This window comes from Nesterenkonia sedimenti (assembly GCF_012641515.1).
GTDB lineage: Bacteria > Actinomycetota > Actinomycetes > Actinomycetales > Micrococcaceae > Nesterenkonia > Nesterenkonia sedimenti.
Genome location: NZ_JABAHY010000005.1, coordinates 171,005 through 211,796, shown reverse-complemented (window position 1 = coordinate 211,796; position 40,792 = coordinate 171,005). Strand labels below are relative to the sequence as shown.

The window sequence follows — 40,792 nt, the reverse complement described above, 5'->3', positions numbered from 1 at the left end:
TCCTGAGACCAACTGTCCACGATGTCATGAGACAGAAGCGTCCACGATGTCCTGAGACTTCACACCGTCCCTGCCTCTACACCCTCAAATACGAAGAGCCCCTTATATCGCTCAGGGTTGAAGTTCGGTGGCCGACCCCCGCGGGTCCCGCGGTTGGCCCGATGCCGGGTCTGGTCGCTGGGCTCAGCGATCGTGGTGGTCACCCTGCGGCTGCGCAGGTATTTGCGGATGGCCCTGGATGAGTAGGCCTTGTCACCCAGCAGCTCATCAGGGCGGGTGCGTGCTTAGCCGCCCCGGATGCGTGGGACATGAATCTGTTCCACCAGCGGGATCAGGGCCGGGGCGTCATGGGATTGCCCTGGTGAGACGATCGTGGCCAGCGGTAGCCCGTGGCCCTCGACCAGCTGGTGAACCTTCGAGGTCAGTCCGCCGCGGGAGCGGCCCACTGCGTGATCATCCGGCTCGATCCCAGGATTCGTGTAGTTCGATGAAGCCCCCTGTGTGGCGGGTGATGTTGGTGGCGTGCTGATGAGCACGGGCAGCGGTGGAGTCCACCGAGACAGTCCAGTCGATCAGCCCTTCAGCATCGGCGGCGGCTTGTAATTTCTGCAGAATCTCATCCCAGGTGCCATCAGCTGACAGGCGCCGGTGCCAGGTCCACACGGTCTGCCAGGCCCCGAAGACCTCAGGCAGATCTCGCCAGGCAATCCCGCACCGGTACCGATAGATGATCCCTTCGACCATCAGTCTGGCATCAGCGAAGGGCCGTCCCTTCCGGCCTGTGGGCTTAGGCAGCTGATCAGCAATCAGCTCCCACTGAGCATCAGAGAGCACCTGGAAACGTGACATGCCTCCAGGCTTCCAGCTGGTCCCTCACATATTTCTCAGACACGCCCTAGACCAGGTCAACCGACGCATCGACGCCCACCACGGCGAGTACATCGAGGCCAGAAACCACCTCGAAGACGCCCTGACCCTGCTGGCCAACTGCGCTGACATCTACGCTCGATGCGACGACACCAACCGGCGACTATGCAACCAAGCCTTCTTCACCAAGGTCTACATCGACGAAGACGACAAGCTCCGCGTCGAGCACCAACGCCCCTTCGAGATGCTGCTCGACCCCAAGATCAACGGCAACGCCCTCAACTGGAGCCGAGACAGCAACAAGGCTCGAACCCCCGCCAACGATTCGTTGGGCAAGGGTTCGAGCCTTGTGCGTAGGGTGGGCCCTGAGGGGCTCGAACCCTCGACCTGCGGATTAACTTCCCACTTCGACTTTCGCCGCCGCCCCGGAGGGCGTTCGTGGTCTGGACTGTCCCTTCACCGTAGCTTGCGCCGTAGGTGCCACCCGTCCAGTCTCTACACCTTCCGAGACGTGGTCTCGGCTTGGCTCGGGATTGCCATCTAGATTTTTTCTAGGAAGGGTTCCCCGACTTTGAGTGGTGTCATCCCCAGCGTTTCCACCGAGGCGCTCCTATTTGAAGTCCGATGCTCTACCAACTGAGCTAAAGGCCCATGCAGCGCGCTGCGCCGCCTCCCACTATTCAGTTTTGTTGCCTTCCAGGCTCAGGGGGTCTGAAGCCCTTTCTGCCCAGAACAGCATCCTCTATCATAGCCCATCTGGCTCCTGCCGTTCACTTCGTTGCTGAAGATCTCCTCTCCGTGTTTGCGGGTTGAGGCATCGCGGATGCTGTAGTTGGTCAGGCTTGTGAGACACAAGGTCAGCTGCGCTTGCTGGCGTCTCTGATGGCTTGGTGGATGTCTTCTGCGGGCACTGGTCGGAAGTCCGACTGGTCTACGCCGACGTTGACCTGTGCGGTGCCTTGGGGTGAGAGGCTGGTCTTCCAGTCGGTGTGGACGTGGCCGCACACCAGTGGTTGACCCAGGTCGCGCAGCCTGAACTTCGCATACCGATCATGGTCGGTATGAGAGTCGCCGGCGTAGGGGTAGTGGGAGAGCATGACCTTCAGGTTCTGCCCGTTGGGGCGGATCGGGGGCAGTGAGACTTGGGCTTGGGAGACCACAGCGGTGAATCCTGCCTCGAGGTATTCCTGGATGTGGAGGTGGCCGTTCTTCTCGGTGGGTGAGCATTTGTCGTGGTTGCCGGCGACCAGGTACTTGGTGCCGTTGAGCCGCTGTAGGTACCCCAGGCCGCGGGCGCGGTCGCCCATGGCGAAGTCCCCGAGTACCCATACTTCATCCTTGAGGCCGACGGTCTCGTTCCACCGGGCGATGATGACCTCGTCCATCTCCTGAACGTTGGAGAAGGGCCGGTCGCAGTAGTCGATGATGTTGTGGTGCCCGAAATGCTGGTCACTGGTGAAGAAGGTCGCCACAGGGCTGTCCTTTCGCATGGTCGGGCTCGAAGCTACGAGTGATCACGGGGCGTTCTTCAGGTCGTCGTTGGTGGGCTTGTCGTAGTTGATCTGTCTCCAGGGGAGGCTGCTGACCGTCCAGGTGATTCCGTCGTCCTCCAGGTGTGGGTAGCTGCGCTGCAAGAAAGCGATCCGCGGGGCGATGTCTCCTGGGTTCAGGCCGCCGTCCCAGCTCTCAGCATGGGGCCTGTCGGAGAACAGCAGTTCAGGGGCCACTCGGGTGTAGTGGAAGATCTCACAGTTGCGGATCCGCATCTCAGGGTTGGTCTCCCAGGAGGTGTAGGTCTCATCATCGACGCGCTCTAGCACCAGCCGGGTGGCGCGGATGAACTCCCCATGGGTCACTGCCAGCACTGTCTGGTCTGAGCATTCCCGGTGCAGGGTGTCCAGGAAATTTCTGACCCGGTTCTCTGCGACGTCGCAGATGGATTCTCCTCCTGGTGGGCGCCAGTAGAGCGGATCGATGGCCTTCTTGCGGGCGTTGAGCTCGAACATCGGGGATTCTTCGAACTCCCGACGGGGCCTGGTCTCGATGTCGCCCCAGTCGCGCTCCCGGATAGCCCGATTCTGGTACCACCGGACTGACTCCCCGCTCTGGTATTCAAGCCCGAGATGGCCAGCGGTCTGCCGAGTACGCACATACGGCGAGCAATAGAACCGGGCGGTTTCTTCCTCGCGCAGCTGGGGATAGTTGGTAGGAAACTCCGCCTCCCGCAGATATCGCCCGACGATCTCGGCTTGCTTCTGCCCAGTCTCGGTCAGCTGCCACTCACGGCCCGGAGTGGTGACGAACGCATCCGTGAAGTGCGATTCATCCCCTTGCCTGGCCAGGGCACCGGCGAGGTTTCCCTCAGACTCTCCGTGGCGAATCAGGATCAGATCCAGCGGCATCATCATGGGCCTCCTTGGCGTCTTCAGTCCTGGTCGTGGTCTTTCGTCCAGGCAACGGCGTGGTGCCGGTTCTCCGTCGTGCGGGTCGTCTGGCTTCCCGGCCGGGTTCCTCATGCTCCAGCCAGATCCGGCGGATCGCGACCCGCAGGTCAGACAACCGCACCTCAGGGACCTCATCGGTTCCTGGATTCTCGTAGGAACCTGTGCGGCGGGGCGTATGGTCAGCATCGAGATAGATGTCCTTTCGGGCAGAGCAGTCCACTGCAGTAACCTCGGGTCTGCCGACGTAGCCTGCTGGCACGAAAGCCCCGGAGTGCCGCTCATTGACCGCGGCCAGGCCTTCGGCCCTCAGCCTCTCCAACACCCCTTCAATGCGCTTGCTGCGCTGCGTCCCGTTCACCCCGAGGCACAGAACAGGCTCTTGGAGTTCGCCTGTGGCCGGTGTAGGGGTCCCGTGGGCGTGGAGGTTGATGAGCAGTGCTTCGCCGAATCGGCCCAGGATCCTCTCCAGAGTCTCGGAGAGCAACTGGTGGTAGGCCGCATGGAGCTTCTGCGCCGCACTGTCTGGGTGTTCGTAGGGGTCGAAGGTCAGCCGGGAGTGGAGGTTTTTGACCACGTAGGGGGCGCCGTCGTTGGCTCGATTCCAGACGCTCTGTACACAGTGGTCCACGCCGTAGTCGGCGGCATCACGGACCCGGGCCAGCAGATCAGAGTCTTCCGTGATCTGCTCACCCTGGGGTAGGTGCCCGTCCCGGGTGTGCTCAGACGGGACCCGAAGCCCCGCATGCGGGATATGCACCAGCACCGGGAGGTTGCCGTCCAGCACTCGCGCCTGCAGATCCTCACACCCGGCCTGTGGGGTACGGCCAAAGACCGACAGGTCCTCGTAGATGTTTTCGGCGGTCTGGGCCTGGAAGAAGAGGTCCTTGACCCGGCGGAGCTCCTGACTCCGTCGGTGATACCAGGCGAGCTTCCCGTTCACGCCCCTGCCGGTGTTGAGCACTGGGGCCAGCTCAAAGTCCTGGGCAACGTTGTGTTCTGGGTTCTGCGCCATCAGTGATCCCTCCTGTCTTCCGGCGGATCGGACAGCAGGCCTCCGGCCCGGGAGGACATGAACTCCCTGGCACGGGCGTTGGCACTCTGTTCCAGGGCCTCAACCATCCGGCCGAGCCAGGCGCCCTGGGGCTCGTCCGCGGCTTCGGCGATGAGCTGGTTCCAGTGGGCGGAACGGCCTTCGTCGAAGACCCGTAGGAACTCCTCGGTCTCCCAGACCCAGACCGGTTTCTCCGGCCAGACTCCGAGCTGGCTGCGGTCCACCCCGGTGGTAACCGGCGGCAGCGGCACCCACTCCACCTGGGACTGGTGCCCTTCAGTCTGCTCCTCGGGCAGGTGGAGGATGCCGAGGTTGGCATCGGGCATCTGATCACACTTAGTGGCGACCACGAGGGTCTGGTGATCGCAGCCGTCGATCTGGATCCGTTTGCTGTCTTTGACGTGGAAATGCCCGTGCGCCAGCACGCGGGGCTTCACGGCTTGGAAGGCTTCATCGAGGCGACGACGTCCTTCGGCGGCGTAGGCCAGCACCTCCGCTGAACGGCCCAGTGGGGTTTGGACGATCTTGGCGACCATGTCGGTGCCGTGCCAGGGTTCCGGGGAATCGTGGGTGAGCATCACATCGGCCGGCCCACCGGCGACGACAGTGGCGACGTCGTCGTCGGTGATCATCTCTTCTATCCACCAGGACTGGCCGGTGATGCGGTGCTCGAAGTCCACCGAGGGCGCACCGCCCAGAGACACGAAACTCCACCCGCTACGTGTGAACCGGTGACCCCGGGGCAGCAACGCGATCCGCTCCCTGGCCCACATCACCGCACCCAGCGCCTCGAAATCGGCATGGATGTCATGGTGATCCCGGTTCTGGGCGGAGAGTCGGGAGATCTGCTGGTAATCCTCGTGGTTGCCGGGAGTGACGACCACCCGCATACCGAGCTCATCGAGAGTCTCCTGGAGGGCATCAAGGTAATCGATGCCCTTCTGGCCGGGCCAGATGCCGAAGTCTCCGAGCTGGAAGACCTCCCGCACACCCAGCGAATGCAGGTGGCGCAGGGAGCGGATCGCCCAGGATGTGTTGGCGTGCCAGTCCCCGGCGACCGCCACAGTGGCGCCGCGGCGGGATGTGTCAGTGTCCTGGGTAGGTTCGGTGCTGCTCATGGGTTTCAGCCTAGAGGGCCCCACCGACATGGAATCCGTGTGCTGCAGTCGGTCACGTGGTCCAGGAGTCATGACGGGTCCTCCGGATCAGTGGTGGCCTGGCTGGTATCGGCCAGACGCTCGATCTTCTGACCCTCCGAGCTGACCCGCCAATGCTCCTAAAACACCGGACTCTGTGTTCTCGTTGGTATCCATGCCCTGTGAGTGTCCGGAAGCCCCACCAAGGTGCGCAGCCCCCACACGAGGAACCGAGAAGACCCCGCCAGACCGGCTGGGCTGCCCCGTCGATGACCCCGGCCGGACACTACGGGCATATGAGCACAGCAACTATAGAAACCAAGACAGACACAACCACTGCGATGCCGAAGCTGTGGACCCGACAGGAAGCCGCCGAATACCTCGGGGTTTCGGCCAAAACGATGGCGAACTGGGCCTCCAACGGCATCGGCCCACCGTATTTCTCCCTCTGCGGCGGGGCGGTGCGCTACGACCCTGAAACCCTCAGCGCCTGGCTACAGGACCAGCTCCAAAGCACACTTGGCTGAGCATAACTGTGCATAGGCACCATCCGGGATGACGCTGGGTTTATGGCGAAGTTCGACGTACGCGGAGACCTTGGGTCAGTCTCGCGGCCAGGTGGGCGTCCAGATCGAATTCGAGGATGTTTGCCTCATGCGTGAATCAACACAGGGCTAATGGTCCGTCAAACTTGGCGCGTGGACAGGCGTCGGCTTTTGGCCATTGTGACTGCCCAACTCTATGAACCGTGCTAGGGCCAGCTGTAACGCCTCCACGCATCTGTCGAGCACCAAAAGCAGCATCCCGTATTTGGTCGTTGCGCGGGCAGTGGCCCCGTACCTGGTCTCGCTTCCTTCCTCTACTACGAGGTCCTGAATGATGGGGTTAACCCAGAACTTTCCATGAGCACTGCCACTCGCCAATTGCCAGGTGGCGTAGAAAGACAAACCGCGATCTGTTCTACGGTGACGTTCCACGTACTGCAAGAGCTCCGTGATCTTCGGAGGTCGGTTCTGCGGTTTACCCGCCTTAGCTCTGGCAGCATCAGCCTTGATAGAGATGAACACGTCCCACTCCGGCACACCAGCCTCATCCCCGAATCGCTGGATGCGATCCAGCTTGCTCTGAATATCCGGCGATTTTCTCCCGGTGCTCTTGGCGAACTTTTCCGCCGAACGCCATTCGTCCGCCTGCAGGGCTAACCGACGCCTGATCCTGAGCTTGTAGTTCTCGGGATACAGCACCCACATAGCCCAGGCTGCAGATTCAATCGCGCTCCTCAGCAGTGCGTAGCCGCCGAATGGCTGGGTCGAGAGGGACAAATGGTCGCCATGGTCTTCATATCCAACCCAGGTAGCTAAGGCCTCGATGCAGCCGATGGTCGTGGCGAATTGTTGCGCGGCGAAGTCAGAGACTGGGTAGTGCGGAACCTTTTGGTCGTCCTGCCACAACCGAGAGCCTGAGACCGGCTCCCAATGCTGATGGAGCACGTCGTCGTCCCGCCGAACTATGTCGATCGGTGACAACACCCCCCGGATCATCACGTGACTGGGGGCAAACGATCATGCCCAGGAGCCGGACCGGACAACACCACTCATCCTGCCGGAGAACTGGTGCCCTTAGAAGCTAACGGGGGTAACCATCTTTACCTTTGGCTGCACCGCCCAGGCCGGCACAGGCCCAGGGCCTGCTGAGTGCGCAGTGCGGGCCATGACGCTTAGAGAGGACAGGTCGCCCCCGGCGGGGTGAGAGGGCTCAAGGGTCAACGACTACACTTTTTACCTACTATGCGGTGTAGAAGACTCGGTGTTGTCGGCCCGGTTCTCGTGCTGGCGGGATCGGTCACCGGTTGCTTCAGCGACACCGGTACTGATCTTCAGGAGCAGCCCTGGATAGTGGTCTCATCTAACGGAGAAGCCGGAGAGATGATCTTCACCAGCAGTACTATTCGTTATGACTCCAGCGAGTTCACCCGGGGCTACAGCTACACGCTGGAAGAAGACGTTCTCTCCCTCGAGATTGAAGACGCCACTGAGCCAGCAGAGCTGGTTTTCCAGGTCGAGCGTGAAGGACAGGACTACCATTTGGTCCCCGAGACGGAACAAACTCGAGATGAGCTGGGATCACTAGTGCTTTCCCCAACCCAGGAGGACTAAGACAACGCACAGTCCTCCAGCTGTGCGGCCACCAGCCGGATCAGAGGAGCGTTCTCACTGCCTGCTCGGGTGGCCAGGAGCAGCTGACGTGTAGGTGTCGGTTCTCCGGTCAGCGCTACTTGACGGGTGTTGGGGTGGTGGTAGGGGGCGAAGCGTGAGGTCAGGCTTACGGCTCCGGTGGCGTGGACCAGTGCGCCGACGGCAGCCCAGTCTCGGGCGTAGTGCACCACCGTGGGGGTAAAGCCCGCGGCGTGGCAGGCGGTCATGACTTCATGGTGACTGGCCTGCCCTGGGGCTGGCACTACCCAGGCCTCATCCGCCAGCTCGCGTAGGGACACTGTTGTCTTCTCGGCCAGCTGGTGGCCTACCGGGAGTAGCGCATCGATGGGTTCCTTGCCCAGGTCTGTCTGGTGGAAGCGGGAGTCGCCGCGTGCTGGGATTCCTTCTTCGACCACGGCCAGGCAGAGGTCGGCCTCACCGGTGGTGAGCCGGTGGAAGCTGCCCGGAGCCTGGTCTTCGATCACATGCAACTGCACCCCGGGATGTTCCTGAGCCAGCTGCGGCAACAACGGCGCGATGAGCGCGGTCACTGCTGAAGGGTGGGCGACAAGGGTGATGCTCCCGGCCGGCTCCTCTGTGGTGGTGAGTCTGGAGCGGGTGGCTTCCCAGCGGTGATGGGTCTCATCGGCATATTCCACCAACGCTTTACCTGCTGGGGTGAGTTTCACCCTGCGGCCCTCGGGCTGGAGAAGTTCCACCCCGAGCTCTTTGGCCAGCTCCTGGATCTGGCGCGAGACCCCCGAGGGGCTGCGGTAGAGGGCGTGCGCAGCCTCGGTGACCGTGCCCAGGTGGGCGATCATCCGAAGCAGCTCGATCCTCCGATCCAACATGCACTCAAGGTACATGGTTGCTGTGCATAAACGGAACTAGACCGCAACGCTCTCCTATCGAAACACTGAGAGCCAACACCAACCGAACCAGTACGCCTGAGGAAGAGAGGGCAGTTGTGGGAGAGGCCCTTGGTATCGCAGCCGCGATCATGTTCGGGACATCTCATTTCTTCAACGGAGTTCTCTCCCGCCGAGCACCGGCACTGAGTATCGCGGTCTACTCCCAGGCTGGTGGTGCGGTGTTCTTCCTGGGCTGGGGGTTGGCTGTGTTCTGGGGCCGGGGTGAGCTTGAACCGATGGGCCAGGACGATGCTGGCTGGGCTGTGCTTTCAGGAGTAGGAGCCGCAGTCGGGGTGGCGGCTCTCTATGAGGGGATGAGCAGGGCGCATATCGCGGTGATGGTCCCGGTGACCAGCATCGTCTCAGTGGCGGTGCCGTTCATCCTCTCAGTCACCCTTCTCCACGAGCCTCTGCAGCTGTATACGGCGGTAGCCGGAGTTATGCTGTTGCCCGCGATATGGCTGCTCAGCCGGCCTCCGCGCCACAGCATTGCTGATCAGGCCACACCGGATACCAGGCAAGGTGTGGAGGCTGTTGGCTTTGGGCTGGTGGCCGGTGCCGGTTATGCCACACAGCTCTTTGCCCTGAGCCAGGTCACCACTGCTGCCCCGGCTGAACCGTTGCTGACCGGACAACTGGTCAGCCTGGTCCTGCTGCTCGGCCTGGCATGGATCAGAGGCACATCCCTGAAGCTCCGCAGCAGTACCGGGTTGGGTGCTGCGGTAGGTGTGATGGCCGCGGTTGCCATGGCGTTCTACCTCTTCGCCACACGCCACGCGTTGTTGGGTCCGGTGATGATCGCCGTCGCCCTCTACCCAGCCCTGCCGGTGATTCTTGCTGTACTGCTGCTGAAAGAACGCCTCAGCCGCCCCCAAGCTGCAGGCCTGCTCATCGCAGCGATCGTGGTCCCGGTTGTTAGTCTGAGCAGCTAGTGCCACCGGCCTCCGCCGAACCAGGTGGCACGCGTGAGTGAGAGGAACCCTGGACCCCGGTGATCGTTGAATGGCACATCTTCCTGGCCCTGGTGCTGGTCAGTTACATCTCCCCGGGCCCGGACACGGTGATGATCCTGCGGGCCAGTGCCCGAGGGGCACGCGTGGGCCTCGCAGCGGCTGCAGGTGCCTTAGCCGGGTTGAGCGTGCACATGATCATCAGCGCAGTGGGACTCTCAGCACTGCTGGTCGCCGCCCCAGCCAGCCTCACCGTGCTGTCTGTGGGAGGCGCTATCTATCTGGCCTATCTCGGTGTGCGGGCCATCCTGGCCAGCCGGAAGATCCGCCGCCAACCGGCAGACCTGACAGAAACTGCGACCACACCCGGCCGCAGCGCTGCGGCACGTTCGGCCTTCCAACGCACCCTGTTGACCAACCTGATGAACCCGAAGGTCATCCTGTTCTTCGTCGCCGTGCTGCCCCAGTTCATCGACGAGGCCTCCGCCTGGCCAGTGTGGCTGCAGCTGGGCATCCTCGGAGCCGCTGATGTACTGGTCGGGGTGTTCTACCTGCCGGCCTTCGTGCTCTTCGGCGCCCGGGTCTTCCGCAGCATAGGCAACCGCGGCCTGGCCAACCTCGAGATCGGTGTCGGCCTATTGCTGCTGGTCTTCGCTTGCGCTCTTGTGATTGATGCAGTGTCCGGCTGACGGGTCCTGTTTCAGAAGGTGCTGATTACGGCTGCCCCACACTGGTCGCAGGTGATTACTAGCGCTTCGTGGCAAGAATCTCTTGGATTTGCCCCAGCGCCTGACTCAGGTGAACGCTTGAGGTCTGGCCGTAGCCGATGACGAGTCCATCCTCTTCTTGGGGAAGGCCTTCTGCGTAGTAGGAGGAGAGCAAGGCCACCTCTGTTCCTCTGGCCCTGAGCTGGGCAGCTAATTGCGGTGCCTGGACCGGGGTGTGCAGCACCGCATGCAGGCCGCCGGAGGTTGCCGAGACCTGCACACCGGCTAGCCCGCTCAGCCGTCTTATCAGGAGATCTCTGCGATGTCGGTACTCTCGGCGCATCCTGGCGATGTGACGGGCCAATCCGCCAGATTCAAGGTATTCGGCAAGAGCGACCTGCTGCAGATATGAGACCGACGCGCCGATACCCGCCCTGGTGCGGATCAGCTCACGGCCGAGGGCACCGTCTGCGTAGATGTATCCGGTCCGGAGGGCGGGGGTGAGAACTTTTGAGAAGCTTCCTATAGTCATGACCCGCTCGCCTTGGGAGAGGGTGGACAGTGCTGGCAATGGTGGCCGGCCGTGCCGGAACTCGCTGTCGTAGTCATCTTCTACCACCACAGCCTCATGGCGTTCTGCCCAGCGCAGCAGCGCTAGCCGATCGTTGATGCTCATCAGCCCGCCCAACGGATACTGGTGGCTTGGGGTGGTAACTACGGCGTGAACCGATGTGGGGATTTTTTCCACCGCTATCCCGGCATCGGAGCCTGTGGGCACCGTCTGCACCCGAGCTCCGGCACCTTCCAGGGCTTGCCTCGCTGCTGGATAGCCAGGGTCCTCTACAGCGATCTGAGCGGTGCCATAGATGCGGTTCAGAGTCAGTGTGATGAGCACAAGGGCCTCTGCTGTCCCGCTCGTAATGTGAATACTCCCCGGGTGGGTGATGATGCCCCGGGCTCGTCGAAGATGTTCAGCAATGGCCACGCGCAGGCGCAGGCTTCCTGACGGTTCCTCCTCGTGAAGGGCGGCATCTGGAAGGTCGGCGGTAGCTTTTCGCCACGCTGACTTCCACAGCGGGTCCTGACCCAAACCTTGTGTCCAGGGGTAACCGGGGCGAAGATCCAGCACAGGCCGGGGGTGCTCTGGGACTGTTAGGACAGCAGGAGAAGTGCGGGATTCCTTTTCATTCTTCGACTGCCCGAGGTGGTCGAGTGCGGCGACGAAGTGCCCCTTGCCGGGGTGCGCCACGAGGTAACCTTCGCCCACCAGTTGCTCCATGACGCTGACTACTGTGCCCCGTGAGACACCCAACTGCTGTGCCAGAGGCCTGCTGGCTGGCACAGGATCTCCCGGGACTAATCGCTTCTGGAGAATGGCGCGCCTGAACTGACCAGCTAACTGTTCCTGAAGACTCGACTCAGCGTCACGGTCCAGGGTGATCGCAAGCTCGACCTTCATAGACGGCACCTTCACTGGTCTAGTGATTTTTTAAGAAACTGGCCTACTTAGTGAACCAGATGATGGCTGATCATCGAAGACATGCCAGAGCTCCCAAAGTTGCCCGTCGATGATCAGACCCGCATCGGTCGCATGCCGCACTACCAGAAGACCGAGCGAGCAGATCTCTATGCGTTGCTAGACCAGGCGCTTGTCGCGCATGTTTCCATCACCCGTGATGGAGCCCCCATCGCATTACCCGTCGGTTTTGCCCGGGAGGGCGACTCGCTGTTGATTCACGGCTCCACCGGCAGCAGGTTCTTCCGAGAGATCGCCACCGGCAAAGAGGTTTGTGTCAATGTCACCCTCTTGGAAGGCATCGTCTATGCGCGATCGTTTTTCGACAGTTCAATGCGCTATCGCGCAGCGGTGATTTACGGACAAGCCACGCCTGTGCCAACAGAAGAGAAAGAAGCTGCACTGCTGACACTGGCCGAGCACCTGATGCCTGGACGATCTCAGGAAGTCCGTCCGATGACAAAGAAGGAACTGGCTGCCACCATGGTGCTGCGGATCCCGCTGGAGAAAGCCAGCGTGAAAGACAACAGCGCCTCCAGCGCGGATGAACCAGGCGATGATCCCACCATCTGGGCCGGGACCCTACCTTTGACCACAGTCGCCGGCGAACCCGAAACCTCCCCAGCCACGAACAGCGGGGTCCCCCTACCGCCCTCCGTGAGCACACTGAGAGCGCCTCCACGTACGCTCTGCGTCCTAGGGGAGCATGGCAAGAAAGAAAGGCGCCGACCTGTTCAGCCTATTAGGTCTCTGACCTCGAAGAGTGAATCCACCACCACGTCCGCGCCTGCACCCACGAGCGCCTCAGGATCGACAGTAGTGGCCAGGGCGACTACGTATGCGTTGGCGGCTTTGCCGGCTCTGACCCCGGAGGGTGAGTCCTCTAGGACGAGCGGTCGCTGCGCTACCGGCCCCATTGATTCTGCAGCGGCCAGATATACCGCAGGTGAGGGTTTCGCCGGCCCGGTCTCTGCTGCGCTGAAGATCTTGCCGTTGAAGTGCGCAAGCAGTCCTGTCTTCTCCAGTTGGAGCTCGACTTTGGCTCGCTCTGAGTTCGAAGCGCAGGCGATCCGCCCTTCAAAGGCATCCTCGGCATAAGTGACAAGTTCGGCAGCGCCGGGAATCGGTTGAAGCTGCTCGCGCAGGGCGGCGTCTCGGCGGCGGGTGAACTCCTCCACCCACCCTTCGCCTACGCTGCAGCCGGTGTGCTGTTCCACCCGTGCCTGGACTCCTTCCAGCGAGGAGCCGACAAAGGTCTGCAGGCACTGCTCGATGCTCATCTCCCACCCCAACGCGGCGACTTCATCACGGAGCACCTGATTCACGATGGGCTCAGAGTCCACCAGCACTCCATCACAGTCAAACAGCATCGCATCAATTCGGGATCTCAGTGGCATGGGCGCTCCTTTGTCGCTGAGTGATCTGGTGAGGGTTTAGCCCATCGTCTCCAGGGCGATGACCGCGCCCATGTTCTTGTCGTGGAAACGCACCACGGCGCCGTCCTCGGCGATTTCGAGCAGCCGGTTGCGGGCGTTTCCTCTGTCATCGAAGTCCAACCGCGGGAACTTGGCTCGAAAGCTCTCGATCCCGGTGCGGGTCACGAACTGCAGGTGCCGGACACCCTCAGCCTCTGTGCCGGTCTTCGGCTGAGGCAGCTCCACGAAACTCACCGACCAACCGGATGACTTCAGCCGGCGATGAAGCTCGAAGACGGCAATCAGGCGTCCGTTGACCTCGCTCTCGCTGATCAGCTCTCCCAGTTCCGAGAGTTCTGTCTTGACCTGGTCATAGCGCTCGTTACTGGGCACCTGGAGGCACAGGGTGTCATTCTGCACCAGCTCATCACGCACCCCCAGGCGGTCGATCAAGGAATCGGCGTCGGCGATGGCGGTGTCGTAAAGCTGGGCGATATTCACAAGCAGATACGCTACATGGGGCGAATCGGAGACCAAGGGATAGGGGCAGAACCAGCGTGGCGCTGATCGAGTACGCAACCGGGATGAAGAAGCAGTTCACCGCCACCGGATACGTGGTCAATCAGGACCGGACGCGGATGCTGATGATCTTCCACCAGGGCCTGCAGCGCTGGCTGCCACCTGGAGGCCATGTTGATCCCGATGAGTTCCCCTCGGACACTGCATTGCGGGAAGTTGCTGAAGAGACTGGCATCCATGCCCGTCACACGAACGGCAACCCAATGGATATGGCCCTCAACGGCACCACCGAGTCCCGGCTGCCCACCCCCTTCGCGATGGCGGCCCAGCTGATCCCGGAATCCGCCAAGGACATTGAGCACATCCACATGGACATGATGTACCTGCTCGAAGCCGACGACGCCGCACCCCTGACCGCCCAAGAACAAGAGGTCGACGACGTGGGCTGGTTCACCCGTAACGAGCTGGAGCAGCTGACCACCACGGACAGTGTGAGGGCTTTCGCCCGTGAACATCTGCGGGACCTCTAGGTCCGGGCGGTGAGGGAAGGGGTTCGCTCCGCCTACCAGCATCGCGCTGGAGAGTACGTTCAGGCCCTGGGGTCCCTGGATGTCATGGCTTCCGATGATCGGCAGTTGATTTCTCAGTGGGCTGAGTCCCTCACCGGCTGTGTGGTTGATGCCGGATGCGGGCCAGGGCACTGGACACAGCTGCTGTACGAGATCGGTGTGGACGTCGTCGGGATCGACATGGTCGCAGAGTTCGTCGAGTCGGCCAAAGAGCGGTTTCCGTCCACGCCCTTCGAAGTGGGTGACTTCAGGAGCCTGCCGTTTGAGGACATGCAGCTCGGAGGCATTCTGGCTTGGTACTCGACTATCCATATCCCACCAACAGAGATGCCTGCCGTTCTGGATGAGTTCGTCAGGTGCCTGCAGCCTGGCGGTTCACTGCTGATGGGATTCTTCAGCGGCGAGCACATCGATAAGTTCAACCACGCGATCGCCCCGGCCTACTTCTGGCCACCAGATCAACTGCGAGAGGAGCTTTCGCAGAGAGGACTATCAACCGGGAGAGTCCAGACGCGTCATGATCTGGGCAGCCGGCCCCACGGAGCATTGTGGGCAACGAAAAGCCCTCAGAAGAGCTGCCAGTTTCACACCAACCATCAGATCAAAGGAGCGAAGGCATGGTCCTGAGTGAGGAACTACGAACCGCGGCAGAGGCTGAAGGCATCGAGAAGTTCGTTGTCGGTGCCGTCATCCACGACGTTGGGTGCGCGCTGGTGGTCACGCGCAGTCTGAGTGATGATTTCCTTCCGGGGCTTGAAGAAGTTCCCTCAGGGGTGTGGACTCCGGGGAGGGTCTCTTAGGGTGTGTCCTGTAAGTCATGTCAGCCAGAGATAGATGCTGGCGATGATGACTTCGGCCCGATAGTACGCGGCCCGCTTGGCATACCGGGTGGCCAGTCCGCGGAACTGCTTGAGCCGGTTGAAGCACCGCTCGACGACATTGCGTCGCCGATACGTCTCTGGATCGAAGCCCGGCGGACGGCCTCCGGCAGAGCCCTTCGCCCAGCGATGAGCGATCTGGTCGGACTTCTGCGGACTGGTGAATCGGATCCGCCTATCCCGCATCGCCTTCCGGGTGGAGGGGTGTGAGTAGGCTTTGTCCGCGATGTCCTCCTCCGGGCGAGTCCGCGGCCGGCCAGGGCCTTCGCGAGGGACTCGGATGCTGTCCAGCAGTGGCAGCAGCTGGGGGTTGTCCCCGGCCTGGCCGGCGGTGAGGATGATGCTCATCGGCAGTCCGCGTCCATCGGTGGCCAGGTGGATCTTGCTGGTCAGTCCTCCTCGGGAGCGTCCCAGGCATTCTGACTCGATGGCCAGGGCCTCGACCTGGCCTGCTTTGCATCCCCCTTTTTGCGGGCTCCAGCAGCATGCTGGTGGGCCCGCACTGCCGAGGAGTCGACGCTGATGATCCATTCGACCTCGCCGACGGCGTCGTCTTTGACCACCGCGTGCTCGAGGATCTTCTCCCAGGTGCCGTCCATGGTCCAGATCCGCAGCCTCTCGTGGGCGGTCTTCCAGGGCCCATACCGTTCGGGCAGGTCCCGCCACGGGGCACCGGTGCGCAGCTTCCACAGGATCGCGTTGATCACCTGGCGGTGATCTCTCCAGCGGCGGCCCCTGCCGTTGGGCGGCAGCAGCGGTTCGATGCGTTCCCAGGCTTTGTCGGTGAGCTCTCCACGACCAGGCATGACACAGGGTTAACAAGACTTCGTGGTGGTTAACAGCGTCCACGCCGGGGCGGGTCATCACAGACTTACAGGACACGCCCTAGAAGCGTTGAACCGTGAGCTGGCTGAAGAGGTTGGCTTCGCCGCTGAACATGTTGACCCCGGTTTCCTGGAATGGTTTGACTATGAGTCCCGATCCGGACGCCGAACCCGGCAGTTCACCGTCTCAGTGCCACTGACAGGTAGGCAGGTGAAGCTCTCTGAGGAGCACACCTCCTACCGATGGATCTCATCAGAGCAAGTAGACTCCACCAACGCCACCCCAGAGACGAAGAATCTACTCCGATCGTGGTTCACTGCAGCGCTCTAAAGTTACTGTCTTCACCCAGCCACCGCTGCGGCGACTGCTCACCTCCCCGCAGAAGGGCGGGGCGAACCTGGTGCACTTCATCCTCGGCGAGCCCGGCGTCGACTGGATCTCAGGAGAGTTCTACGGCTCGAACCGGCGGCTGGCCCGTACCGCCCGTGCCGCCGGGAACCCGGAGATCGTGAACCGCCACTGGCAGCTCAGCGCGGAGGTGCTCGATCTGGAGGCAAGACCGGGGCTGATGCAGGAACGGGTGACAGGTTGGGTTTCCTGTTCAGGCCGCTAGAGTCAGGGCCTGGGTCAGTAGTTTCTCCTCGAACTTGACCGGGGTCAATTTCCCGAGTTCCTTCTGCTTCCTTCTTCGGTGATAAGTCCTCTCGATCCACCGGACTATAGAGCTCCGAAGCTCCTCGCGGGTGGCCCAGGGCTTCGCGTCGAGGACGTTGTTCTGCAGCAGGCTGAAGAAGCTCTCCATCGCGGCATTGTCTCCGGCAGCACCGACTCTGCCCATCGAGCCGACCAGGCTGTGATGCTCCAGAGCCCGGAGGAACTTCTTTGCTCGAAATTGAGACCCGCGGTCGCTGTGGACTATGCATCCGCCCACCTCAGCGCCAGATCGAGCCCTGTTCGCCACGGCGTTATTCAGGGCCCGCACCGCCAATGAGGACTTCATCCTGGTGTCGATGGAATAGCCGATGATCCGCCTGGAGCAGGCGTCTTTGATCGCGCACAGATACAGCTTGCCCTCACCGGTGTGGTGTTCGGTGTAGGGTCGGCCAGCAGCGCCCTGCCAGTCTTTGAACTGGTGGGTTTCTGCTGGCCGCCCTCCGAACCGGACGTGCCCATTCCTGAGCATCCGGCTCTCCATGTGATCATGCCAAGGCGTTCGTCCATGGTGTGGGAATGCGGGTTCCTCGATACCGGTAGCGGGCCACGGTGACCTGCTGGCATCGGAAGAACTCGATTCCTTGGTCGCGGATCTGCCAGCCGGGCAGATGACGACGTACCAGGGTGCGCATGTTCAGTTTCGGGTGTCGTTTCTTCAACCAGCCGACGATCCGCCAGAAGGCGAAGTGGTCGATGTAGCTGAAGAGGTGTTTCACGACGCCGTGTTGAAAGTATGTGCACCAACCCCGCAATGCCGGGTTTAACCGGCGTAGCAGGTCGGCGAGTGTTCGATGAGATGCCCGGCGGGTCAGCGTCCGCACCTTGTCCTTGATGGAAGCCAGGGACTTCCGTGACGGGTAGGTGTAGATCGCGGTTTTCCCGCCATGACCTCTGATTCGGCGGCGCTGGATGTGCCACCCGAGGAAGTCGAACCCGGTGTCTATGTGCGTGACCATCGTCTTCTCGACCGACAGGCGTAAACCCATCGGCGCGAGCACTGCAGCGACTTCGTCCCAGAGCGCTTCGGCATCAGCGTGGGTGCCACGGACGAGGACAACGAAGTCGTCCGCGTAGCGGACCATCTTCATCGTCGCGCCCCCAGCGCGTTGATACTTCGTGCGCGACCATTGCGGTCCGAGCGCATCCCACTTGCGTTGGAAATGCTCGTCCACCACGGACAGGGCGATATTTGCCAGCAACGGCGACAGAATCCCGCCTTGCGGGGTACCGGTGAACGTGTCCCTGTTCACACCGTCCTCACTGAGGACTCCGGCTTTCAGGAAACCGCGGGTCAGACGCAATACGCGTTTGTCGGTGATGCGACCGCGGACACGCTGCATGAGCGCGTCGTGGTCGATCTCGTCGAAACACGCGGTGATGTCCGCTTCAAATACCTCCACGTAGCCACGTGAGGCGTAGTAGTGGATCTCCGCGATCGCGTCCTGCGCCCGACGGCGCGGCCGAAACCCATACGAGGACGGCACAAAGTCCGCCTCGAAAATCGGTTCCAGCACCAGTTTCAGGGAGGCCTGAACGATCCGGTCCGTCATCGTCGGAATCCCCAAGCTACGGACCTTGCCGTTGCCCTTCGGGATCGACTTCTGACGCACCCGCTCCGGGACGAACTCACCGGCCTTCACGCTCTCGCGCAGCTCGACGAGCATCCCCGACACTCGGTCCGGGGTGACGGATCGCGGCGCGATCCCATCGACTCCAGCAGTGCGGCCTCCCTTGTTTCCCGCCACCCGATTCCACGCCGCGGCGAGGAACGCGGGGTCATAGACCAGATTGAACACATCATCGAAACGACGAGCAGGATCGCCCGTCGCCCATCGGTGCAGTTTCGTCTGCATAGTCAGTACCCGCGCCCACGCCTCCGATGTGTCGGCAGGCCACGGAACATCCGCATTCACGGCTGTGCCTCCTTTTCTGCTTCTGTCACTGCGATCACACTGGACCCCTTCGCCATGTGACCGGCTTTCCCGGCCTCGGACTACTACAGGCCCTCCGCCCCACCCCGGCCCGATCAGCAGACCGTGCACTCAGCCGAGGAAATCGTCGCTGGCTGCGACGGTGCCCCGGCGGAACCGGGATGGTTCCCACGTTCACTTTTCGAACCTTTCGACGGGATCGGCACCCAGTTATGCCCCAGCATCCTCGCCACGACTACGCCGCAGGCATTCACCGTGGCCTCCCGACCGGCGACATCACCCAGCCCAGGAGTTCTCCCCACCACCGAAGCGGCGAGGGTGCGCGATGCAACCCGACCCACATCCACCAGGTTGGAGTCGGTGGTCTTCAATTGAGGGGCTTTCAGCCACTGGTTCCTATCCGTATGCCTCTCCGTCTCGCTAGCCGAGCCCGCACCATCTGGCAGTACTGATACGACTCGTCGTTGTCGAGGACTGCTCCACCCGCCGCGTTCACGCCAACACGGCAGATCGTCCTCCAGCTATCACACGCCTGCNCCCGCCGCGTTCACGCCAACACGGCAGATCGTCCTCCAGCTATCACACGCCTGCTGCGACAGACGCGAAGCGGTGTCCTTTCACCACCGCAAGGTTCAGAAGCGCCTCGTGGCGCTCGATATCGGTGAACCACACTTCGTTGACTTTCTTCACGGTGCTGAACTGCCGCTGCACCAAATCATCGTGGACAGGCGGGCCCGGAGGACGGGTCCCCTTGCCCTTCTTACGCTTGCTGATCACCGAGAACACGCCCTGAGAGGCGCAGAGCCGCCAGGCGGTGCGGTGGGCCATGTGGACCCCGGCGACCTCCTCCACGGTGTCGGCCAGGTATCGGTACCCGAACTCAGGATCATCACGGTGAGCATCGATCAGGGCATTGAGCCGGTGGGCCTGGTCCCATTCGGCATCGGTGATGGGGTTGGCCAGCCACCGGTAATAGGGCTGGCGGGCGATCTTCAGCACCCGGGACGTCACCGCCACAGGGATTCCTGAAGCGGCGAGATCGCGGACGAGCGGGTACTTTTGGGGAGGCCCCACCCAGCTTCAAATTCGCCTGGGAGAGATACGCCGCAGCTTCGCGCAGGACCTTGTTCTCCTGCTCCAGCTCACGGATCCGGCGCAGCATCTTCGCCTGTTCCCGAGACTCCTCAGCATCCTTAGCCGGCTCGATCCCGTGCTCTTCGAGCTTCGCGGCCCGGACCCAGGACTGCAGCGCAGATTTCGAGCAGCCCATATCCGCGCAGACCTGCTTCTGGCTCATCCCGCCAGCAACCAGCTCCACGGCGGTCCGGCGAAACTCCTCGGTGTAGACGACTTTCGGCATGACTTCCATCCTTCCTGCTTTCTAAGCAGTCTTGAAGTCAACCGAACCTTCAGCAGACCCTCCCTTTCCTGGATTATGACGTGGAGATCCGCAAGGTCATCTGCTCGACCAACGCTATAGAGAGCCTCAACGCTCGATACCGCAGAGCTGTGAAGGCCCGGGGACATTTCCCCACCGAGCAGGCCGCGCTCAAATGCCTGTATCTTGTCACCAGGAGCCTTGACCCCACCGGTCGAGGACAGACCCGATGGACGATGCGCTGGAAGCCTGCGCTGAATGCCTTCGCCATCACCTTCGCAGACCGCTGGCCGGCCGCGGAGACCTACTAAATGAAACCGCCGGAAACACCCTTACTGAAACAGACCCTAGAGACGTCTCGTGCCGCGGAGAGCCCGACAGCGGTATCCGTCCCAGTGCGTTGTTCGGCTCTGTGGTAGCCGTTTTTCCCAGTACGGAGAGCGTCGGTGACCGCTTCTTGGTGCGGAGGGCCCGGTGAGCAATCAATCCGGTACGGACTGCCTTTGATGGATAGCGGATCGGTGCTGGAGCTCCTCGATGAGGACGCGGGTGTTCTCGGAGTAGTCCACCGGGACGTGGATGAGCTGCACTCCGCCCTGGGCGAATGCGTCTTCCAGGGCGGGGCCAAGCTGCGCCGCTTGGGTGATGTGGGTGCCGGTGGCGCCGTATGCCCTTGCGTAGGCGACGAAGTCGGGGTTGCCGAAGGTCATGCCGTAGTCCGGGAACCCGTCGACGGCTTGTTTCCATCGGATCATGCCGTAGGCGTGGTCATCGAGGATCACAACCACGAGGTTGAGGCGGAGGCGGACGGCGGTTTCGAGCTCTTGGCTGTTCATCATGAACCCGCCATCGCCGCAGACGACCATGACCCGACGGCTCGGGTGCAGGAGCGCGGCAGTGATCGCCGAGGGTAGGCCGGCTCCCATGGTGGCCAGGGCGTTGTCGAGTAGGAGCGTGTTCGCGGTGGTGGTGCGGTAGTTGCGGGCGAACCAGATTTTGTACATGCCGTTATCGAGGGCGACGATGCCGTCATTGGGCATGACCTGATGGACCTGGTGCACGATGTGTTGCGGGGTGAGCCGGTCCTCGGTGGCTCTGTCGGCGACCTTCGCGAGGATGCGCTCACGCAGCGGCATCAGTGCTCCGGCGTGCGGTACGTGGCCGGCGAGTTGTTCGGTGAGGGCGTGCAGGGTGTGGTGGAGATCACCTGTGACTTCCAGGTGCGGGGTGTAGACCTCTTCGACGGTGGCAGGCTGGTAGTCGAGATGCACGACCCGTGGCCCGTTGGCTCGCATGGTGAACGGGGGCTTTTCGACGGTGTCGTGGCCGATGGTGATGATCACGTCGGCTTGGTCGACGGCCTCGTGCAGGTAGTCGCCCTCGGTCAGGGCGGCGGTGCCCAGGTAGAGGTCGGTGCATCCGGAGACGGTGCCCTTGCCCATCTGGGTGGTGAAGAACGGAATCCGCGAGTGGGAGACGAACTCGGTCAGCGCCTGGGTGCATCGTGGTCGTGCTGCGGCAGCACCGAGCATGATCAACGGACGCTTGGCTCCCGAGATCACCTCGACGGCCGTGTTGATCGCCTCGGCGCTGGCGGTGGGCAGGACGGGGTGAGCGGGCTTCATGAGGTCCAGGCGGGGTGTGGCGGTGGCGGCGATGTCTTCGGGAAGTTCTAGGTGCACCGGGCCGGGCCGTTCAGCCTGTGCGACACGGAAGGCTTCGCGGACCAGGGTGGGGATCGTGCCGGGCGAGACGATCTGCTGGGTCATCTTGGTCAGCGGCTTCATCGCCGCGATCGTGTCCACGATCTGGAAGCGTGCCTGCGCGGCGGTGAGGATGCCTTTCTGGCCGGTGATCATGACCATCGGCATCGCCCCGAGCAGCGCATAGGCCGCTCCGGTGGATAGGTTGAGGGCACCGGGGCCGAGCGTGGTCAGGCACACCCCTGGGCGGCCGGTGAGTCGCCCGTGGGTGGCGGCCATGAAGGCGGCTGCCTGCTCGTGACGGGTCAGGACCAGTTCGATGCTGGAGCGGCGGATCGCGTCGAGTAGATCGAGGTTCTCTTCGCCAGGCAGTCCGAAGATGCGATCGACGCCTTCGTTCTCCAGTGCTGCGACCAGCAGATCGGCTGCGGTGAAAGTGGTGGTCATGATGGCGGTGGCCCTCTTTGTCTGCTCGAATCGATCAGGTCAGCTGCAGCGTGGTGAGGCAGGTCGGGGCGTCCTCGGAGGTGGAGATCGGAACCGTGGCAGAGCGCTCACCCTGGGTGACGGTGAGGGTGGCTTCGATGCCACGGGGCAGCCAGAGCCCGGCGAAGCCGTTGTCGTAGGTGCGCACGGTCTCATCGACGAGCACCGCATCAGTCTCGTCGGTGACGGTGATTTCGATCTCCTCGTTGGCCAGTTCTCCCAGGCAGGTGGTGAGGCTGTGGAAGTGGCAGTCGTGGGTGTGCTCGATGAACGGGGCGAAGGCGAGGTAGAACTCGTCCTCCGGCAGCGGGACGGTGGTCTCGTTGCCGCTGGTGTCGTAGAGCACGAGCGTGTGGGGTTCGACCGAGGCGATCAGCTCCTCCGGCCGGTCTGCGACCGGCATCGCATCGAGGTACTCGGTGATCTCTCGCCCGTCGAGACCATCGAGGTCGTAGTCGGCAAGCCAGTTCTCGCTCGCATCCGTGGTGGCAGGGCTCTCTCCGGTAGAGCAGCTGGCGGTGAACACAGCGATCAGCAGGGCTGCAATGATCGCGGTGGCGGTTCGGACGGTGGTTCGTTGATACATCGGTCTCTACTCAGGCTGGTTCGTGGTTTCGTGTGGGTGGTGCAGGCGCGGTGCCCACTGGTGGACGAGTGCGACGGCGTCAAGGCCGGTAGCCGCGACCGGCGCTCCGGCGTGTTCGTGGAGCACCACTGTTGGATCATCGGAGATCAGTCGTGCGGTGCTTCCGGGGGTCGGGTGTCCGGCTCCGGCGAGGATGTGCCCGTGGATGCTGGAGGTGAACGTCGAGACCGGCCGGTAAGCGCCGGGGTCGTCACCGAGACCGTGGTCGTACAGCAGCGTGTGTGCGGCGTGGGCTCCTTGGGCTGCGGCGTCGTCCCAGTGATCGATGCGATACGCGCCGAGGTCTGGATGCTCATGGATAACGACGCCACCGGCGGCGTAGATGCGCTGATCTGGTGCCTCTCGTAGTCGCAGTCGGTCATCGACCGGAATTCCTTCGGGGCCGTTCCACGGTGAGGGGGCTGCTGGGAGGGTGCCGTGGGCGATGATCGCAAGATCACCTTCGACCCGGTCCCCGCCGTCGAGGACGATGGCGATGTGGTCGGGGTGGGTGCGCACTGCCTGGATGGTGCGGCCCAGGTAGGTCGCCCCGCGTGCCTGGTGTAGGTCCAGGAGTTTCTTGGCGATGTGCTCCCCGAATACTGAGGCACCTGGCAGGGTGGAACGGCTGATCAGGGCGACATCGTGTCCAGCGGTGCTCAGCAGTGAGGCGGTCTCTGCGGCAAGCACCCCAGCGCCGAGGACCAGCACCCGTGCCGAGCTGGGAAGGGCCGCGAGCCGGTCGCGGATACCGGTGGCATCGGTCAGCGAATGCAAGGTGGTGAGCCTGCCGCTGGCCAGGCCGTCGTCGCGGCCGAGGACATCTTCTCCCAGCGTGCGGGGCCGGCTGCCGGTGGCGATGATCATCCCGTCATAGGCGCGACTCTCGCCAGAGGCAAGATGCACCTGGCGGCTGCGAGGGTCGATGCCACGCACGGTGTCTGCCACGAACGTTGCACCGGCATCCGGGACAGCCGCTTGGTCGGGGGAGAGCAAGCCAATCGCCACACCCTTGTTGACCAGCGTGCGGTTGAAGGGGCGCTCCCCGGTGCGTGTGAGCAGATCGATTTGCACCTCAGGATTGGCTGCGCGCAGGGTCTTCGCGGCGGCGACTCCGGCTGCTCCGGCGCCGAGAATGCCGATGCTCGCCTGGCTCATCGCGGCTGCCCAGGCTGTGCGGGGCTGGTGAACGCAGGCAGCAGGATCGCATCGATGAACCACGGTGCATCCTCGGGGTCGAGCCGGTCGGCACGGACCTCCTCCGCTGCGCCGTTCATCACCACGTGGGTGGTGGTCAGCAGCCAGCTCACCGGCAGATCAGAGCGGAACGCGCCTTCGTTTTGGCCGCGTTCGAGCAGTCCCCGCATGCGAGCCTCGGCCTTCTCGTGCATCTCGCGAATCCTGGTGGCTGGCAGCTCCTTCTGCGCGGCGGCCAGCAGGGCGCGGGAGCGATCGACCAGCACCCAGCTGGAGGCGACCAGCCGCTGGAACGCCTCGACGGGATCACCGTCCAAGGGCACCTGGCTCAGCACCTCCTCGCCGCGTTCGATGCTGTCGGCCAGTGCCGCGTCGATCAGTTCGGGGCGGGTGCGGAAGTGCCCGTAGAGCGTCTGACGTCCTGTGCCGGCCTCGGCGGCGATGTCGGACAGAGACGCATCGGGGTTCTTGCGGATCGCGGTCACCGTGGCGGCGAGAATCTTCGCCCGGTTGCGCTGGGCGTCGGCGCGCTGGTTCGCCGCGCCTCTCCTGCCGGTTCCGGCCATCTTCTGCGTCACGACTTCTCCACCTCACTATCTCGGACGGGAATGTATGAGATAGCGTAGCCGTTACAAGTCAGACATGCACGTATGAGTTGGTGTGTGCGGGTGACAACAAGCCACCCGAGACCAGGCGAAGGAAGGAGCACGAGCCATGAGAACGACCAACACGACACGCGCAGGAGGTGACCGGTCATGAACCAGACCACCAACGCGCCAGCCCCCAAGGCCGGGGCGAAGCAGTGGTGGGGCCTGGCCGTGCTGGTCACCCCCTCAACGCTGCTGTTCATGATGCTGACCATCCTGTTTTTGGCCGCGCCGAACATGGCCGCCGACCTGAACCCGTCGAGCACCCAGCTGCTATGGATTCTGGACATCTACGGCTTCGTCATGGCCGGCTTCCTCGTCGCCATGGGCGTCCTCGGCGACCGGATCGGCAAGCGCCTGCTCATGATCATCGGGGCGATCCTCTTCGCCGGCGTCTCCATCGCGGCATCCTTGACCACGAGCGCCGAACTGATGATCACCTGGCGCGCGATCCTGGGCCTGGCCGCAGCCATGATGATCCCGGCCACCCTGGGCTTGATCTTCGTCCTCTTCGCCGACGCCAAGCAGCGCGGCGTGGCCATCGGCGTGTGGGCCGGCGGCATCTCCGCAGGCGTCGCACTCGGCCCGCTGCTCTCAGGACTGCTACTGGAGGGCTTCGGCTGGCAGGCCACCTTCCTGGTCGCGGTGCCGATCATGGCCCTGGTCGTCATCGGCGCCCCGCTGCTGCTGCCCGAGCACAAGGACCCGACCGCGAAGATCGACCTGTTCAGCGCCCTGCTGCTGGTCGGCGGACTGCTGGCGATCATCTACGGCATCAAGCGCTTCGCCGCCCAGGAGCCGGCCGGCCCCTCGATCGCCCTGCTGGTCGCCGGCGCGTTGGTCGGGCTCTGGTTCGTCATCCGCCAGCTGCGGGCCGAGAAACCCCTGCTGGATGTGCGGCTGTTCGCCAACCGCACTGTGTCCGGAGCGCTGGCAGTGTTCCTGCTCTCGGCCGCGGCGCTGGGCGGGGTGTACTCGCTGTTCACCCAGTACCTCCAGCAGGTCCAGGAACTCTCGCCCCTGCAAGCCGGTTTGTCCATCCTGCCCGCGGCGGCGGTGCTGATCGTGGTCTCCACGCTCTCGCCGGTCTTCGCCCGGAAGTTCCGTCCCGGCAATGTGATCGCGATCGGCCTGCTCACGCAGGTGGTCGGCTACATCCTGTTCACCCAGCTCGATGCCGGCACCGGTCTGGCGCTGGTGATCGCGTCCTTCGTGATCACCTACCCCGGCGTGGCGCCCTCGATGGCGCTGACCACGGACCTCGTCGTCAGCTCGGTGCCACCGGCGAGGGCCGGAGGCGCCTCGGGACTGGCGACCACCGCGAACGACCTGGGCATCTCCCTGGGTGTCGCCGTGATCGGCAGTGTGGGGATCGCCGCCTACCGGAACCAGATCGGCGGGCTGCTGCCCGACGGGCTGCCTGCCGATGCGGCCGCGGCGGCATCGGACAGCGTAGACGGCGCGATGGCCACCGCAGCCGAGTTGCCCGGAGCGCTCGGTGAGCAGCTCATCAGCGCAGCGCAGGAGGCCTTCACCGGCGGACTGAACACCGCCGCGATCGTCTCCGCATCCATCGCAGTCCTCGCGGCGATCATCGCCGCCACCCGGCTGCGCCACGTCCGCCCCACCGGCGAAGCGCAGCAAGCCGACGAGGCCGCTGACACGACCACCAGTTGACCTATACCCCCTATGGGTATAGTCTCGAATAAGTCATACACGAGTGAAGGAGTTAGAGATTATGCCAACCACGACTGAGTACCAGGTGACCGGGATGAGCTGCGGGCACTGCGAGGGTGCGATCCGCAGCGAGGTCTCCGAAATCGACGGGGTCACCGGCATCGAGGTCAGCGCCCAGACCGGGCACCTGGCCGTCACCGCTGAGCAGCCCGTCGATGATGCCGCGGTGATCGCCGCGGTCGACGAGGCCGGCTACACCGCCGTCAGGAGCTGAACATGAAGGCCCCTGCACGGCTGGGCCTGTACGGGCTGATCCTCGTGGCCGTGTTCGCCGTGGCCGGATTCACAGCGAACACGGTCGTCCCCGAGGCAACCGTGCAGGCCTGGGTCGAAGAGACCCCAGAAGACCATCACGGAACAGACGAACACGACGAAGGAGATCAGATGAACGGCGGGCATGAGGGCCACGAGGCCGATGCGGCCTCGCTCGGCCTCGGCCTGGCCCAAGACGGCTACCAGCTCACCAGCGTGAGCGCCCCCACCGGAACCGGCGACGAGGGCGAGCTGACGTTCGCCGTTCGAGGCCCCGACGGGCACCCGGTGACCGACTTCGAACTCGATCACGAAGAAGAGATGCACCTGATCGCCGTTCGAGCTGACGGGCAGCACTTCGCCCACGTCCACCCCGAACGCGACGAGGACGGCACCTGGTCCATCCCCTGGCGGTGGGAAGAGGCCGGTACCTACCGGATCTTCGCGGACTTCGTGCCCGCTGAAACCGGGGAGGGCCTGACCCTGTCGACCACGGTGCAGATCGACGGCGACTACGAGTCAGTTCCGGCCGAGCCTGCCGCTCAGACCACGGTCAACGGGTTCGACGTCGCAGTGGAAGGTGACCTCGTCGCAGGTTCAGCATCCGAGCTGACCATGACCGTCACCCGCGAGGGCGAACCGGTCACTGCGCTGGAGCCCTACCTGGGGGCGTTCGGTCACCTAGTCGCTCTGCGCGACGGAGATCTGGCCTACCTGCACGTCCACCCCCACGGGGATGCGCCCGAAGCCGGTGAGACCTCCGGTCCGGAGATCGTCTTCGAGGCCACCGCCCCCACCGAGGGCCGCTACCTGCTCTACCTGGACTTCCAGGTCAATGGGCAGGTGCATACCGCCCCGCTGGTGATCGACACCATAAGCAGCGGTGACGGGCAGGGCCAGGAGGGCAATGGGGAAGGAGAGGACCATGACCACTGAGAACACCAGCGCACAAGAGACCAGCACGAGCGTGAATCTCGCCGGTGTTGAGCTGCAGATCGGTGGCATGACCTGCGCCTCCTGCGCCAACCGGATCGAGAAGAAGCTCAACAAGCTCGACGGCGTCGAAGCCAGCGTGAACTACGCCACCGAAAAGGCCAGCGTCACCGCCCCCGAAGGCTACGACCCGGGCCTACTCATCGCCGAGGTGGAGAAGACCGGCTACACCGCCGAACTTCCCGCCCCCAAGGGCGAGAAGCCCCGTGAGGCTGAGGAGGGCGAGTCTCGCGAGGATGCCGAGATCAGGGTGCTCAAACAGCGGCTGATCGGTGCAGCGATCCTGGCGGTGCCGGTGATCCTGATGGCGATGATCCCCGCGCTGCAGTTCGACTTCTGGGGCTTCGCCTCCCTGGCCCTGGCCGCCCCGGTGGTGGTGTGGGCCGGATGGCCCTTCCACAAGGCCGCCTGGGCGAACTTCAAACTACGGTGCCGCGACCATGGACACGCTGATCTCGGTGGGCACCAGTGCCGCACTGATCTGGTCACTGGTGGCGTTGTTCTTCGGCACCGCCGGGGACCGCGGGGTGGTCCACCCCTTCGAGCTGACCATCTCCCGCAGCGACGGACTGGGGCACATCTACCTGGGGGTCGCCGCCGGGGTGATCACCTTCGTGCTGCTGGGCCGCTACTTCGAGAAGACCTCCACGCGCCAAGCCGGGGCCGCCCTGCGTGCCCTGCTGGAACTCGGCGCCAAGGAAGTCTCGATCCTGCGAAACGGCAAGGAAGAACGCGTCTCCATCGATGAGCTGTCGGTCGGTGACGAGTTCGTGGTCAGGCCTGGTGAGAAGATCGCCACCGACGGGGTGATCACCTCCGGGAACTCCGCGATCGATGCCTCGATGCTCACCGGCGAATCCGTGCCCGTGGAAGTCTCTGTGGGTGACACTGTCGCCGGAGCCACCGTCAACGCCGGTGGTCGCCTGGTCGTGAAGGCCAGCAGGGTCGGTTCGGATACCCAGCTGGCGCAGATGGCGAAGATGGTCGAGGACGCACAGTCCGGCAAGGCCGAGATTCAGCGCCTGGTCGATCGGGTCTCGGGTGTGTTCGTGCCGATCGCGATCGCTGTGGCGGTCGCCGCCCTGGGCGCCTGGCTGATGGCCGGGTTCCCGGTCAGTGCCGCGTTCACCGCCACCGTGGCGGTGCTGATCATCGCCTGCCCCTGCGCCATGGGCCTAGCCGCACCGACCGCGCTGCTGGTCGGCACCGGACGCGGAGCCCAGATGGGCGTGCTCATCAAAGGCCCCGAGGTGCTGGAGTCCACGAAGAAGGTCGACACAATCGTGCTGGACAAGACCGGCACCGTCACCACCGGCAAGATGACCCTGACCGATGTGCTCCCCGCCGAAGGCGTGGACCGTGATCAGTTGCTGCGGATCGCCGGCGGGCTTGAGGACTACTCCGAGCACCCCATCGCCCAGGCCATCGCCGCAGGCGCCACCGCACAGGTCGGCGAACTGCCCGCCCCGGAGTCCTTCGACAACATCGAGGGCAAGGGCGTCCAAGGCGTCGTCGACGGTCACGCCGTGGTCGCCGGCCGAGAGGCGCTGCTGGCTGATTGGTCGATGCACCTCGACGAGGAGCTCAAAGCCGCCAAGCAGGCCGCAGAGTCCGAGGGCAAGACCGCGATCACCGTCGGCTGGGACGGCCAGGCACGCGGGGTGCTGGTGGTCTCTGACCAGATCAAGCCCACCAGTGCTGAGGCGATCAGCCAGTTCAAGGACCTGGGTCTGACTCCGGTGCTGCTGACCGGGGACAACCAGACCGTGGCCGAGCAGGTCGCCGCCGAGGTCGGCATCACCGAGGTCATCGCCGAAGTGCTGCCGAAGGACAAGGTCGACGTCGTCGCCCGCCTCCAGGGCGAAGGCAAGGTCGTGGCCATGGTCGGTGACGGCGTCAACGACGCCCCCGCCCTGGCCCAAGCCGACCTCGGCCTGGCGATGGGCACCGGCACCGATGTCGCCATCGAAGCCGCTGATATCACCCTGGTCCGCGGTGACCTGCGGGCGGCCGCGGATGCGATCCGGCTCGCGAGGCGCACGCTGCGCACGATCAAGCAGAACCTGTTCTGGGCCTTCGGCTACAACAGCGCCGCCATCCCGATTGCGGCCTTCGGGCTGTTGAATCCGATGCTCGCCGGAGCGGCCATGGCCTTCTCGTCCGTCTCGGTGGTCTCCAACAGCCTGAGGCTGCGCAGGTTCAAGGCCAAGGCCGACAACCAGAACACCCCAGCAGACAGTGCCCCTGTCCCGGCACGCGAGCCGGCGCAGGTCTGAGAAGAACCCGTCATCAAATCAGAAAGGACACCATTCACGATGACTGCACACGACCACCACAACCACGGAAACGATCACGACCACGGCAGCGCCTCTGGCGGCTGCAGCGGCCACGCTCCCAACACCGAGGACCTCGCTAAGGCGAACAGCGACGATGTCACCGAGTGCCTGGTCATGGCCGGCACCCCGGTCATCAAGTCAGACGCTGAGGCCGCCGGGCTCTACCGCGACTACAACGGTGAGCGGTACTGGTTCTGCTGCGCGGCCTGCGGCCCGCTCTTCGACGCCGACCCCGACCGGTACGCCAACGCGGCCTGAAACCGCACAGGGACAACGGATTCCGCGCTTGCCAACGCAGCTCTACCGGCAAGCGCGGAATCCACCACTCGGCGCCCTGTGGCCACCGCCAGCGGAGCCAACGCAGAAAAGCAAGGACCAGACACATGAAGAAGAAACTGAGACTCACCCTGGGAGCCGCAGCACTATGCAGCGCGTTGATGCTGGCCGGCTGTGCTTCGGCAGATAACGATGAACCGACGACCTCAGAGCCGTCGGCAGAACACGACGACCACGGAGGCCACGGCGATATGGAACACCCGACTGACGGCGGACCGGTGCCCGAAGGTATGAACGAGACCGCCGACCCCGAATACCCAATCGGCTCAGAGCTGACGCTGACCGCAGATCACATGCACGGCATGGACGGCGCGACAGCGACCATCGTCGGCGCCTACGACACCTACACCTACTCCGTCGACTACACCCCCGAAGGCGGCGAACCTGTCACCGATCACCAGTGGGTCGTGCAGGAAGAGATCGAGGACGCCGGTGACGAGCGTCTCGCCGACGGTGCCGAGGTGGTGCTGCTGGCCGATCACATGGAGGGCATGGCAGGCGTCACCGCGACGATCGCCTCCTCCACCGACGAGACCGTCTACGTCGTTGATTACGAGGCCGACGGCATGACCATGACCAATCACAAGTGGGTCGTTGAAAGCGAGATCGAACCCACGAGCTGACCCCACCGCTGAACCACGGAGGCGAGCACGGGTCGAACCGAACAGGAGAAATGAGACCGGCATGAACAACACACACAGTGGCCACCACCACGACCATGGTGGTGAGCACACGATGCACGACGACCAGTCTGAGCATCACGGCCACGGTCATCACGGTCACCATGGACACAGCAGTCATGACGACCACCACGGCCACAACGGTCATGAGCACCACGGCGGTCATGACGACCACAGTGGCCACGCCGGACACGCTGGACACGGCGGTCATGGCGGGCACGCGGGTCATGGGGATCATGTGGGGCAGTTTCGCCGGTTGTTCTGGATCATGCTCGCCCTGGCGATCCCGGTGGTGGGGTTCAATGAGATGTTCGCCCACCTGGTCGGCTACCACCTGCCCGAGGCCGAATGGGTGTGGTGGGTCTCCCCGATCTTGGGCACCATCGTCTACTTCTGGGGCGGCTGGCCGTTCCTGACCGGTGCGGTCAGCGAGATCCGCTCGCGCAAACCGGGCATGATGCTGCTGATCGGCTTGGCGATCACGGTCGCGTTCATCGCCTCCTGGGGCGCGACCCTGCATATCCTGGATCATGAGCTGAACTTCTGGTGGGAGCTGGCCCTGCTGGTGGTGATCATGCTGCTGGGTCACTGGATCGAGATGCGCTCCCTCGCCCAGACCACCTCGGCGCTGGACTCCCTTGCCGCCCTGCTGCCCGATGAGGCCGAGAAGGTCGACGGCGACGACGTGGTGAAAGTCGCCCCGGCCGACCTCGCCGTCGGGGATGTGGTGATCGTCCGTCCCGGCTCCTCAGTACCGGCCGACGGCAAGATCGTCGACGGCTCGGCGTCCATGGATGAGTCCATGGTCACCGGGGAGTCCAAGCCAGTACGGCGTGAGACCGGCGACCACGTCGTCGCCGGCACCGTCGCCACCGACTCCGGAGTCCGGGTCGAGGTCACCGCGATCGGGGATGACACCGCCCTGGCAGGAATCCAGAAGCTCGTGACTGATGCCCAGGCGTCATCGTCCCGCGCGCAGAGGATCGCCGATACTGCAGCGGCCTGGCTGTTCTGGTTCGCCCTGGGGGCTGCGGTGATCACCGCGATCACCTGGGCGCTGCTCGGGATGCCCGATGCCGCGGTGGTGCGCACCATCACCGTGCTGGTGATCGCCTGCCCGCATGCACTCGGCCTCGCCATCCCTCTGGTGGTCTCGATTGCCACCGAACGAGCCGCCCGCGGCGGGGTGCTGGTCAAGGATCGTCTCGCGCTGGAGTCGATGCGCACCGTGGACTCGGTGCTCTTTGATAAGACCGGCACCCTGACCAAGGGTGAGCCCACCGTGACCGCCATCGAGCCGGTCGGGGGACGCAATGAGGATGAGGTGCTGGCGCTGGCCGCAGCCGCTGAGGCAGACAGTGAGCACCCACTGGCCCGAGCGATTGTCGGTGCCGCCAGCAACAAGGAGCTCCGGGTGCCCAGGGCCTCGGACTTCTCCTCCTCACCGGCTGTCGGGGTCAAAGCCACCGTCGATTCAGTGGTGGTCGAGGTCGGTGGCCCGTATCTGCTCGAACAGCAGAATCGAGACGAGTTGCCGGTGGCTGACACCTGGCGCGAGGAAGGAGCGATCATCCTCCACGTCCTCGCCGACGGAGAAGTCATCGGAGCGCTGCGCCTGGCCGATGAGATCCGGCCTGAGTCCCGCGACGCCGTCGATGCCCTCCACGCCCGCGGGGTGCAGGTGGTCATGATCACCGGAGACGCCCAAGCCGTGGCAGAGACCGTCGCCAAAGACCTGGGTATCGACCGGGTCTTCGCAGGCGTCCGCCCGGAAGACAAGTCAGCCAAGGTCAAAGAGCTCCAGGACGAGGGTCGCAAGGTCGCGATGGTCGGTGATGGTGTCAACGACGCCCCCGCCCTGGCCCAAGCCGATGTCGGTATCGCCATCGGCGCCGGCACCGATGTGGCCATTGGTTCCGCGGGGGTGATCCTGGCCTCCTCTGATCCGCGCTCGGTGCTCTCGGTGTTCGAGCTCTCCCGTGCCAGCTACCGGAAGATGAAGCAGAACCTGTGGTGGGCCGCCGGCTACAACCTGGCCGCCGTACCGCTGGCCGCCGGCGTGTTGGCGCCGGTCGGGTTCGTGCTGCCCATGAGCATCGGCGCGATCCTCATGTCGGTCTCCACCGTCGTGGTCGCCCTCAACGCCCAACTGCTGCGCCGCCTCGACCTCACCCCCGAAGCGAGCACCGACAGAATCCTCGACCGCTCTGAACGATAAGGACACACCATGACCACCACCGCACCCACCGTTGAAGATGCGGCGACCGGCCACGGCTACATCAGCGACAAGAACCGCTACCTCGCCAGGCTCAAGCGCATTGAGGGCCAGACTCGTGGCATCCACCGCATGATCGACGAGGACAACTACTGCATCGACATCCTCACTCAGATCAGCGCGATCACCTCCGCGCTGAACAACGTCGCGCTGGGGTTGCTCGATGACCACCTCAAACACTGCGTCACCAACGCCATCGAAACCGATACCGCCGACGCCGAGCAGAAACTCCGCGAGGCCTCAGCCGCGATCGCACGCCTCGTGAAGTCATGAGCCAGGAGCAACAGCAATGAGCATCATCACCCGCAGCCTGCAGACCCTCGCCGAACACGGGCACCTCAGCCTCACCGTGCGACGCTGCTGCCAAACCCTCCACTGGGTCTTCACCGTGCGACTCGGCCGTAACTCCGGTGGATCGTAGAGCATGAAACCGGCATCATGGCCCCACTGTCCCCAAGAGGGCGATCCAAGCACCTAGCTTGCAGGGGCAAGGGCGCCAGAGCCCTTCGGATGCCGGATGGCAAACAGCGCTCCGACCCGATGAGCGAGTCGTGAGCGCAAATGAACAGGTGCTCTCCCACTCACCGAGTACCAGACTCAGCGGCGTCAGGTGCATCGATGAGGCGAGAGTTGGTCGAGTACCAAGTTCTCCTGGCTCGGACCCAAACGGTACATCGACCCATCGGACCATTGGCATTCGACTGCGTGAAGGTCATCATTGTGCGTGATGGTTCGGCGATCTTGTTCAGTGAGTTCGGGCAGAAACCCGTGACCGTAGGTGATGTCGTCGTGCTTGGCCCCGACTCTGGCGGATTAAGGAACGCTCCTTCGTCGTCCAACACCAGCTCCACCCGGCCGAATACGAGCTGTTCGACACCACCAGCCGCATGGAGATTAAGTGACGAGTTCCCGCGAATCCGTTCGGAAATCTAGGGAACCTGAGTGCTCACCACCGTTTTCAAACTAGCCGAGGGTGCGGGTTCACGGAACCGGTGACTCCACGCGGGACGCCGGCCGCCAGGCGGTCGTGGCGACGATCGAGCCGAGTACGCCGATGCCGACGAGGACGAGGGCCACGGCGGACAGGCCGATGGCGGCTCCGAGGACTCCGGCGAGGGGGTAGGTGATGAGGAAGCAGGCGTGGGAGAGGGAGAACTGCGCCGCGAACACCGCCGGACGGTTCTCCTCGCTGCTGCCCCGGCGCAGCAGCCTCGCGGACGGAGTAAGGATCGTAGAAGTCGCCGCACCGATCAGTCCCCACAAGACCAGGAGTGCGACCCATTGCCCGGTGCCGTCAGCCCAGGCGATGACCCCGGTCGCGGCGAGCAGCAGGACGGGGATGGCGATGCCGCCGGTGAGCATGACATTCCGGTCGGGCAGGGTGTCGAGGAGCTTGGGCATGCCGAGCGCGACGAGCATGGAGCCGCCCCCGTAGGCGGCGAGCATGAGCGCGACATCGGTCTGCGGGCGGCCGAGGTCGCCTTGGACGAGGACGACGGTGTTTACGATCACCATCGCCGTAGTCGTCGCGACGACGAGGTTCAGCCCCATCAGGCCGCGCAGCTCCCGGCTGGCCCAGAACGCGCGGACGCCTCTGGTGAGGCGATCGAAGAACGGCGCAGGCGGCGGGGTGGCGATGTACGGGAACCGCGTGACGATCACGAGGGTTGCCGAGGCGAGGAATCCGACGACGGTGCCGGCGAAGAGGTCCTGGAAGCTGATGACGGTCAGCAGGGCGGCGGCGAGCATCGGGCTCACCAGCGATTCCAGGTCGTAGGCCAGGCGCGACAGCGACAGGGCGCGGGTGTATTCGCCCTCGTCGGGGAGCACTGAGGGGATGACGGCCTGGAACGCGGGCGTGAACGTCGCCGACGCGGACTGCAGCAGGAAGATCAGGATGTAGATCTGCCACGCCTCGGTCACGAACGGTAGCGAGACCGCGACCCCGGCGCGGATGAGGTCGGCCCCGATCAGGAGGGGCTTACGGGGCAGGCGGGCAGTGAGCGCGGTGGTGACCGGTGAGACGGCGACATAGGCGACCATCTTGATCGTCATCGCCACCCCCATCACGACGCCTGCGTCACCTCCGGCGATGTCGAAGGCGAGCAGCCCGAGCGCGACGGTGAGCAGGCCCGTGCCCAACAGGGCGATGATCTGCGCGCTGAACAGCTTCGCGTAGGACGGGTTGCGGAGAACGGCGAGCATGAGACGAGACCTCACAATCGAGGGCGTAAGTACGGACGGGGTACTACTGCCGGGGTGCGTGGTGGTGGGGCGGGATGTGTCCGTTCGCGACGGCGTGCTCGGCCTGCTTGATCGCCTCGACCACCAGGGCGACCGCGTGCTCGTCGGTGAGGCGGTAGAGCACGCTCGTGCCCTCCTGCCGGGTCGTGACCATTCGCGCCATCCGCAACCGCGCCAGGTGCTGCGAGACCCCGGAGGGCTTCTTCCCGACCAGCTCCGCCAGCGCGTTCACCGGCAGCTCCTCCGCCTCCCGGAGGGCGAGCACGATCCTGATCCGCGTCGGATCGGACAGCAGGCCCAGCACCTCCGCGGCGAGGTCCACGAACTCCGAGGACGGGTTCATCCCACATACCTTCTTATCTGCATCCATACGCAGATACTAACACTTGTGAGTCGAGAGTGGTGTGGCGCTTGTCTGGCTTCCTGTCCGGCTCTAGTCGGCGAGGTGGGAGTGCGGGGCTGGTATCTCTTCGTGGAACGAGAGGTGGCCGAGGGTGGCGGCGTAGCGGGATGCGCCTCCGATGAGGAGGCCGAAGGGCTCCCAGATGCGGCGCTCTTGCAAGGATACGGTCGCTGCCCAGCGACTGCGGATTCAGGCCGGCTTCTTCCAGGGGAACGTGTGGCCGGGAGCAAGCAGCCTCGGCGCGGTGTTCTGAGTGACGAACAGGGGCGGGTAGCGCGCGCCTGAGAGGCAGTAGTTGTGGAACTGGCCTCCTGGGTGGGGATGATCGGAACCGTCCTGGCGTTTCTGCTGTTCCTGCCCCAAGCACGACACACTTGGACGAACCGGGCCCGCCCCGAACGCTTGCGGGGCATCAGCCTGGCCAGCCAAGGCTGCATCATCGCCAACGCCCTGGTCTGGGGGCTCTACGCGGCATTCACTGACGCGTTCTGGACCGGAGCGCCAGGGATCATCAACGCCCCCTTAGCGGCCTGCACCATCCTTCTGCTGCTGCGCGGGCGCCGGAACACAGGGTCTGCTGAAGGTTCGGTTGACCGTCGGGCTTATGCCGCCAGGGCGACGGCATCCTTGTGACCGGTCTCGTATTCGACCGGAGTCAGCTTACCCAGCCTCCGCTGTCGACGGCGGCGATGATAGGTCGCTTCGATCCAGTGAATGATCCGGGCTCGCAACTGATCCCTGGTGGCCCAGGACTGCCTGTTGAGCACGTTCTTCTGCAACGTCGAGAAGAAGCTCTCCATCGCCGCGTTATCCCCAGCAGCCCCGACCCGTCCCATGGACCCAGCCAGCTTGTATCCCTTCAGCGCCCGCTGGAATTTCCGTGAACGAAATTGCGACCCTCTATCCGAATGGACAATGCATCCGGCCACTTCTGAGGGTCCTCCGCGGCGGGAAACCGCATCATGCAGGGCGGCCACAGCCAGCCGTGATTTCATCCTGGAATCGATCGCATAGCCCACGATCCGGTTGCTGAAGACATCCTTGATCGCACATAGGTAGAGCTTGCCCTCACCGGTACGGTGCTCGGTGATGTCCACCAGCCATTTCTGATTCGACCTGGTGGCGGTGAAATCCCGGGCCAGCAGGTCATCACAGACTGGCGGGCCTGGCTTCTTGTGATTCTTCCTGCCCTTGCGCTGAGTGGCGGAGAAGATCTGCTGCTGTGAGCACAGCCGCCACACCCGCCGCTCAGAGGCCCGGTACCCGGCGGCGGCGAGCTCATCGGCGATGAACCGGTGCCCGAACTCCGGGTCATCAGCATGAACATCGATTGCGGCGTTGAGCAGGTGGGCCTGCTCCCAATCCCGCTGAGAAATCGGGGCTGCTGCCCATTTGTAGAACGCTTGCTTGGTGAAACCCAGAACCCGGCAGGTCACCGCCACCGGCACCCCGGCGGCGGCAAGGTCACCGACCAGCGGGAACGTCATTTTGACGGGATCTGAGCTTGGCCGAAGTAGGCAGCAGCCCGTCGCATCACCTCCAGCTCCTGCTCCAGGGTGCGGTTGCGGCTGCGCAGGGCGCGCAGCTCGTCCCTCTCCTCAGTGGTCAGGCCAGGTTTGCGGTCATTGGGGTTTCCGGCGTCCAGTTCGGCCTGGCGGACCCATTTGCGGATGGTCCCTTCATGCAGACCGAAATCAGCAGCTACTTCGGCCAGCGTGGTGTTCTCGTCCCTGTTCTGGGCAACGCGGACCACATCGTCGCGGAACTCTTTGGGATACGGCTTGGGCATGATTGTGAGTCGCAGAGATAAGTGGCGTGGTTTTCGCAGCGCTTAATGGCCGACTTAATGGCCGATGAGGAGGGCTTGCCGTGCGGCTTCGACGACCTCTGGGGTAAGCGATTCGAGGTTGTTGACTGTTTGGACACGTTCGATCTGAGTGAGCAGCCGGTCAACGAGGCGGAAGTTGCCGGCGGTGATCCGCACGATGGTGGCGATGGCTGTCGCGTGGGCGACGCCGCCATCTCCTTCGTCCTTGGCTGCGGGCAGTCGTCTGGTCAGGACTGCGGTGAGTTCCTCCGGGGTCAGCTGGCGGTATTCGTGGGCGAATCCGATGCGACTATAGAGCTGGGGGTAGCGGGCGAGGCGTTTCTCGATGCCGGGCATACCGACGAGGATGACGCCCATGTGGTGATGGTCGAAGTAGTCACGGACTTGTTCAAGCCCGGTGGTCTTCAGCCGGTCGGCTTCGTCGATGATGAGCAGTTCGGTGCGTCCGCTGGAGCGGGACTCGGTGTGAACGAAGGGATCGACGGTCCCGTGTTCAGCGAAGTCCACGGCGAAAGAAATCTGCTGACAGGCTCGAGGAAGGCCCTGGTCGATCTGCCGAGTAGTCGCGGCGACGGTGGGGGTGAAGACCGCGGTGCGGGAATCGAGCACACCTTGGGGTACCGGGCCCAGATCGTCATTGAAGATGTTTTCCCATTGTTCCCACTCATCGGTTCCGGCGTAGTGCCGAGCCGAAAGAGTCTTGCCCACCCCGGGTGGCCCCCAGCACAGGCCTATGTAGCGGTGGGCGCGTACAGCGTCGGCGAATTCAGCGAAGCGGCGATGCTCGTGGGTGATCTGGAATGGCGGCATCTCGGGCGGTGGCGGGGCGCTGCTGTTGACCTCCCTGAAATCGCCGGTGAGGAATCGGCGGCCGTCGTCGTCTTTGTTTAGGACACTGTGTTTGGGGCTAGTCGGTGGCATAGAGACGCAATCGGTGTCGTGGTGGTGACGGGGCGACTTCGATAGGGTCTGGCTCCGCCTCGGCGGCCTCGGGTGGGATATACCGTGTGTCGGTGGGCAGCGCGTCGGCGAGGCTGCGGCGTTGCCGTAGTTGTTGCTTGAGATCGCGGCGGCGTTGGGATCGGGCAGCTTGGACTTCTTGGAGCGAGACCGATTCACTGGCCAGTTCCGGCGCTATCGCGCGGCAGAGGTAGGCGTCGTTGAAGTAGACCCGGATCTCGCCGACATCGCGGGGGTTGTATCGCACTGTCACCTGTTCACCCACGTAGGCAGCCAACACCGAGGAGACGTAGCGGGTGGAGGCGAACTGGATCCCATCGCGTTGGACCTTCCGTGTGGCCGCCGCTGTCAGCAACAGCAGGTCGAGATCCTCAGGACGGGACGGGGCACGCGGGATGAACCCTGATGCGGCCCAACGGGCCGCGGGAGCCTCGCCGGTTTCGGAGTGGGTGCGCTGGTTGTACTCGGTGACGATGAACTGGCCCATGATCGTATCGAGCTGTTCCAGGCTCAGCGTCGGCTCGGTGATGGGTTCTCCGTTGGTTCCATGCGGGATGTAGCCGGGCAGGTGCGGCAACAGCTCGGTGGTAATGGAGCTATAGAACCGCTCGAGCTTGCCGCGGCCTTGCGGGACGCCGACTCGGGAGTGGATGAGCTGGACTTTGGTGTCCAGACAGACCCGCTCAAGGCGGGCGGAGGTGAAATCGGCGCCGTGATCCGAGTAGAGCACATCGGGTAACCCGCAGACCGGCCAGGCAGGATTCGTCTTGGGGTTGATGGCTTGGTGGAAGGCAAGCGCTGTCTGTTCGGCGCTCGGAGCACCGAGAAAGAGCGTGTAGCCGGCGGTGGCACGGGAGTAATCATCCAACAGCGCGGTCAACCAGGGCCGTGCCGGGGCGCCGGCCTTGTCCAGGATCGCAACATCTAACAGCGTGTGGTCGGCCTGCCACTGCTCGTTCGGGCGTGCTGCTGTTCGGCGTAAGACCAGTTCGAACTGGTCTCGGTAGGCGGTATCGCCGTGCTGTGCCAGGGTGCGTAGGCCCGGGTCGATGGCGGCGATGACCGCCCGGACACTGAAGTAGCTCGGCACGGTGAGTCCCCGGTCGGCGGCGATGTCGCTGATGCGGCGATGGATGAACGCTGCGGTGGGCTCGGGAGAGCCAAGTGCCAACGCCTCGATCATCTCAATAAGCTCAGCCGGGATTCGCCGTCTGCCGCTATCCATCCGGCGGGAGCGTTCCAAGCCACCGGAGCTCGGATCAGCGCGGTACTGTCCGGCCCAGCGGGAAAGTGTCCGCAGGGAGACGCCTGATTCTGCGGCGATCCGTGTCCAGGGGACACCCTCATCGTGTTGGCGCAGCAGAGCGATTCTTTCCTTCGGAGTCAACTGCGCCACCGCTACCACCTACCGGTATCAGATCTCGGAGCCAGAGCCAGAGCCAGTGCCGGAGTCGGCCGCGGTCGCCGAGCTGGTGGTCTCCGGTTCGGCGGTCACCGATTCCGGTGGCCGGGGCGGCAGGTGACGGTAGAGACTGGTGCGGGTGATCTCGGTCTTCGCCACGATCTCGGCCATGGTGTACCCGCTGGCGCGCAGGTGCTCGGCGTAGGAGAGCTTGTCCGGATCCACCACCGAGGGCCGTCCCACCCGTCGGCCCTTCGCCCTGGCTACCGCCCGAGCATGAGCGGCACGCTCCAGGGAGTAGGTGCGTTCCATCTGCCCAAACAGTGCCAGCAGCACCACATTCAGCTGGGCCATCGGATCATCCGGGTTTGATGAATCCAGCTTGATCGAATCAGCCAAATTGCGCACCCCCACCCCTCGCTCGGAGAGGTCATGGATCAGGTTCAGTGTGTCCCGCACCGTGCGCCCGAGCCGGTCCAGAGTGTGCACCACGATCACATCACCCTCACGGGCATAGTCCAACGCCGCGGTCAGCCCAGGGCGGTTGACGGTAGACCCGGATTTCTTGTCCACATAAATCCGCTCTGCCGCAATGCCGACTTCACGCAACGCCTCGATCTGCCGATCCAGATCCTGTTTGACCGTCGAAACCCGCGCATACCCCAAATCCATGCCCCGAGAG

40 protein-coding genes and 6 pseudogenes are annotated in these 40,792 nt (G+C 63.8%); 21 read left to right on the top strand and 25 right to left on the bottom strand.

Going from position 1 to position 40,792, the window contains the following annotated elements:
* Positions 1–83 precede the first annotated feature (83 nt).
* A pseudogene (locus HGQ17_RS15275) lies at positions 84–849 on the bottom strand (IS5 family transposase); the annotation flags it as partial.
* Here HGQ17_RS15275 and HGQ17_RS07600 point away from each other — a divergent pair.
* A complete protein-coding gene (locus HGQ17_RS07600) occupies positions 848–1,411 on the top strand; it encodes a hypothetical protein (RefSeq protein ID WP_168887183.1) in 564 nt (187 codons plus the stop codon). The pseudogene HGQ17_RS15275 and the gene HGQ17_RS07600 overlap by 2 nt on opposite strands.
* Positions 1,412–1,724: 313 nt before the next feature.
* On the opposite strand, the gene HGQ17_RS07595 is transcribed toward HGQ17_RS07600, so the two are convergent.
* The 4 genes from HGQ17_RS07595 to HGQ17_RS07580 are packed head-to-tail and all read right to left on the bottom strand — an operon-like array spanning position 1,725 to position 5,480.
* A complete protein-coding gene (locus HGQ17_RS07595; protein WP_168887335.1) occupies positions 1,725–2,339 on the bottom strand; it encodes a metallophosphoesterase family protein in 615 nt (204 codons plus the stop codon).
* Between the two features lie 42 nt (positions 2,340–2,381).
* On the bottom strand, positions 2,382–3,272 hold the full coding sequence (locus HGQ17_RS07590; RefSeq protein ID WP_168887334.1) for a histidine phosphatase family protein: 891 nt from the start codon (positions 3,270–3,272) through the stop codon (positions 2,382–2,384).
* Positions 3,229–4,323: an N-formylglutamate amidohydrolase gene (locus tag HGQ17_RS07585; RefSeq protein ID WP_168887333.1), complete on the bottom strand. Its 1,095-nt coding sequence runs from the start codon at positions 4,321–4,323 to the stop codon at positions 3,229–3,231. The genes HGQ17_RS07590 and HGQ17_RS07585 overlap by 44 nt, the downstream gene beginning before the upstream one ends.
* Positions 4,323–5,480, bottom strand: a complete 1,158-nt coding sequence (locus tag HGQ17_RS07580; RefSeq protein WP_168887332.1) for a metallophosphoesterase family protein — start codon at positions 5,478–5,480, stop codon at positions 4,323–4,325. The genes HGQ17_RS07585 and HGQ17_RS07580 overlap by 1 nt, the downstream gene beginning before the upstream one ends.
* Positions 5,481–5,794: 314 nt before the next feature.
* Between HGQ17_RS07580 and HGQ17_RS07575 the strand changes: the two genes are divergently transcribed.
* Positions 5,795–6,025, top strand: coding sequence for a helix-turn-helix transcriptional regulator (locus HGQ17_RS07575; protein ID WP_168887331.1), 231 nt, complete (start codon positions 5,795–5,797; stop codon positions 6,023–6,025).
* 147 nt (positions 6,026–6,172) lie between these two features.
* On the opposite strand, the gene HGQ17_RS07570 is transcribed toward HGQ17_RS07575, so the two are convergent.
* A complete protein-coding gene (locus HGQ17_RS07570; RefSeq protein ID WP_168887330.1) occupies positions 6,173–6,949 on the bottom strand; it encodes a hypothetical protein in 777 nt (258 codons plus the stop codon).
* A gap of 474 nt (positions 6,950–7,423) precedes the next feature.
* On the opposite strand from HGQ17_RS07570, the gene HGQ17_RS07565 reads away from it, so the two are divergent.
* Positions 7,424–7,654, top strand: a complete 231-nt coding sequence (locus tag HGQ17_RS07565) for a hypothetical protein (RefSeq protein ID WP_168887329.1) — start codon at positions 7,424–7,426, stop codon at positions 7,652–7,654.
* Here HGQ17_RS07565 and HGQ17_RS07560 read toward each other — a convergent pair.
* Entirely contained in the window at positions 7,651–8,544 is an 894-nt protein-coding gene (locus HGQ17_RS07560) for a LysR family transcriptional regulator (RefSeq protein ID WP_166429977.1), read from the bottom strand. The genes HGQ17_RS07565 and HGQ17_RS07560 overlap by 4 nt on opposite strands.
* Before the next feature lie 116 nt (positions 8,545–8,660).
* Here HGQ17_RS07560 and HGQ17_RS07555 point away from each other — a divergent pair, with 116 nt between their 5' ends.
* Positions 8,661–9,536, top strand: a complete 876-nt coding sequence (locus tag HGQ17_RS07555; RefSeq protein ID WP_138170473.1) for an EamA family transporter — start codon at positions 8,661–8,663, stop codon at positions 9,534–9,536.
* Between the two features lie 59 nt (positions 9,537–9,595).
* Complete coding sequence (locus HGQ17_RS07550) at positions 9,596–10,243, top strand: LysE family translocator (protein ID WP_138170474.1); 648 nt, start codon at positions 9,596–9,598, stop codon at positions 10,241–10,243.
* Between the two features lie 58 nt (positions 10,244–10,301).
* On the opposite strand, the gene pdxR is transcribed toward HGQ17_RS07550, so the two are convergent.
* Positions 10,302–11,720, bottom strand: coding sequence for a MocR-like pyridoxine biosynthesis transcription factor PdxR (gene pdxR, locus HGQ17_RS07545; RefSeq protein WP_138170475.1), 1,419 nt, complete (start codon positions 11,718–11,720; stop codon positions 10,302–10,304).
* An 81-nt stretch (positions 11,721–11,801) separates the two neighbouring features.
* On the opposite strand from pdxR, the pseudogene HGQ17_RS15860 reads away from it, so the two are divergent.
* Positions 11,802–12,287, top strand: a pseudogene (locus tag HGQ17_RS15860) (pyridoxamine 5'-phosphate oxidase family protein); the annotation flags it as partial.
* A gap of 224 nt (positions 12,288–12,511) precedes the next feature.
* Here HGQ17_RS15860 and HGQ17_RS07535 read toward each other — a convergent pair.
* Positions 12,512–13,174, bottom strand: coding sequence for an HAD family hydrolase (locus HGQ17_RS07535; protein ID WP_138170477.1), 663 nt, complete (start codon positions 13,172–13,174; stop codon positions 12,512–12,514).
* Positions 13,175–13,210: 36 nt separating this feature from the next.
* A complete protein-coding gene (locus HGQ17_RS07530) occupies positions 13,211–13,693 on the bottom strand; it encodes a VOC family protein (RefSeq protein WP_166429978.1) in 483 nt (160 codons plus the stop codon).
* A gap of 56 nt (positions 13,694–13,749) precedes the next feature.
* Here HGQ17_RS07530 and HGQ17_RS07525 point away from each other — a divergent pair, with 56 nt between their 5' ends.
* Both HGQ17_RS07525 and HGQ17_RS07520 read left to right on the top strand, forming a co-directional pair.
* Positions 13,750–14,241 (top strand): NUDIX hydrolase, encoded by a 492-nt coding sequence (locus HGQ17_RS07525; protein ID WP_168887328.1) that lies wholly within the window; start codon positions 13,750–13,752, stop codon positions 14,239–14,241.
* Between the two features lie 84 nt (positions 14,242–14,325).
* Entirely contained in the window at positions 14,326–14,907 is a 582-nt protein-coding gene (locus HGQ17_RS07520) for a class I SAM-dependent methyltransferase (protein ID WP_168887327.1), read from the top strand.
* A gap of 188 nt (positions 14,908–15,095) precedes the next feature.
* On the opposite strand, the gene HGQ17_RS07515 is transcribed toward HGQ17_RS07520, so the two are convergent.
* Positions 15,096–15,964 (bottom strand): IS5 family transposase gene (locus tag HGQ17_RS07515; RefSeq protein ID WP_407670761.1). Its coding sequence is split into 2 segments (ribosomal slippage): positions 15,096–15,584 and positions 15,587–15,964, totalling 867 coding nucleotides; the frame shifts between segments, so codons are not numbered across the junction.
* 22 nt (positions 15,965–15,986) lie between these two features.
* On the opposite strand from HGQ17_RS07515, the gene HGQ17_RS07510 reads away from it, so the two are divergent.
* Together HGQ17_RS07510 and HGQ17_RS07505 are read left to right on the top strand one after the other, a co-directional pair.
* Positions 15,987–16,313, top strand: coding sequence for an NUDIX domain-containing protein (locus HGQ17_RS07510; protein WP_168887326.1), 327 nt, complete (start codon positions 15,987–15,989; stop codon positions 16,311–16,313).
* Positions 16,314–16,383: 70 nt separating this feature from the next.
* Positions 16,384–16,596, top strand: a complete 213-nt coding sequence (locus HGQ17_RS07505; RefSeq protein WP_168887325.1) for a hypothetical protein — start codon at positions 16,384–16,386, stop codon at positions 16,594–16,596.
* Here HGQ17_RS07505 and HGQ17_RS07500 read toward each other — a convergent pair.
* The 4 genes and pseudogenes from HGQ17_RS07500 to HGQ17_RS15855 form a co-directional block, all read right to left on the bottom strand.
* A pseudogene (locus tag HGQ17_RS07500) lies at positions 16,585–17,076 on the bottom strand (IS3 family transposase); the annotation flags it as partial. The gene HGQ17_RS07505 and the pseudogene HGQ17_RS07500 sit on opposite strands and share 12 nt — an antisense overlap.
* 106 nt (positions 17,077–17,182) lie before the next feature.
* A complete protein-coding gene (gene ltrA / locus HGQ17_RS07495) occupies positions 17,183–18,550 on the bottom strand; it encodes a group II intron reverse transcriptase/maturase (protein ID WP_168887324.1) in 1,368 nt (455 codons plus the stop codon).
* Positions 18,551–19,207: 657 nt separating this feature from the next.
* Positions 19,208–19,645 carry a hypothetical protein gene (locus HGQ17_RS15270; protein ID WP_229503381.1) on the bottom strand — a complete coding sequence of 146 codons (438 nt, stop codon included), beginning with the start codon at positions 19,643–19,645 and terminating at the stop codon, positions 19,208–19,210.
* Positions 19,646–19,763: 118 nt separating this feature from the next.
* A pseudogene (locus HGQ17_RS15855) lies at positions 19,764–19,988 on the bottom strand (transposase); the annotation flags it as partial.
* A gap of 50 nt (positions 19,989–20,038) precedes the next feature.
* Here HGQ17_RS15855 and HGQ17_RS07480 point away from each other — a divergent pair.
* Positions 20,039–20,317, top strand: a pseudogene (locus HGQ17_RS07480) (transposase); the annotation flags it as partial.
* A 171-nt stretch (positions 20,318–20,488) separates the two neighbouring features.
* Here HGQ17_RS07480 and HGQ17_RS07475 read toward each other — a convergent pair.
* The 4 genes from HGQ17_RS07475 to HGQ17_RS07460 are packed head-to-tail and all read right to left on the bottom strand — an operon-like array spanning position 20,489 to position 24,595.
* The gene (locus tag HGQ17_RS07475) at positions 20,489–22,156 is read right to left on the bottom strand and encodes an acetolactate synthase large subunit (protein WP_168887322.1); all 1,668 of its coding nucleotides are present in this window, start codon (positions 22,154–22,156) and stop codon (positions 20,489–20,491) included.
* 34 nt (positions 22,157–22,190) lie between these two features.
* A complete protein-coding gene (locus tag HGQ17_RS07470) occupies positions 22,191–22,781 on the bottom strand; it encodes a CueP family metal-binding protein (RefSeq protein WP_168887321.1) in 591 nt (196 codons plus the stop codon).
* Positions 22,782–22,787: 6 nt separating this feature from the next.
* On the bottom strand, positions 22,788–23,978 hold the full coding sequence (locus tag HGQ17_RS07465) for an FAD-dependent oxidoreductase (RefSeq protein WP_168887320.1): 1,191 nt from the start codon (positions 23,976–23,978) through the stop codon (positions 22,788–22,790).
* Positions 23,975–24,595, bottom strand: a complete 621-nt coding sequence (locus HGQ17_RS07460; protein ID WP_324615218.1) for a TetR/AcrR family transcriptional regulator — start codon at positions 24,593–24,595, stop codon at positions 23,975–23,977. The genes HGQ17_RS07465 and HGQ17_RS07460 overlap by 4 nt, the downstream gene beginning before the upstream one ends.
* 177 nt (positions 24,596–24,772) lie before the next feature.
* Between HGQ17_RS07460 and HGQ17_RS07455 the strand changes: the two genes are divergently transcribed.
* From HGQ17_RS07455 to HGQ17_RS15515, 9 genes and pseudogenes are all read left to right on the top strand, one after another.
* Positions 24,773–26,341, top strand: coding sequence for an MFS transporter (locus HGQ17_RS07455; RefSeq protein WP_168887319.1), 1,569 nt, complete (start codon positions 24,773–24,775; stop codon positions 26,339–26,341).
* 61 nt (positions 26,342–26,402) lie between these two features.
* On the top strand, positions 26,403–26,615 hold the full coding sequence (locus HGQ17_RS07450) for a heavy-metal-associated domain-containing protein (protein ID WP_168887318.1): 213 nt from the start codon (positions 26,403–26,405) through the stop codon (positions 26,613–26,615).
* Between the two features lie 2 nt (positions 26,616–26,617).
* The gene (locus HGQ17_RS07445) at positions 26,618–27,589 is read left to right on the top strand and encodes a heavy-metal-associated domain-containing protein (protein WP_168887317.1); all 972 of its coding nucleotides are present in this window, start codon (positions 26,618–26,620) and stop codon (positions 27,587–27,589) included.
* A pseudogene (locus HGQ17_RS07440) lies at positions 27,579–29,922 on the top strand (heavy metal translocating P-type ATPase). Before HGQ17_RS07445 ends, HGQ17_RS07440 begins: the two are co-directional and overlap by 11 nt.
* A 39-nt stretch (positions 29,923–29,961) precedes the next feature.
* A complete protein-coding gene (locus HGQ17_RS07435) occupies positions 29,962–30,240 on the top strand; it encodes a YHS domain-containing protein (RefSeq protein ID WP_168887316.1) in 279 nt (92 codons plus the stop codon).
* 125 nt (positions 30,241–30,365) lie between these two features.
* Positions 30,366–30,941, top strand: coding sequence for a YdhK family protein (locus HGQ17_RS07430; RefSeq protein WP_168887315.1), 576 nt, complete (start codon positions 30,366–30,368; stop codon positions 30,939–30,941).
* 112 nt (positions 30,942–31,053) lie between these two features.
* Positions 31,054–33,216, top strand: coding sequence for a heavy metal translocating P-type ATPase (locus tag HGQ17_RS07425; protein WP_168887356.1), 2,163 nt, complete (start codon positions 31,054–31,056; stop codon positions 33,214–33,216).
* Positions 33,217–33,225: 9 nt separating this feature from the next.
* Complete coding sequence (locus tag HGQ17_RS07420; protein ID WP_168887314.1) at positions 33,226–33,546, top strand: metal-sensitive transcriptional regulator; 321 nt, start codon at positions 33,226–33,228, stop codon at positions 33,544–33,546.
* A gap of 16 nt (positions 33,547–33,562) precedes the next feature.
* The gene (locus tag HGQ17_RS15515) at positions 33,563–33,694 is read left to right on the top strand and encodes a hypothetical protein (RefSeq protein ID WP_267873161.1); all 132 of its coding nucleotides are present in this window, start codon (positions 33,563–33,565) and stop codon (positions 33,692–33,694) included.
* 560 nt (positions 33,695–34,254) lie between these two features.
* Here HGQ17_RS15515 and HGQ17_RS07415 read toward each other — a convergent pair.
* Together HGQ17_RS07415 and HGQ17_RS07410 are read right to left on the bottom strand one after the other, a co-directional pair.
* On the bottom strand, positions 34,255–35,478 hold the full coding sequence (locus tag HGQ17_RS07415; RefSeq protein WP_168887313.1) for an MFS transporter: 1,224 nt from the start codon (positions 35,476–35,478) through the stop codon (positions 34,255–34,257).
* A 43-nt stretch (positions 35,479–35,521) separates the two neighbouring features.
* The gene (locus HGQ17_RS07410; protein ID WP_229503379.1) at positions 35,522–35,887 is read right to left on the bottom strand and encodes an ArsR/SmtB family transcription factor; all 366 of its coding nucleotides are present in this window, start codon (positions 35,885–35,887) and stop codon (positions 35,522–35,524) included.
* Positions 35,888–36,217: 330 nt separating this feature from the next.
* Here HGQ17_RS07410 and HGQ17_RS07405 point away from each other — a divergent pair, with 330 nt between their 5' ends.
* Positions 36,218–36,553, top strand: coding sequence for a hypothetical protein (locus tag HGQ17_RS07405; protein WP_168887312.1), 336 nt, complete (start codon positions 36,218–36,220; stop codon positions 36,551–36,553).
* Here the strand turns inward: HGQ17_RS07405 and HGQ17_RS07400 are convergent.
* From HGQ17_RS07400 to HGQ17_RS07385, 4 genes are all read right to left on the bottom strand, one after another.
* A protein-coding gene (locus HGQ17_RS07400; RefSeq protein WP_229503378.1) for an IS3 family transposase occupies positions 36,523–37,709 on the bottom strand; the annotation gives its coding sequence in 2 pieces (ribosomal slippage) (positions 36,523–37,410 and positions 37,413–37,709; 1,185 coding nt in all). The genes HGQ17_RS07405 and HGQ17_RS07400 overlap by 31 nt on opposite strands.
* 54 nt (positions 37,710–37,763) lie before the next feature.
* Positions 37,764–38,669 (bottom strand): AAA family ATPase, encoded by a 906-nt coding sequence (locus HGQ17_RS07395; RefSeq protein WP_211090506.1) that lies wholly within the window; start codon positions 38,667–38,669, stop codon positions 37,764–37,766.
* Positions 38,656–40,104, bottom strand: a complete 1,449-nt coding sequence (locus HGQ17_RS07390) for a Mu transposase C-terminal domain-containing protein (RefSeq protein WP_324615217.1) — start codon at positions 40,102–40,104, stop codon at positions 38,656–38,658. Before HGQ17_RS07390 ends, HGQ17_RS07395 begins: the two co-directional genes overlap by 14 nt.
* 18 nt (positions 40,105–40,122) lie before the next feature.
* Positions 40,123–40,782 (bottom strand): recombinase family protein, encoded by a 660-nt coding sequence (locus HGQ17_RS07385; RefSeq protein WP_168887310.1) that lies wholly within the window; start codon positions 40,780–40,782, stop codon positions 40,123–40,125.
* Positions 40,783–40,792 lie beyond the last annotated feature (10 nt).

Coding starts and splice junctions, on each gene's coding strand:
- HGQ17_RS07600 (WP_168887183.1), top strand. CDS start 848: ATGCCTCCAGGCTTCCAGCTGGTCCCTCACATATTTCTCAGACACGCC.
- HGQ17_RS07590 (WP_168887334.1), bottom strand. CDS start 3,272: ATGATGCCGCTGGATCTGATCCTGATTCGCCACGGAGAGTCTGAGGGA.
- HGQ17_RS07585 (WP_168887333.1), bottom strand. CDS start 4,323: ATGGCGCAGAACCCAGAACACAACGTTGCCCAGGACTTTGAGCTGGCC.
- HGQ17_RS07580 (WP_168887332.1), bottom strand. CDS start 5,480: ATGAGCAGCACCGAACCTACCCAGGACACTGACACATCCCGCCGCGGC.
- HGQ17_RS07575 (WP_168887331.1), top strand. CDS start 5,795: ATGAGCACAGCAACTATAGAAACCAAGACAGACACAACCACTGCGATG.
- HGQ17_RS07565 (WP_168887329.1), top strand. CDS start 7,424: ATGATCTTCACCAGCAGTACTATTCGTTATGACTCCAGCGAGTTCACC.
- HGQ17_RS07560 (WP_166429977.1), bottom strand. CDS start 8,544: ATGTTGGATCGGAGGATCGAGCTGCTTCGGATGATCGCCCACCTGGGC.
- pdxR (WP_138170475.1), bottom strand. CDS start 11,720: ATGAAGGTCGAGCTTGCGATCACCCTGGACCGTGACGCTGAGTCGAGT.
- HGQ17_RS07535 (WP_138170477.1), bottom strand. CDS start 13,174: ATGCCACTGAGATCCCGAATTGATGCGATGCTGTTTGACTGTGATGGA.
- HGQ17_RS07520 (WP_168887327.1), top strand. CDS start 14,326: ATGGCTTCCGATGATCGGCAGTTGATTTCTCAGTGGGCTGAGTCCCTC.
- ltrA (WP_168887324.1), bottom strand. CDS start 18,550: ATGCAGACGAAACTGCACCGATGGGCGACGGGCGATCCTGCTCGTCGT.
- HGQ17_RS07475 (WP_168887322.1), bottom strand. CDS start 22,156: ATGACCACCACTTTCACCGCAGCCGATCTGCTGGTCGCAGCACTGGAG.
- HGQ17_RS07470 (WP_168887321.1), bottom strand. CDS start 22,781: ATGTATCAACGAACCACCGTCCGAACCGCCACCGCGATCATTGCAGCC.
- HGQ17_RS07465 (WP_168887320.1), bottom strand. CDS start 23,978: ATGAGCCAGGCGAGCATCGGCATTCTCGGCGCCGGAGCAGCCGGAGTC.
- HGQ17_RS07455 (WP_168887319.1), top strand. CDS start 24,773: ATGAACCAGACCACCAACGCGCCAGCCCCCAAGGCCGGGGCGAAGCAG.
- HGQ17_RS07450 (WP_168887318.1), top strand. CDS start 26,403: ATGCCAACCACGACTGAGTACCAGGTGACCGGGATGAGCTGCGGGCAC.
- HGQ17_RS07445 (WP_168887317.1), top strand. CDS start 26,618: ATGAAGGCCCCTGCACGGCTGGGCCTGTACGGGCTGATCCTCGTGGCC.
- HGQ17_RS07435 (WP_168887316.1), top strand. CDS start 29,962: ATGACTGCACACGACCACCACAACCACGGAAACGATCACGACCACGGC.
- HGQ17_RS07430 (WP_168887315.1), top strand. CDS start 30,366: ATGAAGAAGAAACTGAGACTCACCCTGGGAGCCGCAGCACTATGCAGC.
- HGQ17_RS07425 (WP_168887356.1), top strand. CDS start 31,054: ATGCACGACGACCAGTCTGAGCATCACGGCCACGGTCATCACGGTCAC.
- HGQ17_RS07420 (WP_168887314.1), top strand. CDS start 33,226: ATGACCACCACCGCACCCACCGTTGAAGATGCGGCGACCGGCCACGGC.
- HGQ17_RS15515 (WP_267873161.1), top strand. CDS start 33,563: ATGAGCATCATCACCCGCAGCCTGCAGACCCTCGCCGAACACGGGCAC.
- HGQ17_RS07415 (WP_168887313.1), bottom strand. CDS start 35,478: ATGCTCGCCGTTCTCCGCAACCCGTCCTACGCGAAGCTGTTCAGCGCG.
- HGQ17_RS07410 (WP_229503379.1), bottom strand. CDS start 35,887: ATGGATGCAGATAAGAAGGTATGTGGGATGAACCCGTCCTCGGAGTTC.
- HGQ17_RS07395 (WP_211090506.1), bottom strand. CDS start 38,669: ATGCCACCGACTAGCCCCAAACACAGTGTCCTAAACAAAGACGACGAC.
- HGQ17_RS07385 (WP_168887310.1), bottom strand. CDS start 40,782: ATGGATTTGGGGTATGCGCGGGTTTCGACGGTCAAACAGGATCTGGAT.